This is a genomic window from uncultured Planktomarina sp., assembly GCA_943788425.1.
GTDB lineage: Bacteria > Pseudomonadota > Alphaproteobacteria > Rhodobacterales > Rhodobacteraceae > Planktomarina.
Window position 1 is genome coordinate 57,672 of the sequence record CALSQF010000011.1, and the last position, 55,747, is coordinate 113,418.

Genomic DNA, 55,747 nt, shown 5'->3' on the forward strand with positions numbered 1-55,747 from the left:
CATAATCCCAACCAAAACCGGCACCCAGACACGCGCCGCAGAGATTTTATCGTCCCGATATACAATCCGGGACTTGATAAACCACAGAAACAGGGCGGCAACCACCCCGCCCAAGACCGGTGAAATCACCCAGCTTGCGGCGATTTTATACATGGTTGGCCAATTCACAGCTGCAAAACCCGCAGCCGCGATCCCTGCCCCCATAACGCCGCCAACAACTGAATGGGTGGTCGAAACAGGCGCCCCAACCCATGTGGCCAAATTTACCCAAAGCGCCGCAGACAATAGCGCTGCAAGCATGGCCCAGATAAATATGGAAGCTGTTTGCATACTTTGCGGCGCAATAATGCCCTTTGCGATGGTCGATACGACGTCCCCCCCTGCAAGCAAGGCGCCGGCACTTTCAAACACCGCTGCAATTGCAATGGCTCCGCCCATGGTCAAAGCATTGGCCCCCACTGCGGGCCCCATATTATTGGCAACATCATTAGCGCCAATATTCAGCGCCATATAGGCTCCAAAGCCAGCGGCGATCACCACGATAAGCGTATTGCCAGTTTGCCCAAACAGATAAAAAGCAACAAGTCCCGCGACCAGAATAAAGGCCAATGACACTCCCAGCCCCATCATTGGGCGGGAAGCATAGTCAGTTGCCTGCTCTAGGGCCGAGAATCGGTTTAAATCTCGATCTAGAGTTTCTAAGTGTCGCTGTTCGAAATCATTTTGAGCCATGCGAGCATATTCCTGTTATTTTCGTGGACCCGATAGCAGCTTCGCATAAATTACACAAACATTACTGCAAATTTGGCGATCCACAATTTGTGGCGGGTCACCATTCCCCACAACAGTAATACAGAACGAACCGAATGATACTAATATCGCTCGTGTATTCAGATTTTCTTGGCTAATGTATCTTTATAGTGGACTTAGGGCGGATATCATTTTCCGTCGCGGGCAGATTTTTCTTCGCGCGTCAGCTTGTTGTTCCATGTGTTGTTGCTCAAGCCCAGCTCGCTGGGCAAGGGCTTGGTTTTTCCAACATTGATTTTCCCGCCTTTGTTCAAAAATTCCTGAACAAGAGCGTCATCGGTGGTTTCTTTAGGAATATGCTTCATGAAGGCATCATAACCGCAGCATAGGCAGCTTGTCACCCTCAAATTATTGGCAAATAGATGCCAGCGGTTCACTCAATGACCAACGCCGGCAAGGACTTCACCAAATCATCCACCGCTTTCATCTGCGTCAAAAATGGTTTGAGCAAATCCAAAGGCAGGGCGCGACCCAGCCCGCCGTTGAAGATTATGTTCGCTGACTTATTTGTTAAGTGTTGCCCTTAGGCCCTAGACATTTTACCTAGACTTCCAAAACCACAAATGAAATTCGGAGAGAAAACATGGACGGACATGACACATCCAACAGCGGCAAATGCCCAGTAATACATGGAATGGCTACCAGCGCGGCATCCCGTGGGCGTTCCAATGGCGATTGGTGGCCCAATCAGCTAAATCTCAAGATTCTAGCTCAAAATACCCCCGCGTCGGACCCGATGGACCTGGATTTCGACTATGCAAAGGAATTTGCCAAACTTGATTTGGCCGCTGTCAAAGCCGATTTAACCGCCTTGATGACCGACAGCCAAGACTGGTGGCCAGCAGATTACGGGCATTATGGTCCCTTCTTCATTCGCATGGCCTGGCACAGCGCTGGCACCTATCGCACCGCCGACGGACGCGGCGGTGCAGGTGCTGGACAACAACGTTTTGCGCCGCTCAACAGCTGGCCGGACAACGGCAATCTTGACAAGGCCCGCCGCTTACTGTGGCCCGTCAAACAAAAATATGGCAAGGCTTTGTCCTGGGCCGACTTGATGATTTTGGCCGGCAATGTCGCGCTTGAATCTATGGGGTTCAAAACCTTTGGCTTCGGTGGAGGTCGCGTCGATGTTTGGGAGCCTGAGGAGGATATTTATTGGGGCACCGAAAAGAGCTGGCTCGACGATAACCGGTATAGCGGTGAGCGCGAGTTGGAAAACCCGCTGGCGGCCGTGCAAATGGGCTTGATTTATGTGAACCCGGAAGGCCCAAATGGCAATCCCGATCCCCTCGCCTCTGGTTATGACATCCGCGAGACCTTCGCGCGCATGGCAATGAATGATGAAGAGACAGTGGCGCTTGTGGCCGGTGGGCACACGTTTGGTAAAGCGCATGGTGCTGGCGATCCCGAGCTGGTAGGCGCAGAGCCTGAAGGCGCGAGCATTGTAGAGCAAGGCTTTGGCTGGAAGAATGATTTCGAAAGCGGCCTGGGCATTCACACCACAACCAGCGGGATTGAAGGTTCCTGGACCGCCAATCCGACGCAATGGGATATGGGGTATTTTGATCTTCTCTTCGGATATGACTGGGAGTTGACAAAAAGCCCTGCTGGCGCGCAAATTTGGCATGCCAAAGGCCTTTCAGATGAGGATCATGCGCCACAGGTTGACGGATCTGGCAAAACTGTTCCCGTGATGATGACCACCGCCGACATGGCCATGCGTACCGACCCAGCTTATGAGAAAATTTCGCGGCACTTCCACGCCAACCCCGATGCTTTCGCGGATGCCTTCGCACGCGCTTGGTTCAAACTGACTCACCGCGACATGGGGCCAAAGATTTTGTACAAAGGCTCTGAGGTGCCTGCGGAGGATTTGATCTGGCAAGATCCTATCCCCACCGGAAATGCGAACCTTGGCGCCGCGGATATCGCAGATCTGAAAGCGGCCATCATGGGCACGGGCCTATCGATATCGCAATTGGTTTCAACCGCTTGGGCTTCGGCCTCTACCTTCCGCGGCTCTGACAAACGCGGCGGCGCCAATGGCGCGCGCCTGCGGCTTGCACCGCAAAAAGATTGGGATGTGAACCAACCAGAGCAATTGCAACACGTCTTGTCCACCCTTGAAACCATACAGGCAAATTTCAAAAAATCTGTTTCAATGGCAGACTTGATCGTGCTCGGCGGCGCGGCCGCGATTGAAACGGCCGCAAAAGCTGCGGGCCACTCGGTCAGCGTCCCCTTCACACCGGGGCGCGGCGATGCCACTCAAGAGCAAACGGATGCGGAGTCTTTTGATGTGTTGGAGCCACAGGTTGACGGGTTCCGCAACTATCAGAAGCGAAACTTCAACGTCTCTGCCGAAGAACTGCTCGTAGATCGCACCCAGCTGTTGACGCTGAATGCTCCTGAGATGACGGCGCTGGTCGGTGGGCTTCGGGTTTTAGGAGCCAATAGCCATGGCGCCAAAGAAGGTGTCTTCACAGATCGTCCTGAAACTTTGAACAACGACTTTTTTGTCAACCTGCTTGATATGGGCACAAAATGGGTAGATGTGTCTGGGGACGAGACCCGCTTTGAAGGTCGCGATCGGGCCACAGGGGCCGTGAAATGGACGGCAAGCCGGGTCGATCTGGTATTTGGCTCCAATTCGCAATTACGCGCCTTGGCAGAAGCTTTCGCAACATCGGAGGCCGAACCGCACTTTGTAAAACGCTTCGTTGCCGCTTGGGCAAAAGTGATGGATGCAGATCGTTTTGGTGCAACCTAAAGTTTAGATCAACCAAGTATTATTTAAAAAGCCCGCTCTGAAGAATGGGCTTTTTTTATAGGTTTCGAAGCTAAATCTGGTGGCATCGAATTGAGGTAATTTCCCGTAACCACTTTGCCCGTCTTAAAATAAATATTGAAATTATCTCCTATCTACGCCAAGCTCTAAAAGACACTTTTGAAAGAGAGCGTTAGCAATAGTTCTGGGAGAACAAAAATGAAATTACGCGCGATTGCAACGATGATTTTAAGTACTAGCGCATTAAGTGCGACCGCTGGAGGTTTTGAGACCAACTCTCTGTCAACATCCTTTATGTACGAAAAAGGCAATTATGCTGAACTTGGTATGTCAAGTCGATCGCCTGATGTTAAAGGCACAGTATACGCTCCAACAGGCAGTGCGCTAGCAAAACAAGATTACGTTTCGTTGGCGATGAAGACTGATATTTCAAACACCTTATCTGTTGGCCTAACATCCTACAATCAGGGTGCGATACAACTTGATTACTCTTCTGCAGGAAGTCCCTATGCTGTAGCCCTGCCTGTTGTCGATTTAGACATCAACGCGTTGGCCGTTTTGGTAAAATATTCGCTCTCTGATAATGTGAGCATCCTTGGCGGTGCCAAACAGTCACAAGTTCAGGATGCGTCAGCCAATATATTTCAGAGTGCTGGATTGCCAGCGTCTTCTGTTTCAGGAGCTACCGAAACAAGTCTCTTGATTGGGGCATCATATACAATTCCTAAAATAGCTCTGCGCGCTGAACTAATTTACGAAGGCGACGCTGATTTTTCATTAAATACTTCAAATGCAGGCGTTGGAACCGGCAAAACAAGCGCATCTGTTCCCGATTACATGACCTTGAATTTCCAAAGTGGCATAGCTGAGGATACATTATTATTTGGGTCAATTCGAAAGGCTGACTGGAGCAATCACCAAATTACAGTCTTTCCCGGCACACCAACAACTTCAAGTTTTACCGATACTACAACATATTCCCTCGGAGTTGGTCGTAAAATAAACGATGCAGTATCTCTTATAGCAAATTATTCGACAGAAGCTGCGGGCTCATCGGCTTCTACAACGCCACTTACAATAACCAACGGTTACGATGCAATTGGACTCGCAGTAAGGTATTCAAGTGGTAATTCAACTGTAACTGCCGGCTACAGCTATGCTAAAGTTGGAAATATAACACTTACATCAGGTCTTGGCGTCGGAGAATTTACCAACAATACAGTTACCGGCTTCGGTATAAAGATTGGCTATAATTTCTAATAACCATTACCAAACTGAAAATACCCCGCTTTGTCGGGGTATTTTTTGATTTAGCAAATCTTTCCTTATTACGTTAAGCTATTTAAATAATTTATTGTTTCTGAACTTAACTCTGATGGTCGCCGTGTTTGGCGATTAACATTAACATGAACAAAATGTCCCTGAGCAGCCGCAACGTTTTCATCTCCTGAAAATAATCCAACGGCATAAGTAACCGATGACGTGCCCAGCTTACTAACCTTAATCCCAGCGGTAATTATATCAGGAAACGCTAATTCTTTAAAATATTGGCATCCAGTTTCCACAACTAAAAATACAGTCTTGCCGAGTTTCAAGTCCAACACGCCTTGTTCCAGCAAATGCCCGTTCACTGCAGTATCAAACAACTGATAATGCACTGCATTGTTCATATGTCCATAGATATCGTTATCAACCCAACGCGTAGTCAGGATCGAGAAAGCACGATAGTCAGAACGGGTTTTTTGAGTCTGTCTCACCAAGCAGCCTCATAAATTTTCATGGCTGCAGCCTCATCCACAGGGCGCGGGTTGTTGACCAGAAGGCGAGTTTGGTTAATTGCATCGCGCGCCAGTTTAGGCAAGGCCTCCCACGCGATACCCATCTCCCGCAAGCCTTGCTCAAGCCCACAAGCCTGGCTCAAATCTGCCATACCTTGGGCAAACTTCATGGCCGCCTCCGCTACGCTCATTGCCCGCAGGTCCGGAAAAACATGCGGCAAGAGCTGCGCATAAGCCTCAGGCGCAACCTGCGCATTGAAGCGCAGGACATGCGGCAGAACCAACGCATTAGAGAGCCCATGTGGGACTTTATAGTGCCCACCAATCGGATAGGCCAAGGCATGTACGGCAGCTACAGGCGAATTGGCAAAGGCCTGCCCGGCCAGCATAGAGCCCAAAAGCATTCCCGTTCGAGCTTCAAGATCATCCGGTTTTTGTACCGCCCGCAAAAGCATGCGGCCCATAAGCCCCAACGCCTCGACCGCAAGCGCACGGCTGATTGGATTGTTGTTCGGATTGACACTGGCATAGGCTTCAATCGCATGAACCATGGCATCAATGCCGGTTGCAGCCGTCACATGCGCGGGCAATCCAAGCGTCAGTTCCGGATCAAGCAGTGCCAGATCAGGCAATAGTAGCGGACTCACCACGCCCATTTTCTCCGATGCGCCGGTAGTCACAATCGAAATTGGTGTCACCTCTGAGCCAGTCCCTGCTGTGGTCGGCACCAACACCAGCGGCAAACGCGGCCCGCGCGCATTGCCAACCCCATAGGCTTCCGCCAATGGCTGACCAGTAGCGGCCAAAAGCGCGGCAAGCTTGGCGACATCCAAGGACGAGCCTCCGCCAAAGCCAATCACCCCGGTGGCACCGCGCGCTTTCTGCGCAGCCTGCAACACAGTAGATTCTGGTGGATCCGCTTGAACCTGGTCAAAGAGCGTGACCGCCACGCCAGCCGCGCACAACCCATCTTTTACCTGCTGCACAAGGCCCGTGGCCATCATGCCAGGGTCGGTAACCAAAAGCACACGATCGCCGCAAATAGGGCGCGTGATCTCCCCTATCTCACCAGCCAGGCCCGCCCCCATACGCAGGCTCGGGGTGGTGTTAAAGGTGAAGGGTTTCATCATAGGCCCAATCCTTGTTGTCCATCACAATTGCGCCACACAACTCTGCGGTTGACGCAGCCATATGGCAAGGCTTTCTTATATCTTTTCCTGCGTATGCTTGCGCAGCTCCGCCCGGGCCACCTGCCGCCGATGCACCGCATCAGGACCATCCGCCAAACGCAGGGTCCGCAGATGCATCCAATAGGCCGCAAGGGGGAGATCTTGACTGATACCGCCCGCCCCATGCAGCTGAATGGCTTCATCGACCACTTTCAAAGCCATGATCGGCGCCACAACTTTGATCTTCGAGATCCAAGGCGCCGCAGCCCGTGGATCGCCTTGGTCCATCATCCAAGCCGCCTTTAGACAGAGCAATCGCGCCATCTCAATTTCCATACGCGCATCCGCGATGATGTCAAAATTCGCGCCTAATTGCGCCAAGGGCTTGCCAAACGCTGTGCGGCTCAAGCTGCGTTTGCACATCAGCTCCAGCGCCGCCTCCGCTTGACCAATCGCCCGCATGCAATGATGTATGCGCCCGGGGCCAAGCCGGCCTTGGGCGATCTCAAAGCCACGCTCTTCGCCCAGCAGCATGTTTTCGGCAGGGACGCGCGCATCGGTAAAGCGCAAGTGATAATGCCCATGCGGCGCGTCATCATGGCCATAAATTTCCATCGGCCGTAATTTTTCAATCCCTGGCGTGGCTGCATCGACCACGATCATCGAATGGCGCTTGTGCTTGGGGGCATCTTCAGCACCGGTTTTCACCATAACGATATAGACCGCACAGCGTGGATCACCCGCGCCGCTGGCCCACCATTTCTCACCGTTGAGCACATAGTCATCGCCATCCCGGATGCAGCTCAGGCTCAAATTCGTCGCATCCGAGGAGGCCACATCCGGCTCAGTCATTACATAGGCGGAGCGGATCTCCCCAGCCAACAGTGGCGCAAGCCAGCGGGTTTTCATCTCTTCAGTGCCATATCGCTCGAAGACTTCCATATTGCCCGTGTCCGGCGCGGAACAGTTGAACACCTCTGCGGCCAAAGGTGATTTACCCAACTCTTCAGCCATATAGGCATATTCCACCGTCGTCAGGCCAAAGCCTTTGTCGCTGCCCGTCAGCCAAAAATTCCACAAACCTTCGGCCCGGACCTTATCTTTGAGGCCGGTCATGATTTCCACCTGACGATCGGTCAATTTCCAGCGATCCCCTTTGGAAACCTCCGTATGATACTCCGCCTCTAAGGGCATAATATCATTTCGAATAATTTCCGAAACTCGGTCCCGCAGCTTGGCGACACGTTCTGACAGTCCAAGGTTCATTTCCATATCCGCGCCCTCAATGTTTCCATGATATTTTGCCCTTTACAGGCCTGCCTATCATGAAACATACTGACGAGTATGTTGTCAATGGAAGCTAAGTGATGTCGGATCTGGAACGGGCCTTTGCCGCGCAAAGCCGGCAGATTGGCATGCGCTTGGGGCACAGCCCTTGGATATTGATTGATCAAGCACGCATTGATGCCTTTGCCAAGATCACTGAAGATCAACAGTTCATCCATGTCGACCCTGCCCGCGCCCGGGCAGAAACCCCTTTTGACGGCACGATTGCACATGGGTTTTTGACGCTCTCCATGGCCAGTCGCATGGTACAAGACACGCTGCCCAATCTGCCCGGCCAAGTTATGAACCTCAATGCAGGGTTTGATCGCTTGCGCTTTATCTCACCGCTACCCAGCGGCCAGCGAATTCGCGGCGCATTTACACTCAAAGAGGTCACAAAGTCCAAGGCCAACCACCTGCGCGTGGTGACCGAGCTGACCGTTGAAATTGAACACAGCGATACGCCCGCCCTGGTCGCTGATTGGATCAATATCGCCGTCTTCTCGCCCGCACACCTACGCAATGAGGGTCGGCAGATATGACTCAAACGCTGCACACTTATGATCCTCAAGAGCTTTCCACATATTTGGAACAAAATGTGACTGGATTTTCTGGCCTGGCTGAAATCGCAAAGTTTTCCGACGGGCAATCCAACCCGACATATCAGCTGACCGACACCGCTGGCCGCCGTTTCGTGCTGCGCGCCAAGCCGCCAGGCACCTTGCTCAAATCCGCCCATGCGGTCGATCGCGAGTTTCGCGTCATGACCGCTCTGGCCGCAAGCGCTGTGCCCGTACCTCAAATGTTGCACCTCTCGGGTGAGGACAGTCCCATGGGCGCGCAATTTTTGGTGATGGAACACTTAAACGGACAGGTTTTTTGGGATCCCGCTCTGCCCGAGAAGTCCCCAAAGTTTCGCCAAGGCGTGTATCACGCCCTCGTGCAGACCCTGGCCGCTCTGCACGATGTTGATCCCAAAGCCGTTGGGCTGGCTGACTTTGGCAAACCCGGCAATTATTTTTCGCGGCAAGTGTCCCGCTGGACAAGGCAATATCGCGCCTGTGAAACGCAGGCACGTCCCGATATGGATTGGAGCATCGACTGGCTGGAGCGCAACATGGTGCAAGATGATGGACAAACCGCCATCGTGCACGGTGACTATCGTTTGGACAATGTCATGTTCGACAGCCAAACCGCCGAGATGATCGCAGTTTTGGATTGGGAATTGTCCACGCTCGGGCATCCCTTTGCCGACCTGGCCTATCAATGCATGGGGCTGCGCCTGCCGCAAGATGGTATGATCAAAGGGCTCAAGGGTATTGACCGCAGGGCGCAAAGCCTGCCCGAAGAAGCGGACTATGTTGCGCAATATTGTGATCTGAGAGGCATCGATCCACCTGAAAATTGGGCGTTCTACATGGTGTTTTCTTTCTTTCGACTGGCCGCCATTTTGGAGGGCGTATTGCATCGCGCCCAATCGGGAAATGCCTCAAACCCCAGGGGCATAGATACGATGAGCCGCAGCATCGCCACTTTGGCGCAAGCCGCAAAACATACCGCCCAAGGCCGCCCGTCATGATGCTCAACAGCGCATCGGTCAAGGGACGCATTCTAGACGCCGCCGCTCAGGCGTTTGCCACCCATGGGGTCGATCAGACCTCGATTGATGACATTGCCCGCGACCTTGGTGCGACCAAAGGAAAAATTTATCATCATTTCGGCTCAAAAAGCGAATTGGTCTGCGCCATTCGCAAGCATTCTGTGCAGCTGACTTTGGAGCGAGTCCGTCCGCAGTTCGAGGCAGACATGCCGCCACTGGAAAAATTCTATGCGATGGCCAAAGCGCATGTCATCGCGATGATATCAGAGCTGGCCTATCACCGGGTTGTGGTAGAGGAGATGCGCGGTTCAAAGACCGGCGGGACAACAGCAGCAGAGCGGGCTTTGCGTCTCGAAATCGCTGCGCTGCAGTCCGAATATGAGGGCTTTTTCCGCAGCACTTTGGCAGAGGGCATCGCCAGCGGGCATTTTCGCGATCAAGACATCTCCATCGCCGTGCGGAGCTTTTTGATGATGCTGCATGCGCCGATCTATTGGTACCAACCGCGCGACACAGACAATATCGCTGCCATTGCCAACCAATTGGCCACTATGGCCTTGGGTGCGGTGGCAACGCCACCATGAGATGTTGATCTCCCAAACATCTGCGCTTTACGCTGGTACGGCGCGGCAATCGCAAAGGACGCTTCGATGACCCAACCTGTGACCCTCTCGACAGCCGGCTCCATCGCCGTAATTGAGATCAATAACCCTCCAGTCAACGCACTGAGCCAGGCGGTGCGGCAAGGCTTGCGCGATGCGGTCGTGCAGGCGGATACAGATCTGGCCGTCACGGCCATCGTCATCATTGGAGCGGGGCGCAGCTTTCCTGCCGGGGCGGATATCAAGGAATTTGACCAGCCAATGCAGGATCCGCATTTGCCCGATGTGATCGATCGCATTGAAAATTGCAGCAAACCGGTTGTGGCCGCGTTGCATGGCACAGCTTTGGGGGGCGGTTTTGAGATCGCCCTGGGCAGCCATTACCGCATCGCCGTGCCATCTGCGCGGGTGGGCCTGCCGGAAGTCCATCTCGGGCTCATCCCCGGCGCCGGCGGCACGCAGCGCTTGCCGCGATTGTGTGGCGCCGCAATGGCGCTTGAGATTATGTTCAAAGGCACCCCGATCAGCGCGCAAGATGCTTTCGCGGCCGGGTTGATCGACCGTTTGGCAGACGGGGATTTGCGCCAAGCCGCTTTGACCTATGCCGCGGAGCTCCAAATCCTGCGCCGCAGCAGCGATGCCACCTCCCACCTTGCGGACAAAGCCGCCTTCGAAGCGGCGTTGCAAAATGCCGCAAAGACAGCCGCCAGTCGGATGCGCGGGCAAATGGCGCCGCTGAAGATTGTCGATTGCGTGCGCGCCTGCATCACCCAACCTTTCGCGGATGGGCGCCGGTTCGAAAGCGATTGTTTTTTTGAATGTCTTGCCTCTGAACAATCCAAAGGCATGATCCACGCCTTTTTCGCCCAGCGCGCCAGCGCCAAAGTTCCCGAAGCCGGCCGCGCAGAGCCACGCCCCCTAAACCGGCTTGGGGTCGTGGGCGGCGGCACCATGGGTGCAGGCATCACCGTCGCGGCTCTGAACAGCGGCCTGCCGGTCACGATGATCGAGCGCGATTGTGAAAGCTTGGCGCGGGGACGGGCCAATGTAGAGCAGGTCTATGATCGGTTGATTGCCAAAGATCGCATGAGCGCGGCGCAAAAATCTGACATTATGGCCCGGTATCAAGCCTCAACGGAATTTGCCGATCTGTCGGAAGTCGACATGGTGATCGAGGCCGTTTTTGAGCGGCTCGATGTTAAACGCGGCGTGTTTGAACAGCTCGACAAAGTGCTAAAACTCGATGCGGTATTGGCCTCCAATACGAGCTATATCGACATAGATAAAATTTCCAGCGCCACCAATCGCCGCGAAAACGTGCTGGGTCTGCATTTTTTCAGCCCGGCAAATATCATGAAATTGCTCGAAATTGTTGTGCCACAAGACGCGGCTGACGATGTGGTGGCCACAGGCTTTGCATTGGCCAAAATTTTGGGCAAAATCCCCGTGCGGTCCGGCAATTCGCCCGGGTTCATTGGCAACCGCATTCTCGGCAAATATGGCGATTGCGCCGCCCATATGATGGAAGACGGTGCCACACCTTACGAAATTGATGCCGCAATTGTAGCGTTTGGCTATCCGATGGGCCTCCATGCCATGTATGATCTGGCTGGTTTGGACATTGGATGGGACAATCGCAAAGCCGCGCAGGACAAGCACGATCCAGCGGAACGCTATGTTGAGATCGCCGACCGTATTTGTGAACGCGGTTGGTTTGGGCAAAAAACCGGGCGCGGTTTCTACCTGTACCCCGGCGGTGCACGCATCGGGACGCCAGACCCTGAAATTCTTGCTTTGATCGAGGCGGAACGCGCCAAAAAATCCATCGCAGCCCGCAAATTCACCGCGGACGAGATTATGGCGCGCTATCTGGCCGCAATGGTCAATGAAGCCTGTGAGGTTCTGCGCGAAAGCGTGGCCTTGAAACCCTCAGATATCGATGTGACCTTCGTGCACGGCTATGGCTTCCCAAGATATCGAGGTGGGCCGATGAAATATGCGGACAGTTATGGTCTGGATCGACTGCTGGGAGATATCCGACGCTATGGGCAGGACGATCCCATATTTTGGCAGGCCTCACCGTTACTGGAAGAGCTGGTGGCCTCTGGGCAAACTTTCGACGACCTGAACAAAGGATAGAGCTATGGACCTGAACTTCACCGAAGCTGACCAGGCATTTCGCCAAGAGGTCATCGAATTTTTGAGCGTGGAACTGCCAGCTGATATTTCGCGCAGGGTGCATGCGGATCTACCCGTCAGCAAAGAGGACACAGAATTTTGGCATGCGGTTTTGCATAAACGCGGCTGGCTGACTTATAATTGGCCCAAATCTTTTGGCGGTGTCGGCTGGAGCCCCGTGCAACAATCTATCTTCGAGGAAGAATGCGCCACCGCTGGCGCCCCGCGCATCTTGCCATTTGGCCTCAAAATGCTGGCGCCTGTTTTGATGGCTTTTGGCTCAAAAGAGCAACAAGAGCATTGGCTCCCACGCATGTGCGATGGCACTGACTGGTGGTGTCAAGGCTATTCCGAGCCAGGATCTGGATCTGACTTGGCCAGTCTCAAAACGACAGCGGTTAAACAGGGCGATCACTATGTGATCAACGGCCAAAAAACGTGGACCACATTGGGCCAATACGCCAATATGATCTTTTGTCTGGTGCGCACGAATAGCGATACCAAACCCCAGGCCGGTATTTCTTTCATCTTGGTTGATCTAGCCACGCCAGGTATTGAGATGCGCCCCATCCGCACTTTGGACGGGGGGCAGGAAGTGAATGAGGTATTTTTCACAGATGTCCGCGTCCCTGCTTCAAACTTAGTGGGCGAAGAAAATAAGGGCTGGACCTATGCGAAGTACTTACTGGCCCATGAGCGCAATGGCATCGCCAATGTCGGAATTTCTGGCCAAAAGCTTGCCCGGCTCAAGCGCCTCTCCCTGACCCAAAAACGAAATGGAAAACCGCTGGCTGATGATCCATTGTTTGCGGCACGACTGGCCCGCTTAGAGATAGAGCTGCGCAACCTAGAGACCACAAACTTGCGGGTTCTTGACGGGTTCTCGAAAGGCGCTGGACCGGGGCCAGAAAGTTCAATGTTAAAAATCATCGGATCGGAGTTGGAACAAAACTTCGACGATCTTACGCGCCGTGCCTTGGGACGCCACGCTCAGGCGCATACGCCACAGGTGTTTGAACCCGGCTACAACGGACCACAGGTGGCGCCACAAGATATGGCCAATCAATCCGCCGCTTATTTCAACAAGCGCAAAGTGTCGATCTATGGCGGTTCAAATGAGATACAAAAAAACATCATAACCAAAATGATATTGGGGCTTTAAGATATGGATTTTCAACCCACTGAAGAACGCCGCATGCTGGCGGATATGATCGGAAAATTCATTCAGAATGACTATCCTTTGAAAGAGCGACTAACGGCGGGCTCTAGCGCTTTGGGCTATTGCCCTACGGCCTATAGCACGATGGCACAGCTGGGTTTGATCGGTGCATTATTTGAGGAAGAGGTTGGCGGCTTTGGCGGTTCGGGATTTGATATCGCCACCGTCTTCACAGAGCTGGGCAAAGGTTTGGTAGTTGAACCGCTCAATGACACAGCACTGACCACCGGCTATATTTTGGCGCAGACTGATCAGTTGGACCTTGTCGAACAGATCGTCCTTGGTGAAAAACGCGTAGCACTTGGTCTCATCGAAAATGGCGCAGATTATGACTGGAGCGCGCCCGAAACGCTTGCGCGCAAAACAGACGCGGAATGGCAGTTGAACGGCGTAAAAACCTCTGTGAAATTCGCCCATGGGGCTGATGCGCTGATTGTCAGTGCACAGACACAATCCGCGCCAGGGATCAGCTTATTTTTGATTGAAGCGGCGGCAACGGGGCTCGCGGAGCATCCGTTCCAAACTGTCGATGGTGGCAACGCCTGCGAGATCACGCTGCACAACACACCTGCTCAGCTGTTGGGCGTGGAAGGTGCAGCCTATCCGTTGATCGATGCCGCGGCCGCGCGCGCCACTTTGGCCCTCTGCGCGGAGGCTTTGGGATTGATGGAGCGCATTAAAGATATGACCATCGACTACATGCGCACGCGCAAACAATTCGGCAGCGAGCTGGGTAAATTTCAAGCGCTGCAACACCGCGTGGCGCAGATGTTGCTCGAAATCGAGCAGGCAAAATCGGCAGTCATCAATGCTGCGAATGATTTACAGGCCCCCGCCGATGAACGAAATCGCGCCATATCCGCGGCGAAATATTCGATTGGCCGAATTGGCTGTGCCGTTGCCGAAGAGGCGATCCAGCTGCACGGCGGCATTGGTATGACTTGGGAGTATGATTTGGGGCATTTCGCCAAGCGGCTTGTTATGATTGACCACGAATGGGGGGATCAAGACTTCCACTTAATGCGCTTCGCTGAAAGCTGAGGGGTGACACAGGTCATTCTACGATACCTGCATCCTCCTAACGCCTCATAGCTTATAGTGACCTATACATAAGTCTATAATTATATCAAAATATACTTTGTTCCCCAAAAAATAATCTATTCGGTAGTGCCGTGTCACAGATATCTTGGATACAAAGTTATAAACCGCAGATTTTGCCTCTCGAAAAGAGATCTAATGGGGTAAGTTTAGAATGCTCGCAATAACGGACAGCCCACTCGCCCGTTCCACAGAGGTCATTCGCCTCATTGGCATCTATGGGCCAATCAAGCTGTGCGATCTTGAGGCGCATGTGTCATTCTCACGCTCTGCCTTGCAACGGATTTGCGCCCAACTGGAGGCGCTAAACTGGGCGCGGCGGCGGGTCTCGGATAAGGCCTATGTTCTGACTTATGCTATTGATGATTTTTTTGCTTCAGCGCAATTTTCAGCCCCTGAAGTGGACCAAGTTCAGCCGGTTTTGAACATGGCAAAGGCAGAGGGGTGCTATGACATCACGTTCTCTATGTTCGAAAGTAAAACACGATTTGCAATTGTCGACAGCACCAAGCCACCGGTCGACTTGACCACCGAGCATTCTTTAATTTTCTCAAATGCAGCAATTTCTGCGCAGTCAGAGATGTCAGAGCAAGAGCAGAAAACGCTTATCGCCAAAGCCGCGACCCAAGCAAACCCGGAGGAGCAGACCGAGCTGCGCATGGGTAAATACCACCAAGAGGTCCGTAAAGCCCGAATGCGCGGTTATGTGCTTGATGCAACCCTTCCGTCCATCTCTTTCAGCTGGCGAGCAGAAACTGGCGCTATTTGCACGTTGACCGTTGAGCCAGCCGCAGCAACCCGCACTGCGCGGCAAGAGTTCCTAGAATACCACCAGCAAATTATGGAAAAATTTTCGATCATGTGCGACGATCATTTTCGATCGAATCTGGCGGCCGCACGTGACCAACGTGCCTACGGCTAAAACAAATCGAAAACGCCAACCCATCTGTTTCTTGTCATGTTGCGCAGGACGGCCTACCTACGGGATAAGTCCCAAAGGAGGCGCAGCATGTACCAGCCCGGTGAAACCTATGACGATATCCGCGAGGCCGTTGGCAAACTCTGCGCAGAATTTCCCGGAAGCTACTGGCGTGCACTTGACAGAGAGATGACTTATCCGGCCGCTTTTGTGCAGGCTCTGACTGAGGCTGGATGGCTCGGTGCTTTGATTCCTGAAAATTTTGGTGGATCAGGCCTGCCGCTCTCCGCTGCTGCGGTTATTTTGGAAGAAATCCACCGGTCGGGGGGCAATGCGGGCGCGTGTCATGCACAGATGTATACCATGGGAACCCTGTTGAGGCATGGCTCAGAGGCGCAAAAGACCCAGTACCTGCCAAAGATCGCGGACGGGACCCTGCGGTTGCAGGCCTTTGGTGTAACCGAGCCCAGCTCAGGTACCGATACAGGCGCATTGCGCACCACCGCCAAGCGAGATGGGTCCAATTATGTCATCAACGGGCAGAAAATTTGGACCAGCCGAGCAGAGCATTCCGACCTCATGTTGCTTTTGGCGCGCACGACACCGCTGGAAGAGGGGATGAAGAAGACCCAAGGTCTTTCTGTTTTGCTGGTCGACATGCGCGAAGCACTGGGCAACGGTCTCACCCTACAGCCGATCCGCACCATGATGAACCATGCGACCACAGAGGTCTTTTTTGACAATCTCCGCGTGCCGGCGGAAAACTTGATCGGCGAAGAAGGCAAAGGATTTCGCTATATCCTCTCAGGCATGAATGCCGAACGCATTTTGATTGCCTCTGAATGTATTGGCGATGCGAAATGGTTTATCGAACACTCGGTGGCCTATGCCAAAGATCGCCAAGTCTTTGATCGCCCGATCGGGCAAAACCAAGGCATACAATTTCCCATTGCCAAGGCCTATGCAAATATGCGCGCCGCTGAGTTGATGGTGAAAGAGGCGCTGGCCCTCTACGAAAACGGTGGCAATCCCGGCGCTGAGGCCAATATGGCCAAAATGCTGGCAGCCGATGCCTCAAATGAAGCCGCGAATGTTGCGGTACAAACCCATGGTGGGTTTGGCTTTGCTGAAGAGTATGATGTTGAGCGCAAATTTAGAGAAACGCGGCTCTATCAAGTGGCACCGATCTCAACGAATTTGATCCTGTCCTATCTCGCAGAACATGTTTTGGATCTACCGCGCTCCTATTGAAGCAAAGCCCTTGCCCCTGCCAGCCTAGAAAAGTTGTGGCAGGGACAAACAGAACGCCTAGACTGTTAGGATGGTCGACCCAGTTGTGAGGCGCGCCTCCAACGCATCATGCGCCGCTGTGACATCTTCCAAAGCAAACTCTTGACCAATCACAATTTTTACATCGCCAGATGTGACCTTCGAAAATAAATGCCGCGCCATCTCCTGGCAATCTTCATGCTTGCCAATATGAGTAAAGAGCGTCGGGCGGGTGATTTTCAGCGAACCTTTCGCCCCCAATTGGGCCAAGTTGAACGGCGGCACTGGACCCGAAGCATTGCCGAAAGTGATCATCATGCCCAGCGGTTTGAGGCTATTGAGGGAGCCTTCAAAAGTGCTCTCACCCACAGAATCCATCACCACATCAACCCCCGCACCCCCGGTTAATTCATTGACCTTCTCTTCGAAGTTTTCTGACATATAGTTGATGCAATGGGTGGCCCCATGGTGCAAAGCCAATTGGCATTTTTCATCGCTGCCAGCGGTGCCAATCAGGGTAATGCCCTCAGACTTAGCCCATTGGCAGGCAATTAAACCGACGCCGCCTGCTGCTGCATGAAACAGAACTGTGTCGCCTTTATGCAGCGGCGTGGTGCGATGAAAGAGATATTGCACCGTCATGCCCTGAAGCATCATCGCCGCGCCCTGCTCGAAGCTGATTTCGTCGGGCAAAGGACAAACCTGCGCCGCCGGCATCACGCGCCGCTCACAATAAGAGCCCGGCGGCATAGAGGCATAGGCCACACGGTCCCCAACCTTCACATGGGTGACACCTGCCCCCACAGCTTCAATCACACCGGCCGCCTCCATGCCAAGGGCCTGAGGCAAGGGCAGAGGGTAAAGTCCCGTGCGCTGATAGACGTCTATATAATTGAGCCCGCAGGCTTTATGAGCGATGCGCACCTGCCCATCACCGGGTTCTCCGGCTGGCATATCCACAATTTTTAGTTGATCCGAACCCCCGAATTCTTTGATCACAACAGTCTTATTCATCACGCTCTCCTAAGTTTAGAAATGAGTGTAGCGCATTGCCGTGCCGGTACAATCGCCAATTCCTCTGAGATGCGATCTACGGCGCTGGTCACCTTCGGACTTTGGCCTTAGGGTCAGCGCATGATTACATTTGCACTTGCCATAGTCCTGATGCTTGCCACCCCCGGCCCCGGAGTTCTGTCCGCCGCCGGTGTCGGTGCTGGGTTTGGAGCTGCGGCGGGGCTCCGCTACGTGGCTGGGCTCTGTATTGGGCAGGCCTTGGTTTATGCGGCCGTCGCCGCGGGCCTGTCAGCCTTCGTGCTCGACACTCCGTGGCTGCGGATCACATTAATGGCAGTGTCGTTTTTGTATCTGCTGTATTTGGCAAGCCGGATTGCTTTCGCTGGCGCGCAAGTGGCTTTCATTAGATCCGAAACCCCGCCCAGGCTCATGGCCGGTTTGCTCTTGCAGCCCATCAACCCGAAAGCCTATGCGGTGCTGACCGCTTTAATCACCGGATTTCCAATCTATGAGGACGCCTATTGGAGTGAAGTGGCCATAAAATTTGTCATTCTAAATATGATTTGGGTGCCAATCCATGTGATTTGGGTCCTTTTTGGCGTCTCGCTCAAGCGGCTCAACCTCTCGCCTAACGCGCAACGAGCGATCAACATATCCATGGCCCTGTCAATGCTACTCGTGGTTGGCCTCGCCGCTTGGACCCTGCTCTAAGCCGGCTATGCGGAACAATCTCTCGACCAGCCGCTGTCGCGCTAAGGGCAATCCCCGATCACCAAGCGATGGCGCCAACCATTTTTCCAAAAAATGCCCAGTGGTGCGTAACCCGGCGGCAATCTCGCCATTATCCGCAACACTTTGCCCGATCATACAAGGCGCAAGCGGCAACAGCTGCGTCTTCCAGCGCCCCGCGTGATGTGCGGCCACAGCCCGACCAGATTTCGGAGACACATAGGCCAAATCCTCGGTGGTTCCAGACACCGCACAACAGCTGAGATCCAGACCAAAGCCCAAATCCTCCAACAGCTGCATTTCCCAGTGTAAATAGGCCAAAGGCCAAGCCTCTGTGACGCAGATCAAATCCAAAAGATTGATCGAGGCGCTATAGAGTGCCCCATGCTGCGCGCGCTCTGGCAGAGCAAAGTTCAAAAGCCCAACAACAGATGTCAAACCGGCCAAGGCCAAAGGATCCGCCATCACTTGTGCTGCCCGGCTGCGCATAGGTTCAACCGTGAATGCACCCATGTGCTCTTCAAGCCTGGCTTTCCAGACCACCTCAAATTGACCACCAGGTTGCAAAATAGGGCCTTGCCTTCGCCCAGCGCCACCGCGCACTACACCCGCATGTTTCCCATGATGTTCTGTAAAAACCTCAACGATGACGGCCGCTTCACCATGCTTACGCACAGCCAATAAAACCCCTTCATCCCGCCATTCTATCAAAACATAGACCCTAACTTACCCGCGGCAGACAGCAATGACCTAGTATTGGCCGCGTACCGGACCAGTCTATCCAGAGGGCTGCCGAATGTTAAGCGATTTGCCGGGCCCCTAGGCTATTCGCTCAAACCAGGCTCATCGAGCAAATGGCGCCCAAGCCGGTCTTCGACTTCAATCACCCAAACGTCAGGATCAAAGTCCCGCTGACGGCCAATCGCAAGGTCCAAGTCAGCCTCCTCTCCCGAAATCAGCTCCACCCAATTGCGTGCACCGCTTTGCAAATCAAAAGAGCGCTGAAAAACGATGCCTTGCCCGTCCAGCAGGTTGAGCTTAACCAAAACCGCCCCCGCCGTTGCATCTCCCCGCTGGACCACAAAGGCCGGAATATCAGCAAGGCGCAGGCGCGTCAGATAGGCAGCGACCCAAATATCGCTGGTCAGGCGGATCATTCGTTTCCGTCACGAAAATCGAGGCCCATTTCCTCGTAACGTTCTTTGTCTTCCAACCAGTTCGGACGCACTTTAACCTGTAAAAACAAATGCACCTTGCGGCCCAAAAACTCTTCCAATTCCGTCCGGGCTTGAGTGGATACAGCTTTGATCGTCTCGCCACCCTTGCCAAGCACAATGCCTTTATGGCCATCACGCATCACATAGATCAGCTGGTCAATTTTACACGAGCCATCTTTACGCTCCTCCCAAGCCTCCGTCTCAACGGTCAGCTGATAGGGCAATTCTTGGTGCAAACGTAGGGTCAATTTTTCTCGTGTGGTCTCTGCCGCCAGCATGCGCAGCGGCAGATCGGCAATTTGGTCTTCAGGATAAAGCCAAGGGCTTTCCGGCAATTCACCAGCAATCCAAGTCTTCAATGCTGCGCAGCCATGGCCCTTTTCCGCAGAAATCAGGAAAGTCTCAACAAAACCAAACGCCTCATTCATCGCCTTGGTCAAAGCCAATAGCTCTGCAGCCTGCACCTTGTCGATTTTGTTAATCGCTAAGGCAATTGATTTTCCTTTCGGAAGATCCTTAAGCGCTTCCATGATTGCATCCACGCCCTCTGTGACACCGCGATGCGCTTCGATCAAAAATACCGTCAGGTCAGCATCAGCAGCCCCGCCCCAGGCGGATTTCACCATCGCGCGATCCAAACGACGTTTGGGGCGGAAAATACCCGGGGTGTCCACGAATACAATTTGCGCCTCGCCCTCAAGTGCGACACCGCGGATGCGGGCGCGGGTCGTCTGCACCTTATGGGTGACTATCGAAACCTTTGCCCCCACCATACGGTTGAGCAGGGTTGATTTCCCTGCATTGGGTTCCCCAATCAGGGCAACAAATCCGGCGCGTGTGCTCATGCCCCTAACCTTTCCAACAATATTTTTGCCGCAGCCTGTTCGGCTTGGCGTTTCGACCCAGCTTTGGCCTGCGCCGATTCGCCAGAATGTAATCTCACTTCAATCTCAAATTGCGGCGCATGATCCGGGCCAGAACGGGACAGTTCCACATAATTCGGCGGAGGGCCTTTGCGGGCCTGCGCCCATTCTTGCAAAGCGGTCTTTGGATCGCGCGCATCGGCCTTGACAGAGGTGATCCGCTTATTCCACAGGCGCACGATCACCGCCTGCGCTTCGGCAAAACCACCATCGCGATACACCGCTGCAATCAGTGCTTCCATCGCATCGCCCAACAGGGCTTCCTTGCGGCGCCCGCCGCTAATCATCTCAGAGCGGCCTAATTTCAACAGATTGCCAATACCAATTGAGCGCGCCACATCTGCACAGGTTTCCTTGCGCACCAGAGCATTAAAACGCGGTGCCAATTGGCCCTCAGTTGCCTTCGCGTCCAGATCCAACAAGGCCTGCGCCATCACGAGCCCCAGCACCCGGTCGCCCAAAAACTCGAGCCGTTCGTTATCCGAGCGGGTTGCAGAGGAGATGCTGGAATGAGTCAGGGCTGTAATCAGGAGCCCCGGATCTTTAAACTCGTAACCGATATCGGCTGAAAACTGGCGTAACTCGGAAGAAAGCTTGATCATTACGCGACCTGGAACATAGAGAGCATTTAATCAATTGCCTTGAAATAACGATCGCTGCGCCAGGTCCAGAAAGCCAAAATTGAGGCTCCGGCAGAAGAAAACAAAATACGGTCGGCCCGTCCGACGATGTCTTTTAGAGGCACGAAGCCGACGCCGCCAATGGTCTGCGGCACGCGGCTGTCAGAAGAATTGTCGCGATTATCTCCCATAAAAAAGAAATGCCCGTCCGGTACGGTGTAGACTTTTGTTGTATCCAAATTCATGCGCCCACCAAGGCGCATCGAATCTTGGTCAAACGTGTCCAACGCGCTATGTGCGACGCCATTGGGCAGGGTCTCAATGTATTTTTGCTTGATGCAATCTGCGCCCAGCCCTACGGCACCATTGGAACAGACAGGCCGGTTGCGCTGCGAGCCTTGTGGCTCAAAGGTTTCAACGAAATACTCTACCTGTTTGCGTGCAACCGGCGTGCCATTGATCTGCAACACCCCGCCTTGCATTTGGATTTTATCACCCGGAAGACCAACCAAACGTTTGATGTAATCGGCTCCGGTCACCGGATGGCGAAACACCACCACATCGCCGCGCTCAGGCGCGCCACCCAAAATCCGCGCATCACGGTCTTCGATGAAGCCACAAAAATCATCCGCATCGATATTTAAGCCAAGGCTGGCGATTTGAATTTTAGGACAGGAGGCATAGGAGTACCCATAAGCCATTTTGTTGACGAATAGGAAATCCCCAATCAAAAGGCTGTCTTTCATTGAGCCGGACGGGATCCAAAAGGGTTGAAAAAACAAGGTGCGAAACACCCCAGCAATCAGCAGGGCATAGACCACAGTTTTGACCGTCTCTATCACACTCGCAGCAAAGCTTTTTTCTTCAATGTCGTCCATAACATCCTCGGGATTTGATTTAGGGCTATGTGCGGCGCTTACGGTCGAGAGTCAAGTTGCCCCGCCCTCAGTTGGGCGCGCTTCAATCACCACAAAAGCCTGTGCCCATGGGTGATCATCGGTCAAAGTACAATGGATCACCGCCGTATGACCGGCGGGCGTCATCTGCGCCAAACGCTCGGCAGCCCAGCCCGTGACGGCCATCACTGGTTGGCCGCTCCGCATGTTGGTGACAGCCATGTCTTTCCAACTGATACCCATAGCCAACCCCGTTCCAAGCGCCTTTGAACAAGCCTCTTTCGCCGCCCAACGTTTGGCATAAGTGCCCGCCACATCTTTGCGCGCCTCTGCCTTGCGTTGCTCAACCTGCGTAAAGACCCGGTTTTTAAACCGATCGCCAAAGCGATCCAATGTGCCTTGGATCCGCTCAATATTCGCCAAATCTGTACCGATGCCTAAAATCATAGACGGGCGTTTTGCATCAAGCGACGCATTTCGGCAATGGCCGGGCCCAGACCCAAAAAGATAGATTCTCCGATCAAAAAATGTCCAATGTTCAGCTCGGCCACCTCGGGCAGAGCAGCTATGGGGGCCACTGTTTCGTAGCTCAAGCCATGGCCGGCATGCACCTCCAGACCCAGCTCGGCTGCAAACCGTGCACTGCGGGTGATCCGCGCCAATTCCTCATCTGCGCCCAGGTGATTGCCCGCGGCATGGAAGTCGCAATAGGCGCCCGTATGCAGCTCAACCACCGCAGCTCCCACCTCCGCACTGGCTTGTAATTGTTGATCTTCTGCGGCTACGAACAGCGACACGCGGCATCCCGCTTCAACCAGAGGCGCTATGAAATCACGCAGACGGTCCTGATCTGCCGCCACATCCAGACCGCCCTCGGTGGTCCGCTCCGCGCGTTTTTCAGGCACGAGACAAACCGCATGCGGATTATGGCGCAGGGCTATGGCGTGCATTTCTGCTGTTGCGGCCATTTCGAAATTCAAAGGAATGCGCAATGCGCCAATCAAAGCGTCAATGTCTGCATCGCGAATATGCCGACGATCCTCACGCAGATGTGCGGTAATACCATCAGCCCCGGCGGCCTCGGCCATCAAGGCTGCGCGCAGAGGATCCGGATAAGCGCCGCCCCTTGCGTTGCGTAAAGTGGCCACGTGATCAATATTGACGCCGAGGCGTTGCTCAATGGACATAATCTTATCTTCCTGTTTTCACCTTAGACACCAGAGTCATCTTCTCGTTTAAGGAGCGTCTTGCGGCGTAACTCTGCAAATTTGGCCGCTAATTGACCTTTTCGGCGGCTTTTATACACGCGAATAGCGGGAACAGTAATAGCATAAATCACCAGCCCTGATATGATTCCCGGCACCACCCCGCCGATCATCCAGGGGAAAAACACCGTGTGCCAAAATTCGACCAAATACGTCCAATCTCCGCCGGTTTGCATGAAGAAAGCAACGATATTTGCACCCAATTCCGACACCGCGCGCGCAAACATTTCTCCTAAACCCAAGTGCAGATCGCTCTCTGGTCGCTTGCCCAGAAACGCATGACCAAAACCAAGCGCCGTTACGCCAATGGGGATATAGGTCAGCGGGTTGCCGAAAAATGTTCCCAACAGCGAGGCGAGGACATTGGCCCGCAATACAAGCGCGAGCACCCAAGCCAGAAGAAAATGTAACCCGTAAAACGGAGTGAAAGAGGTGAACACGCCTATCGCCACGCCACGCGCGATTTCCTCCGGCGTTCCTGGCAGGCGGCGCAAACGGTGTGTGATATAAGAATAGGCGCGGGCCCAGCCCCCCCTTGGGTAGACCCATTCCCAAAGCGCCCTGGGCAGCCCACGCTTTTCACGACGCTTAAACACCAATTTCGCCCCACTCACCGTTCATAGCGTCGATGTCCCGCCCGAGTTCGGGATTGCGGTGACGGCTGACTTCTGCCACATCACTCTCTGCCTCCAGCGCCGTGAGCACCATGTGCAATTGTGACACATCCCTAAGTTCCAATTCGACGAGCAGTTTGAAATAGTCCGGCTTGCGGTCCAAAAAGTGAATGTCAGAGATATTGGCATTCTGATCGCCGATCAATGTGCAAATCCGCCCCATTACGCCTGTGCCATTCAAAATGGTGGTGATGATCTGCGCCGGATTGGTCGCGGCATGCTGCCCGTCCCGCCAATGCAGATCTAACCAGCGGTCCATTTGGGTTTCATAATGCAATAGGTTTGGGCAATCTATAGTGTGAACCACGACACCATGACCTTTGAAAATGATCCCAACAATGCGCTCTCCGGGCAGGGGGTCGCAACAGGCGCCATGGGTAAACTTTTGTCCTGGCTCCAACCCGATCAAAGCAACCGCCGGCCCGACCTCATCAGCGTCGCGCACCTTTAGATTTGGGTAGAGCTCCGCCACCACGTCGCGCGCGGCGATTTCGGAGCTGCCAAGTCGGGCCAAAAGCTCATCTGCACTTGGCAAGCCATAGTGTTTCGCTGCGGTTTTCAAAGCACGGTCGGAGGCCTTCTTGTTGACATTCTCGAAGGCTACCCGTGCAAATTCTTGCCCCAGTTTGATAAATTTCTCACGGTCAAATTCGCGCAGGCTGCGGCGGATGGCTGTTTTCGCCCGGCCGGTGGCGACGATATCAATCCAGCTGGCCGGCGGGGTTTGCCCCTCAGCAGTGATGATCTGTACAGATTGCCCATTGCGCAAGCGCGTCCAGAGCGGCACGCGAAGACCATCAACCTTCGCCGAGACACAGGCCGCGCCAATGCGTGTATGAATGGCATAGGCAAAATCAATGGGCGTAGCGCCACGCGGCAGTTTGATGACATCGCCTTTGGGTGAAAAGCAAAATACTTGGTCGGTGTACATTTCCAATTTGAACGCTTCGAGAAATTCCCCATCGTCACCTTCGGAGCTAAATCGCTCTGTCAGCGATGAAATCCAAGTCGAAGGATCCAAAGCAAAGGGATTATCCACCCGCGCCCCGTCTCTATAAGACCAAGTCGCGGCCGCGCCTTTTTCTGCCACTTGATGCATCGATTTGGTGCGGATTTGCACCTCCACGCGGCGGGCATTGCGCCCCGAAACAGTGGTGTGAATGCTGCGGTAGCCATTGGTTTTGGGCTGGCTGATATAATCTTTAAACCGCCCCGGGACCGCCCGCCATCGCTGATGGATCAGCCCTAAAATCCGGTAGCAATCAGATTCATGATCCACAATGACCCGAAACCCGTAAATATCTGACAAGCGCGAGAAGGACAGCTCTTTATTTTGCATCTTGCGCCAAATCGAATAGGGTTTTTTAGCCCGACCTTGAATTTTCGCACCCTCAAGCTCCGCACGGTCCAGTTCCTCGAGCAAGTCGCCTTTGATCTGTTGTACCACGTCGCCAGTTTCGTTTTGCAACTTGATAAAACGGCGAATAATGGACTTGCGCCCGTCAGGATTGAGCACTTGAAACGCCAAATCTTCCAGCTCTTCACGCAGCCAATGCATCCCCATGCGCCCGGCCAATGGCGCATAAATATCCATCGTTTCCAGAGCTTTTTGTTGCTGTTTTTCCGGCGTCATCGAACGGATGGTGCGCATGTTATGCAGCCGATCCGCCAATTTAACCAAAGTCACTCGAATATCTTTTGATGTGGCCATGATGAGCTTGCGGAAATTTTCCGCCTGCTTGTTCACTCTGGAGGAGAGTTGCAAATTGGTGAGCTTTGTCACCCCATCGACCAGTTCAGCCACCTCACGGCCGAACAAGTGCTCTAGGTCCGCAAAGCTCGCCTTGGTATCTTCAATCGTGTCATGCAACAGCGCAGTGATGATCGACGCATCGTCAAGATGCTGATCGGCCAAAATGCGGGCAACGGCTGCAGGATGGGTGTAATAGGGTTCGCCAGACCGGCGAAACTGTCCCTCGTGCATTTCCTGACAGAAGCGATAGGCTTGCGCAATCTGCTCGGCGTTGGTTGACGGATTGTAGGCGCGGATCAGACCGATCAGGTCATCGGCTGTGATCATGCCTGCATTTCCTTAACGTTGGCCTTGAGCTTCCATCAAAGCACGCAGCAATTTTTCATCATTCAAATCGTCTTCAGCCGGCTTGTCCGGCTCACCGCCCATTAACAAAGCCATGGAGTCTTCTTCCGGCTCGTCAACTTCGATTTGAGTTTGATTGCTTTCAATCAACCGCTCAAGCAAATCATCTACCATTTGCGTTTCATCAGCAATTTCACGCAGGGAAACGACAGGGTTTTTGTCGTTGTCGCGGTCTACAGTCACCGGAGACCCGCTGGCGATTTCGCGCGCCCGATGGGCCGCCAACATGACCAGATCAAAACGATTTGGAACCTTGTCTACACAATCTTCAACTGTGACACGCGCCATGCCTGATCTCCTGCACCTGTGATGAAGTACGCTACTTAGGAGCGAATGCCAAAAAACGCAAGGGTGAATCGCGCCGTCTCACCAGCGGCCCGCGCCTAAGGCAATGTCTTAAGGGCCGCGCGGTCTTCAGCTGGTAATCGGTCATACATCTGGCCTACCGTGAGACCCAACACCGGGTGGCACCAATCGGGCGCGACATCCATCAGCGGCCCTAAAACAAAGGCTCTGTCCTGCATCCGCGGATGTGGTAGGATCAACTCTTGCGGGGTTTGGGACATCTGCTCAGACAGGGGCTTGTCGCGCCAGGCCGCATAGATCTCAACCGTTGGTGCGATTTCGTCTCCAAAGGCCAGTAAATCCAGATCCAACACCCTGCCACCCCATCGCTGGGATCTGCGGCGCCCGAAGTTGGCCTCGATGCTGTGCAAAATAGCCAATAGCTCGTATGATTCGCCCTGAAACTGAAATGCAACCGCCGCATTGACGTAATCAGGGCCATATCCAACAGGAAAACAGGGCGAAACGAAATATTTACTTTTTCGCAGGAGGCTATTGGTCATTAAACGAAGTGACGCCAACCCATATCCCAAAGTCACATGCGGCGGGCCCATTTCAGACTCCAAATTGCCGCCCATTGCGACCAGTGCGGTTTTTTGATGAATTTTTATTTTATTTTGCATGGGTGACATTTACATAAACTATTTTAATCACTATCTTAACATGGCCTGGGCTGCAACTTACGCATATCGTAGCTCTCGGGGCTTTAAAGGGATATATTTGATATGTTTTACCGCGACGAGCGCTTAGCGCTGTTTATTGATGGCGCAAATCTATACGCGGCCGCGAAGTCCTTGGGCTTCGACATCGACTACAAACTGCTTCGCCAAGAATTCACAAGCCGGGGAAAAATGCTGCGGGCATTCTATTATACCGCGCTTTTGGAGAACGATGAATATTCACCGATTCGACCTTTGGTTGATTGGCTGAATTACAACGGCTTCACCATGGTCACGAAGGCTGCAAAAGAGTTTACCGACAGCCAAGGCCGTCGAAAAATCAAGGGCAATATGGACATCGAGTTGACTGTAAACGCCATGGAACTGGCGCCACATGTTGACCATATCGTGCTTTTCTCAGGCGATGGCGACTTCCGGCCTATGGTCGAAAGCGTGCAACGCCAGGGCGTGCGCGTATCCGTGGTCTCCACAATTCGCAGCCAACCTCCGATGATTGCCGATGAATTGCGGCGCCAATGCGACAATTTCATCGAATTGGATGCATTGCGTGACGTGGTTGGTCGCCCAGCGCGCGAAACAGATGACCTTGTGGCCCCGGCGGGAGCCGAATAATTCGTCCCAAGCTCTGGACGATCTTGCTCGGCACATTTAACGTGCCGAGCAAAGGATCGTGACCATGACAAAACCTGAGCTCAAACTGTATCTTGCCGCGCCAAGAGGTTTTTGTGCGGGGGTCGATCGTGCAATAAAAATCGTCGAAATGGCTCTGAAAAAATGGGGTGCCCCGGTCTTTGTGCGCCACGAGATTGTGCACAATAAATTTGTTGTCGACAGTTTGCGCGCGCAGGGTGCCATATTCGTGCAAGAGCTGATCGAGTGTCCGGATGATCGCCCAGTAATTTTCTCGGCGCATGGTGTGCCAAAATCTGTTCCAAGCGCCGCGCAGGCCCGCAATATGATCTATGTCGATGCCACCTGCCCGTTGGTGAGCAAAGTCCACATTGAAGCAGAACGCCACAGTGAGAACGGCCTTCAAATGATCATGATTGGCCACGCAGGCCATCCCGAAACAATCGGCACCATGGGGCAATTACCCCATGGCGAAGTGCTGTTGGTGGAAAGCGAAGCGGATGTTGAAAGCGTCGCCGTGCGTGACCCAGATCGGCTGGCCTATATCACTCAAACCACCCTATCGGTAGATGATACAGCCGGGGTTGTCGCCGCCCTACAACGCCGTTTTCCAAATATCACTGGACCGCATAAAGAAGACATTTGCTACGCCACGACAAATCGTCAAGAGGCGGTCAAAGCCATTGCCCCGCTCTGCGAGGCGCTTTTGGTGGTCGGGGCTCCTAATTCTTCCAATTCCAAGCGTCTCGTCGAAGTGGCCTCGCGCGCCGGATGCGGCTATGCGCAATTGGTGCAGCGCGCCACAGATATCGACTGGCGCGCTTTAGATGGGGTCAAGACCATCGGCATCACAGCTGGCGCCTCTGCGCCAGATATCTTGATCCAAGAGGTGATCGACGCCTTTTCGGGCCATTATTCGGTCACAATCAAAACCGTCGAAACCGCAAAAGAAAACGTCAGTTTCAAGGTGCCGCGCATCCTGCGGGAGGTCGGAGCCTCCTCCCATGGCTGATGCGCAAACGCTCGACGTCTATGACGGCAAAATTGATGATTACCTACGGTTGACCCAAGCACCACCCAGTAAATCATTATTAGCCTTCATCAAAGCTGTCCCAGCGGGCGGGCGGGTTTTGGATTTGGGCTGTGGACCAGGTCTCGCAGCTGCGGAAATGGCGCGGCACGGCTGCGATGTCGAGGCCATTGATGGCAGCGCAGAGATGGCTGCTGCTGCCAGCAAACACCCAGGTGTGACGGCGCGGCAGGCCACATTTGATGACTTGCCGTCACAGGCCACATATCATGGCATTTACGCCAATTTTTCGCTGCTGCATGCGAAACGCGCTGATTTCAAACGCCATATTCAAGCCTGCTACGCTTCGCTACGCCCCGGCGGGAGTTTTTACCTGGCCATGAAACTTGGTACTGGCGAGAGGCGCGATAAGCTCGGGCGCTTTTATACCTATTACACCGCCCAAGAGCTGAAAGATATTTTAACGCAAGCCGGCTTCACCCTCACCTTCGAGCGCGAGGGGCAGGAAAAAGGGCTGGCCGGAGATGTGGAACCCTTCATCATGATGGCCGCCCATGCATGATCTAATCGCCTATACCGACGGTGCCTGCAGTGGCAATCCCGGCCCAGGCGGCTGGGGTGTGGTGATGCAGGCCAAAACGGGCGACACGGTGACTAAGCAGCGCGAACTCAAAGGCGGGGCGAAAGAGACAACCAACAATCGTATGGAGCTCATGGCGGCGATCTCCGCTCTTGAAGCCCTGTCCCGACGCTCGGCAATCACAATCGTCACCGACAGCGTTTACGTCAAAGATGGCGTTACCAAATGGATTTTCGGCTGGAAGAAAAACGGCTGGAAAACCGCGGCAAAAAAGCCGGTCAAGAATGAAGACCTCTGGAAACAATTGGATGCCGCCCAAGCTCGGCATCAGGTCACTTGGGAGTGGGTCAAGGGCCATGCGGGGCATCCGCAAAACGAATTAGCCGATGAAATGGCCCGTGCCGGCATGGCACCATTCAAGGACTAGGTCCGCAGGGCAGAAAGCACGAAATGTATAATAAACGAAAACTCACCTCCGTTTTTGAAATCTCTGGATCAGTTTTGGCGATGGTCTACGCGTTACTCATTGCCTCGAATACAGGCAATGAAATTTTAGGGTTCTCCCTGCTGTTCATCTCAGCCAGCCTTTTTGCCGCCTGGGCTGTGATTGACCGCCGTTGGACCTTTTTGCTGCTTCAGGCCTTCTACGCCGGATCCGCCATCATCGGCCTGATCCGCTGGGCTTAGGTGAGCTGTTCGGGCAGAGCATGGCCTTGTAGAAACTCAGCGGCGGTTTGCGCGGTTTTGCCCGCCAGTTGCAGCCGCGTGATGATCACTGATCCCTGACCGCAGGCCACTTCAAACCCACCAAACACCTGCCCCGGGGCACCAGAGCCTTGGCCCGTTTGGGAGGCCAAAAGTTTCATCCGCTGTCCCGCCAGTTCACACCAGGCACCGGGAAAGAGAGACAGGGCGCGAATTTGCCGGTCCACCTCAAGCGCCGGCCGCGTCCAGTCAATGCGTGCCTCAGATTTGTCGATTTTCTGTGCATAGCAAATGTTGACATCAGGTTGCACTTCGGGCGGATGACCCGGCAAATCGGCCAAAACATCCACAATCGCCGCAGCGCCCAGCGCGGCAAGGCGATCATGCAGCTCGGCTGTGGTCTCTTGCGCCGCAATATCCAGCGCGCGGCGCAGACGCACCGGCCCGGTGTCCAGACCCGCATCCATCTGCATGATACACACCCCAGTCTGCGCATCCCCAGCCATAATTGCCCTATGCATCGGCGCCGCACCGCGCCAACGCGGCAGAAGGCTGGCATGAATATTCAAACATCCAAAGTGCGGGGCATCCAAAAGCACTTGTGGCAAGATCAACCCGTAAGCCACCACCACGGCGATATCCGCCTCAAGAGCCGCAAAATTGGCCAGTTCAGCCGGATCACGGAAGTTTTTAGGTGTAAAGACCGTCCATCCTTGGCACTCGGCATAGGCTTGCATCGGCGACGGACGACGTTTTTGCCCCCGGCCGGATTTGCGCGGCGGTTGGCTGTAGACAGCTGCGATCTCATGCCCCGCCTCAGCCAAGGCCCGCAAAGCGGCGATCGAAAAATCGGGCGTGCCCATAAAGACTACGCGCATAGTTTTCGAGCCTTTTTGATCAGCATATCGCGCTTGAGCTTGGAGAGATTGTCAAAATACATCCGCCCATTGAGGTGATCGACTTGATGGAGCATCGAGCGGGCCCAGAGGCCAACCAGATCTTTTTCCTGGCAAGCGCCAGCTTCGTCCATATAGCGCACCGTCACGCCGCGCGGGCGTTTGATCTGCGCGGAGACATAGGGCAGATTAGGGCTGGCCTCTTCGCCCATCTCAAGCTTGGCAGATACGTGCAGTATCTCGGGATTGGCCATGCGCAGAACCTCGCCGCGCGCCAAAGAGGCATCCACCACCGCCAACCGCAACCCAATGCCCAATTGCGGCGCGGCCAAACCGACGCCAGGCATAGCTTCCATCTCCGCAATCATATCGCGCCAAATCTCTTCAATTTCCGGGCTGATTTTCTCAATCGGGTCTGCGGGCCGTCGCAAGCAAGGGTGCGGCCAAGGCACAAGGCTTCGGCTCATGACCGGGCCTGCTCACGTTTGAATTTCTGCATCTTACGGGTGATAAGTTGGCGGCGCATCGGTTTGAAGTAATCAATGAACAGCTTGCCGTTCAGATGATCCAGCTCATGCTGCGCGCAAGTGGCCCAAAGCCCATCGAATCTTTGTGTATGGGTTTTCCCGTCGAGGCCCAGCCATTGCATGTCAATTTCGGCAGGCCGTTCCACCTCACCATATTGCTCTGGAATGGACAGGCAGCCCTCTTCATAGGTGCTCAACTCCTCAGAGACCCAGGTGATGACCGGATTCATCAGAACCATCGGCGCTGGTGCGGCCCCTTCCTCTTTCACGCAATCCATAACGAACACGCGGCTCATCACGCCGATTTGCGGCGCAGCCAATCCGATGCCCGGTGCATCATACATGGTTTCAAGCATATCCTCAGCCAAATGCTCAATAGCGGGGGTCACCTCAGCCACGGGCGCCGCCGTCTTTTTCAAGCGCGGATCGGGATGGATTATTATGGGGCGTATTGTCATAACGGTGTGATATTCAATGCCGACCCATAGCGCAATTGCCGCATCAAAGATTCTTGCCGCAATTTGCGTGCCAGCTCTACCCAGCGCTTGATCTTTAGCCTTTTCACAGTAACCTTGCGCGAAAATATTAGGATTTTCCATGACCTTTGACACCCAGATTGACCGCCGCAACACCCACTCCTCCAAATGGGATATGATGGAGCCGCTCTATGGCGTATCGCCCGACGATGGTTTGGCAATGTGGGTGGCGGATATGGATTTTCGTCCGCCAGAAGCGGTGGCAAACAGTCTGGCTAGGCTTACAGAGCATGGGATCTACGGCTATTTTGGCGATGATAGCAAATATCTCGACGCTATTGCCTGGTGGATGAAACATCGTCACGGCTGGGAGGTGCCCCGCGGCGGTATTTTCACCACCCATGGGCTGGTGAATGGCACGGCGCTTTGTGTGGATACGTTCACAGAGCCAGGCGACGGCGTGGTTCTATTCACCCCGGTCTATCATTCCTTCGCCAAAGTGATCCGCGCCAATGACCGCGAGGTGATCGAATTGCCACTGGTGCAAAACAATGGCCGCTATGAGATGGATTTCGACAGCTATGACGCCGCCCTGCCGCCCCATGCGAAAATGGTCATCCTTTGCTCGCCGCATAATCCTGGCGGGCGGGTATGGAGCCACGCGGAACTTCAACAGGTGGCAGAATTTTGCATCAAACATGATCTGCTTTTGGTCAGTGATGAAATCCACCACGATCTGACCTTCGGCGCGAAACACACAGCCATGGCACTGATTGACGGAATTTCAGATCGCTTGATTATGATGACTGCGGCGAGCAAGACCTTCAATATTGCAGGGGGGCATTCGGGCAATGTTATCATTGAAGATCCAAATTTACGCGCCCGTTTTGCCAAACGGACGCAGGCGCTCGGACTGTCCCCAAATTCCTTTGGCCTGCATATGATTACCGCAGCCTATTCGCCAAAAGGGGCGCAATGGGTGGATGAATTGCTGGTCTACCTCGATGGAAACCGCAAGATTTTCGACGCTGGGATCAATGCCATTCCCGGCTTAACATCCATGCCTCTTGAAGCCACCTATCTGGCGTGGGTGGATGTCTCTGGCACGGGCATGCCTTTACAGGAGGCCATCGATCGGGTGCAAAAACGGGCCAAAATCGCCGTCAACCACGGGCCAACCTTCGGCACAGGTGGCGAAAGCTTCCTGCGCTTTAACATCGGCACGCAGCGCGCCAATGTCGAGCGGGCGGTTGCAGCCATGCAGGAGGCTTTTTCGGATCTCCAATAGCCGCCAGTCAGGTTAACTGCGGCCAATCAAGGCCACAGGCTTATTGGCATCCCGCTCAAAGTCCAGTGGCGCACTGTCAACGGCACGGGTGTTGCGCTTGAACTCATAGCGCATCTCCCCGCCCTCTTCCTCAGAGGCGACGATCAAACATTGATACAGATGGCGGCTGCCGTCGTAGAGGTCCACAAGACCGCGCAACTGCGGCGCATCTTGCAAGTCCACTGAAAATCCGCTGTCCCAATATTTCAGAACCGTAAAAATCTCCGTGCCGGCCTGCACCCGCAATCGGCTCTTCTTTCGCAGCGCCTGCTTACGGGCCGCTTCCAAACCCTCCGCCACTTCTTTCGGCAAAAATGTTGTCATTTTAACATCTCCTTAACCAATAGCCTGCGCGGGAAAACCGCGACGGTCAAGGCAGTCACTAAAATGTGAAGCGTTTTTTGAAGGCGCTCAAGCCGCCGGAGTTTTGCGATTGCGCAGCACATGTTCCATATCTGGATGATAGAGCGCAGAATCCACAAAATCTTGCTGCTCTTTCAGCGCAGGCCCCACCAAGATCAAGGCTGTTCGGGTGATTTTCGCATCCCGCACTTTCTTGCGAATATCGCTAAGAGTGCTACGGATGATGATCTGATCGGGCCAACTGGCCCGGTAAGCGACCACGACCGGGCAATCGGCCCCGTAATGCGGGATTAAAACCCTTTCAATCTCACGCATATTGCGAATCGCGAGGTGAATTGCGAGCGTTGCGCCAGAGATGGCAAAATTCTCAAGGGTCTCCCCAGCAGGCATGGAGGTCGACTTCATCGACATACGCGTCAAAACAATCGACTGGGCAATCTCAGGAATCGTCAACTCTTGCCCCAGGGCGGCCGCAACGGCGGTATAGGCTGGCACGCCGGGAATAATTTCATAGTCAATGCCATCGGCACGCAGGCGGCGAATTTGCTCCGCAATCGCGCCATAGAGTGACGGATCCCCAGAATGCACCCGCGCCACATCCTGCCCTTTGGCATGGGCGGCCAGAATTGCCGCATGGGTCTCATCTAATGTCATGGGCGCAGTGTCCAGAACACGCGCATCTTTGGGCGCGCAGGCCACAACCTCCTCCGGCACCAAAGACCCGGCATAAAGGCATACGGGACATGCACCAATGATCCGCGCAGCTTTCAGGGTCAAAAGTTCAGGATCCCCGGGCCCCGCTCCGATGAAAAAGACTGTCATCTGCTGTTTCCTTCTTTCATGGGGGCCAAATCCCCATCAATCTTGCGCGCATAGCCGCGCGGGGTAAACATACGAGGCCCTTCGCCCAACTGCGCCAGGCGCGAATTTGACGAGCCAATCAGCACCACTGTCAGCATATCCACCTCATCCACCTGCAAATCCTCCAGGCGGCGATAGCGAATATGTTCCTCAGGCCGCCCCAATGAGCTGGCCAGCATCACCGGCGTATCGGCCGGGCGATGTTGCAACAAAATATCGCGCGCCTCTAACAAAAGCGTGCGTCGGGTTTTGGAGACGGGATTATAGAAGGCGATGACAAAATCCCCCTCAGCCGCCGCTTGCAAGCGCCGCAGAATATCGGCGCGTGGTGTGAGCAGATCTGACAATGATATCGTACAAAAATCATGGCCCAATGGCGCCCCAGCGCGTGCAGCCGCCCCTTGCAGGGCAGAAACCCCCGGCGAGCAAACAACATCCACGCGGCGGGCCGCATCGCTCACGCCCATTTGATCGGCTGGACGGTCCAGCAATTCAAAAACCAAGGCGCCCATGGCATAAATGCCCGCATCCCCAGAACAGACCAAGGCGACGTTCTTGCCAAGCCCCGCCTGTTCCAGCGCATAGCGACAGCGTGCCTCTTCACCGCCCAGGGGGAAATCGGACCGCTCTTTGCATGCGGCCAGCGGGCCCAACAGATCGATATAAAGCCCATAGCCGACAAGCTCCTGCGCATCGGCAATCAAGCGCGACACCTCCGGCGTGCGCCAAGCCGCCTGGCCTGGCCCAATCCCAACCACCGACAGACGACCACGGGCAGAGCCGCGTAAATCTGACAGGGGCATATCCGCCAAACCAAGCGCCACCGTCGCATTCGCGGTCTTACGCTTTTGCACCCACAGCTTGCCCTCAGAGCCGAGCTGCGCCAAGGCCGCCCCTTCTGACACGCCATGACAGCCTACCTCGGCGAATACCACGTCAGAGGGCGTGGCCAAACGGGGGGCTTCCGCCTCCAGCGCCTCTGCGGAAAAAAGCCGCAAAGGCGCGTTCAACTGCCGGGCAAGCTCCAAGATTGCAGGCTCATCTGCCTTGAGCGAAATCGTGTTGATAGAGTGCACCGCCGCATCGCAGACCCCCGCCTCATTGAGGGCAGTACGCACCAAATCGGCCAATTCCTGTGGCGGACAATTGCGTGCGCAGCCCACCCCGATGGTCACGCGCTTCGGCGCAAATTGCAGGTGATGGGGGCCCAAATCGCTTTGCGGCGTCATATCACAGCTCAACTTCACCGCATCGCCCGCCGGCATATCTGCCAACCACGTCGCTTGAGCAGCCTCTGCCCCCGAGAGCGCCACACCGCAGCCGGATAACAGCGCCGCCATTGCGCCCTTGGCATCTTGCGGATTGGCCAAAGCCCAACCCTCGGGTGGTTCATCCAAAGACACACCCAGTGACACATCCCCCGCCGTCGTCACAGCAGCCGTGCTGTCCAGAGCCTCAGCAATCTTGCGCGCCAGACGGTTGGCCCCACGATGCCCCCCCAAAAGCGGCACGACGACCGATCCATCATCGGCCACGGAAACCACCGGTGGCTCTTGGGTTTTATCGCTCAGCAGGGGGGCCACGGCGCGGATCAAAATCCCACTGGCACAGACTCCCACAATCGGAGTCCCTGCTGCGAAAAGATTACGCGCATGATCCAAAGCATTGTCAAAAAAAGCATCCGCCTGCCCCACGCGACCTCTACGGCCGTGAAGCGGCGCATCCAGCGCCTGCGCGATCGACTGAGCCACGGCAAGACCAGAGGCATTCAGCGCCAAAACAATAGGGGTTAGAGCCATGGATCGGCGCCTTTCGTTAAGATAATCATCGAAAAATAGGGAGCTTTTTCGGGAGCCTGAGCCAAAGGGCAGACCAATTCGTCCGGCAGGCTGGCCCGCTCGATATAGGCGGCTTTTTCGGTCAAGTTCAACTCCGCAATCACCGCGCGAATTTTGGGCAAATGCCGCCCCACCTTCATAATCACGACACTTTCTGCCCCCTCGATGCGGGCGCGCAATTCTGCCGCTGGCAATGGTCCCGGCAGAACCGTCAAACGCTCGTTGCGCGCGGCCAAAGGCATCCCCGCCCTTGCGGCGCAGGCCGTAATTGAGGTCACGCCAGGCACAACCTCCACCTGATAGTCGGCCGCAAGCCGCGCGTAGAGATACATAAAGCTGCCATAAAAGAACGGGTCTCCTTCGCAGAGGCAAATCACATCATCGCCCCGATCCAAAGCCACCGCGATGCTCTTTGCGCCGATGTCATAGGCCGCCTGTGCCGGGGCGCGCTCAACTGTCATCGGCACATCCATCACAATTTCGTCCGCCTGCGGAGAAATGAGGTCTGCGGCAATGGCCCGCGCAAAACTCTTCCCACCGGCCAAACTCGGATAAGCGATCACCTTTGCGCAGGAGATGAGGCGGCTTGATTTCACAGTGATCAATCCCGGGTCGCCAGGGCCAAGCCCGACGCCGTATAAAATTCCACTCATCGCTTAATCAAGCTCCATTGGGTCACAGGCATGAAGGGACGCCAACCACGATAGGGCCCGACCGGTTCGGCGCGATTCACCGAAAGGCGCACCAGCTCCCCGCCATGTTTGGCGTGTAGCGACATCAAGACAGTTTCGCTCTCTAAGGTGACCGCATTAGCCACAAAACGCCCCAGGGGCTTGAGCGCTTGCCAGGCCGTTTCAAACACCGCGTCGCTCAAACCGCCGCCAATAAAAATCGCATCCGGTGCTGCCAGCCCCTCAAGCGCATCCGGGGCCGTCCCCTCGATCACTTGCAGCTTGGGCGTGCCAAGAGCCAGCGCATTTTGACCGGCCATCGCGCGGCGGTCCGCCCGCGGTTCAATGCCTATCGCCCGCGCGTAGCGGGCGGCGCGCATCCACTCCACGGCCACCGAACCGCAGCCCGTGCCAATATCCCACAACAACGCACCGCGCATTGGCATCAGCTTTGCAATGGTGACCGCCCGAACCTCACGTTTGGTCATGGTACCATCATGTTCAAAAAGCTCATCAGGCAGGCCCGGTACGCGCGGCAAAAGTGCCGCATCGGGTGCCGCCACACAGTCAACCGCAAGGGTGTTAAAAGGCGGCACCTCATGGGACCAACTCTCTGCCAGGCCGTCAAAGCGTTGTTCTCTGTCGCCCCCCATGGCGGCCAGAACCGTCATTTTTGAGCTGCCGAAGCCACGCTGCGTCAAAAATTGAGCGATTTGACCGGGGGTTTGTGCGCCCGTGGTCAAGATCAACAAGCGTTGATCTGGTTGAATAAAAGCAATCATCTGCTCAACCGGCCGACCATGCACCGTTAGCGTTTCCACATCTGCCATCGACCAGCCCATCCGCGCAGACGCCAGCTGAAAGGCACTGAGCTGCGGGTGATAGGTGATTTCACTCGGATCGATTTCACGGCCAATTCGCGCCCCGACGGAAAACCAAAGAGGATCGCCCGTAGCCAAAACCACCACGCGCTTGCCGCGCAACCCCTGCAATGTCGAGATCAACGCATCAAATGGGCTGGGCCAGCTCAAGCGCTCCGCCGAGGTGATACCAGCCAACTGATGATGGCGATCACCTCCGATAATAACCTGTGCAGATTGCACAACAGCGCGAGCCGCTGGCAGCAAACCCTCCAGCCCATCCTCACCGATACCTACAATGTGCAGCCAAGCGCTCATGAGACCAACTCCGGCAGGCCCGCAGACAATGCGTTGACCGCCGCAGAGGCAATCGCAGATCCACCTCGCCGTCCACGCAAAGCCACAAAGTCACAGCCGCGCGGGTTTGCCGCCAGTTCTGCTTTGGATTCCGCCGCACCCACAAAACCAACAGGAAACCCAAAAATTACGGCTGGTTTTGGCGCGCCGTGATCGAGAAGTTCAAGCAGATGAAACAGGGCTGTAGGCGCATTTCCAATCGCCACAACAGCGCCTTCGAGATGCGCAGCCCAAAGCTCAACCGCCGCAGCAGAGCGCGTGTTGCCGATAGTTTGGGCCAAAGCGGGCACGGAGGGATCGTTCAATGTGACGATCACAGGGTTTTCAGCCGGTAAATAGCGCCGGATGATCCCTGCCCCCACCATTTCACAATCACAAAGGATCGGTGCGCCCGCCGCCAAAGCCGCCGCACCACTGCGGAAGGCCTGCTCAGAGAAGGCCAAACGATCTGCAATCTCAACCATGCCGCAGGCGTGGATGACCCGGGTCGCCAATTTGTCGAGTCCGTGAGGGAAGCGTGTCAAATCCGCCTCCCGCGCGACCGTGGCAAAGCTTTCAGCGTATATGGCCTTTGGGTCTTTCTCATAAGGACGCATGCGCGGGGCTTTCGATTGGTTCCAATGGGGGCGCCATTGAGTTCGTTTATGTCTTGGGTGACTTGCGCGCGCTTTCCGGCCCAAGCGGATGATCCGCATGCGGATATTCCGCGTGTACATGGTCGTGGCTATGGGCATGTCCATGCGTGTGATCGTGACTGTGATCATGATGATCGTGCATTTTGGCCTGTTTCTCCAATCGGCACAGCCCGGTGCAAAAGCTGTCACAGAGGTTGCAATCCTCAACATTCGAGCCCGGCGCTGAGGCGCCTTGACCTTCCACGTGATGATGATGCGATTCCTGAACCGCACCCACCTCAGCTTCAAATCCCAAGACCTGCGTGCGATATTTGCACATGGCGCAATTGGGCGGTGGAATTTCCCCAACCTGCTCGGTGATCCTCTCTGCAAAGGTCGCTAGCACTTGCTCATGGTCGTTCAAATAGCCAGCTTTTACAAATTGGATATCGGCATTTTCCGCCTGAACCTGATCGGTAAAGCCGTAAATTCGGTCAATCAAAATGCCCGAAAAGAGAAAATAAGGGAACACAACAATCCGCTTATACCCAAGTTTGCTTGCATGCTGCAGGCAGGGTTCAACCAGGGGGAAGGTCACGCCCGAATAGCCCACTTCGCACCAGCCAAAGCCAAGCCCTTCGTGCAACATACGCGCAATTTTCGCCACATTGCCATTGGCATCGGGATCCGATGCCCCGCGCCCAATCACTACAAGGCAAGTCTCATGCATCGGGACCTCGCCATGGGCCGCATTGGCCGCCGCAATCGCCTCTTGCACACGGCCGCCAGCCGCAGCGATCATCTTAGGATCCACGCCCAACTCCCGGCCATAGCTGACCTCAATCCCATGTTTGGCCGCATAGGTGTTTAGCACGGTCGGGATGTCATTTTTGGAGTGCATGGCAGCAAAGAGCATACCCGGCACGGCCAGAATTTTGTCACACCCCTGCGCGCGCAGCCGATCCAACCCGTCGCGAATGACAGGGTTGGCAAATTCCAAATAGCCATATTCAACGGCCCATTCAGGCGGCAGGTAGGCGGGCAGTTTTTCCGCCAGCACGCTAAATTGATCAACGGCCGCTTGGCTGCGCGAGCCGTGGCCACAAATCATGACACCGATTTTACTCATCTCACGCCTCCTGTGGTTCGGGCTCTTCGCCCTCACTGTCCTGCCCTTCGGACGCTTTCAGGGCAGCAACAGCCCCAGCAGCAAGCGCTGCTGCAAGGGCGGCGGCAATGACCCAATGGTCATGGCCTCCTGCCATGGCCTCCACATGCCCGAAATGCGCCCAAGCCGGCGCGGGCAGAAGACAGGCTAAAAATAACAGACACCGGGTCATATCTTGGTCCTTTAATCTTACAGGTCAAAGGTCCCTCCGCACTTCCGTTATGCGGTCTTATCAGACGATCACGGTCTGCATCCCCAGTTTGGGTCAACGCAGCGCCATGCTCCTCTCCGGTCCTTCGACGTCGTCTGACTCTCTGCTAAGCCATTGCAGCGCCGGGGGCAAATGGATTCCCGACCGCCCCGCACCCGCAAGCGACGTTTCGCAGGATCAAGCGATATTCGTTCCAAGTCCAAAAATCTGCACAACCAATCCAAAAAGAAGACCTCGGCATAACCCAACCGCCAAGCCAAAACATTTTGCCCGGCGGCAACACCGGGCTGCGCCTGCCTGCCCCCGGCAGGCGCATTCACCATCCCAATATTCTGATATATATGGTTATTTCTCAAGTTTTTCAGTGATTACACCACCGGACATATGAGCCCGCCCAGGCAGGCGCTGCCCTCATTTCGTGTTGAAATGGCGTTATGCAGAGGCCTTTACTATTTTTCAATCCTGCTCATTTTAAAGGAAAAAATACAATGACGACGGCCCCGTATTAGCAGAGCAACTTTGGAGAACGACCAAGAGCCTATATAAAGTCCTGCCCGATGATCAAAGAGCCGCAGCTCTAAAGATTACGGAGAACCTAACGGAAATTTGGCAGGGTTTACCGGTCAATACCTAAGCATCTGCCATGGAAGGCTCCATTATCAAACTGTCAAGCGCGGTTTTGCCATTTCCAGCACCGCAGCACTGAGGTAGACGCGCAGGATGCAGCGCAGGTGGGGAGCGGGTGATGGGACAACTGGTAGACGGTGTTTGGCATGATATTTGGTATGACACCACAAAATCGGGAGGCGCCTTTGAGCGCTCAACTGCAAAATTCCGCAACTGGATCACATCCGATGGCAGCACAGAATTTCAGGCCGAAAGTGGACGCTATCATCTCTATGTTTCCTTGGCCTGCCCTTGGGCGCATCGCACATTAATTTTTAGACAGATTAAAGACTTAACCGCACATATCAGCGTTGACGTGGTGCATCCTGATATGTTATCCGACGGCTGGACCTTCGCGCGCGACTGGCCGGGTGCAACAGGCGACCGACTGTTTGGCCTGCCATTTGTCCGTGATATTTATCTGCGTGCAGATCCAAAAATCAGTGGTCGCGTCACGGTTCCGATTCTTTGGGACAAGCACAAAGAGACCATTGTCTCCAATGAGAGCTCCGAAATCATCCGCATGTTCAACTCCGCCTTTGATCAGCTTACGGGTAATACTATGGATTTTTGCCCCCAAGAGCTGCGCGAGGCGATGGAGCCAATCAACCAGCGCATTTATGACACGCTCAACAATGGCGTTTACCGCTGCGGATTTGCCACCACCCAAACGGCGTATGATGCCGCGGTTGGTCCCTTGTTCGACACTTTGGATTGGCTAGAGGACCGCTTGTCGCGCAAGCACTATATCATGGGCGGCGGGCTCACCGAGGTCGATTGGCGCTTGTTTCCAACCCTCCTGCGTTTTGACAACGTTTATCACCTGCATTTCAAATGCAACCGCAAGCGCATCATAGATTTTCCTAATATTTGGGCCTATACCCGCGAGCTCTATCAATATGAGGGCATCGCCGAGACGGTGAATATGGATCATATCATCCGCCACTACCACTATAGCCATGATACGATTAACCCCAATCGCATCATCCCAATCAATCCAGACATCGACTGGAACGCGCCCCATGGGCGCGGAGGTTAACCAGCAACCAAGCCCTTGCGTTTTTGGTGCAGCCAACGCAACTATTCGCCAAGATCTGTCAATTGCAGGAGAACCCAATGACGTCATGGATTACCATTTGCGACACCTGCAAACGCGAGGGCTGGACACCACAGACCCAGCCCCTCACCGATGGCGAAATATTCGCAGGTTTAATCGAATATAGAGCCGCAAGCGCAGGGGTAAAAACCCGGCGTGTCTCTTGCATGATGGGCTGCGTGCGGGCCTGCAATGTAGCGGTGCAAGCCCCTGAAAAGCTGTCTTATGTCTTGGGAACATTTGAGCCAAGCCCCGAAAATGCCCAAGCCATTGTAGATTATGCGACACTGCATCAAGCCTCAGAAACCGGCCAGGTGCCCTACCGCGATTGGCCACAAGCGGTGAAAGGCCATTTCACCACGCGCATGACCCCTTTGCCGGACACGGACTAATGGCAGGCAATGAGCGAGATCACGGTGGCGGTCTTGACGCGGCAGCAGCAGAATTTGGCGGCGCGCGGAGTGACTGGCTTGATCTATCCACCGGAATCAATCCGGAAAGCTACCCGATAACGAGCCTCGATCTGACGCCAAATGATTGGACGGCGCTGCCTGATAGCGGCGCAGATGCGGCGCTATGTGCCGCCGCCCGGCGATTTTGGCGGGTGCCAGCGCAGGCGGATGTTCTGGCTGTGCCGGGATGCTCTGCTGCCATTTCTCAAATTCCTGCACTTCAAGCTGCAGGCCAAGCCGAGATCGCCCTGCGCAGCTACAACGAACACGCCGCCGCCTTTCGATTTCATGGCTGGGACGTAGACGAACACCCCTGCTCTCCTGTGGCCCGTGTTGTGGTCCATCCCAACAATCCCACAGGCATATTCCAACCTCAGATCCCACCCGCGCCGCTGACGGTGATTGACGAGAGCTTTTGCGATATCGATCCGGCGCAAAGCCACATCGCGCAAGCCAAACAGCCTGGTCATATAGTATTGAAAAGTTTTGGAAAGTTTTGGGGATTAGCTGGATTGCGTTTGGGGTTTGCGATTGGAGATCCAGAGTTGATCGACACTCTGCGACAAAGGCTTGGCCCTTGGCCCGTCTCTGGGATCGCGTTGAAAATTGGCGCCGCAGCACTGGGTGACACCACTTGGGCCGACCAAACCCGGGCCCGGCTGAGTGCGGATGCAGAACGTCTCGACCGGCTGATGCGGCGCCAAAACGCCCGCCCTATGGGCGCCTGCGCGCTGTTTCGTACCTATGAGGTCGCAGATGCCAGGCAACTGCAACACCACTTGGCCCAACACAAGATCTGGACGCGGGTTTTCCCCTATAGCCCAACATGGATCCGACTTGGCCTGCCGCCGCAGGCGCAGTGGGCGCAGTTGGAGGCCGCCCTGTGACCCTGTTTTTGGCCCTTGTTCTAGATGCGCTGCTCGGCGAGCCAAAGTGGCTCTGGTCACGCATGCCGCATCCGGCCGTACTCATGGGCAATCTCATCGCCCGCGCCACCAGCATACTCAATCACGCACCCTATCAAAAACCCAAAGGTGTGATCTTATGCATCGGATTGGCTGTGCTGGGCGGGCTTGCCGGGCTTCTTTTGGCGCAACTTGGGCCTCTGGCTGAAATTTTGGTCACTGCAATCCTCGTGGCACAGAAATCCTTGATGCAGCATGTGCAAGACGTGGCCCAATCCCTGCGGCTGTCACTTGCCGCCGGGCGCAGGAGCGTGGCCATGATTGTTGGACGTGACACAGCCCAGATGGATGCCCCGCAGGTGGCCCGCGGTGCCATTGAAAGCGCGGCAGAAAATTTTTCCGATGGGATTGCAGCACCCGTTTTTTGGTTCGCGCTGGCAGGTCTGCCTGGGGTGATTATCTATAAAATGATCAACACCGCTGACAGCATGATTGGGTATAAGAACGAGACATATCGAGACTTCGGATGGGCCTGCGCCCGGCTGGATGATCTGCTGAATTGGGCGCCCGCCCGGCTGTCCGCCTTTGGAATTTGGCTGATCGCCGGCTGTCGCACCTCTTGGAGCACCATTATCTCTGAGGCGAAATTGCACCGCTCCCCAAATGCCGGCTGGCCCGAGGCCGCGATGGCCTATGCGCTTGATATCAGCCTCTCAGGCCCCCGCAGCTATGAGGGGAAATTCGAAAAATTTCCTTGGGTCAACGCCGCTGGCCGCAAAAACATTGGTCCGGTTGAGATTGAAAAATCTATTCAGACTCTCTGGCTGACCTGGGGCGCGATGACGCTTTTGGTGGCGGGCATGACCCTTGCATTTTTGTTGTAAAAAGGCCTAATTACAACGGGTTTTTGTTGGAGAATTGATATGCACCGCCTCTTCTTGTCCTGTGCCTTAATGTGTTACGCTGGCCTGGTCTCTGCCACTTGCGGCACAGATTGGGCATCGTTTGTCAAAGATGTAAAACAAGAGGCTCTGGCACAGGGCTACCCGCGCCCATTGGTGACGCGCTTTTTTTACGGCGCGGCGCAAGACCCCAAGGTCATCAAAGCAGACCGCCGACAAGGGGTGTTTCAAAAAGACTTCATCAGCTTCTCTCAAGCGTTGATCTCGGAACATCGCTTGGTGCACGCACAGAAAAACGCTGGCAAATACGCCGCGACCTTTGACAGGGTGTCCCGTGATTACGGAATCCCACCTGGGGTCTTACTGGCCTTTTGGGCATTTGAAACGGATTTTGGGGTCAATCAAGGCAATTTTAACACGCTCAATGCGCTGCTGACCTTGTCGCATGATTGCCGGCGCCCTGAGCTGTTTCGTCCACAGGTTTTTGCAGCGCTTGAGCTATACAAACGCGGTGATTTTGATCCGCGAGAGACGCAAGGCGCTTGGGCCGGCGAGATTGGTATGATCCAAATGCTGCCCGAAGATATTTTGGACAGCGGCACGGACGGGGATGGTGATGGCCGCGTTGATCTGCAAAACTCTGCCGAAGATGCGCTTATGAGCGGCGGCCATATGCTGCGCCGATTGGGCTGGCAGGCCGGTGCCCCGTGGTTGCAAGAAATTGATTTGCCCGAGACTCTGGATCTCACCCTCACTGGCCTCGACAAAAGCCAGACCGTCGCGCGCTGGCAGGCGCTTGGGGTGACCGGGCGGCATTACCCCCTAGAGCCCAGCGCGGGCCAAGCCTCTGTTTTATTGCCCGTTGGCCATAAGGGTCCGGCCTTTCTGACCTATCCGAATTTCAACGTCTATTTTGAATGGAACCAGAGCCTGGTCTATGTCACCACAGCCGCCTATTTTGCCACGCTGCTATCGGGCGAACCCCGGTTTGATTCCGGAACGCCGGACACAGGCTTGACCGGGCAAGAAATGCAGGCCCTGCAACAAACACTCATGGCCCGAGGCCATGATGTCGGCAAAATCGATGGTATTTTAGGCTCCAAAACCCGCGCGGCTGTGCAAGCGGAACAAGACAGGCTCAATCTACCCGCCGATGCTTGGCCAACCCCGCAATTGCTCAATCGGCTTTAACGGCTTCATGCGACACACCGAGGCGCTAAGCCACCAGTTGTTCGGCTTTCTTCAGGTCAACCGAAACCAACTGGCTGACCCCTTGCTCCGCCATCGTCACACCAAACAAACGGTCCATACGCGCCATGGTCACCGCATGGTGGGTGATGATCAAAAACCGCGTGTCCGTCCTGCGGGTCATCTCATCGAGCAGGTCGCAGAACCTTGTGACATTTGCATCATCTAAAGGCGCATCCACCTCATCAAGCACACAAATCGGCGCGGGATTGGCCAAGAAGACCGCAAAAATAAGCGCCATCGCCGTCAGAGTTTGCTCACCGCCCGACAACAGCGAGAGGGTCGAGAGCTTCTTACCCGGTGGTTGACACAAAATTTCCAGCCCAGCATCCAACGGATCATCGCTTTCCACCAAAACCAAATTCGCCTCTCCACCGCCAAATAAATGCGAAAACAGAGTGCCAAAGTTGCGATTCACATCATCAAAAGCGGCCAACAAGCGTTCCCGGCCCTCTTTGTTGAGGCTGGCAATTCCACCCCGCAGAGTTTTGATTGCCTCTTCCAAATCTGTTTTCTCTTTGGTGAGCATATCAAATTCCTCGCGCACCTCTTGAGAATCCTCTTCCGCCCGCAGGTTGACCGCGCCCAGCGCCTCTCGTTGCCGGCGCAAACGCGCCACCTCGGCCTCCACCTGCTCAGAGGGCGGCATTTTCAGCGGGTCGACCTCCAATTGTTCCAGCAGGTTTTGCGGCTCTGTTTGCAGCTCCTCACGAATGCGCTCCGCCGCCAAACCCACCGCCGCCAAAGCAGCTTCAGAGCGTGCCTCAGCGCCAGCCCGTTTTTCGCGGCTTTCCGTTGCCCCGCGCCCAGCATCACGCTCGGCCTCAGACGCTTGGCGCATGTCCATCTCGGCCCGCGCCAAGGTATCAGCGGCCAATTTCCGGCGCGTTTCCGCTTCCTCTAACGCGGAGATGAGCTCTGCCCGCTGGATTCTGATGTTATCGGGCTCTGCGAGCGCAATTGCCAGGTCTGCCTCAGCCTTACTGTGGCGCTGTTCCAGCTCGACGGCGCGCGTTTTGGCATTTCCCAAACGCTCTTGCCAGCTGCTAATATCTTTGTTCAATGCCGCAATTCGCTTGACCCGTGCTTCGCCATCACTGCGCAGCTCATCATGTGCCGCACGGCGGCTCATCATAGTGACCCTGCTGGCTTCAACGGTCAGGCGAACGTCCTCCACCCGTGCCCGCGCAGCGCCAAGATCTTCCAAGCCTTCCCGGTGGGTTTGTGCGTCACGCAGCTGCACGCGCGCTTCACTCGCCTCTTCCCCATAGCGTGTGACAGCGAGCGCCAGTGCCTCAACACGCCCGCCGGCAAGATTACGCTCCGCCTCCGCCCGAGACAACGCACGCCCCACATCGGCCATCATCCGATCTGCGGCCTGCCGCGCCTCACGGGTCTCTTGATCGATTTTTGTCAGGGTTTGCAATTGACCAACCAGCGCTTGATGCGCGGTTTCCGCTTGGCTTGCCACCGCCTGCGCCTCTTTCAACTGTGATTGCAAAGCCTGAAGGCGATTGCGTTGCTCAAGCGCCAAGGCGGCCGCAGAGGGGGCGTCCTTAGCTTGGGCGCGAAACCCATCCCAACGCCAAAGATTGCCATCTCGGCTGACCAGTCTTTGCCCTGGTAAAAGAGACCCATGCAGCCGCGCACCTTCCTCGGCTGTCACAAGACCAACTTGTGCAATCCTGCGGCTCAACACGCCGGGAACGGTGACGTATTTACCAAAACTTTCAACGCCCTCCGGCAGGCGGGGCGCGGTTTCATATTCCTGCAATTGCGCCCAGCCTGAGCGCCCGTCCGCGGTCACGGCCGGGGCTTTAAGATCATCGGCCAAGGCAGCGCCCAAAGCCTTTTCATATCCACTTTCAACATACACTTGGTCAAGCAATTGGTCGCCTTGACCACGGTTGCGTTCCACCAATTTTGCCAGTGCGGACACTTCTGCCTGTAACGCATTGACGACCCCATTTGCCTCAGACCTGGCAGTCCGTGCACTGTTTTCTTGGGTCAGGCAATCCGCCCGTCGCGCCTCCGCCTCAGCCAAAGCCGTTTCGGCCTGCGCAACGGCTTCAACAGCGGCCACCTCATCAAGATGGGCTTGCGCGTAGGCCGCTGCGGCGTCACTGGACTGTGTGCTGGCCTCAGCCACCGCAGACTTGGCATTGATCTCTTCGGCCTCAGCCTTGGACAAGCGTTTTTGGGCATCCTCAACAAACCGATCCGCCGATTGATGGCTGGCGGCGAGACGGGCTACATCTTCGGTAATCTCCGCCAATTGCGATTCACGATCGTGCAAAACAGCCGCCGCCTGTGAGGCCTCCGTGGCCGCTTTTTGCACTTTTTCGCTCTGCCCTGCTCCGGCCTCTTCAAGCTCTGCCAGTTCTTCGCGCAGCCGCGCGATTGTATCGCCGGCATCGGCATTCAGGTTTTGCTCCCGCGCCATATCAGCCGCCAGCTGGGCGATGCGTTGCTCCAAAGTGTGAATGGTTTGCTCAGCCCGCTTCGCTTGATCGCTGAGCGTGTCTTTTTGCACATTCAACCGCTGCAACACCGCATTGGCGATGGCCTCCTCTTCGCGCAGGGGCGGCAAGGCCGCCTCGCAAATCTCACGGGCCTTCACAGATTTCTGAACTGCGGTTTCTGCCTGTGCCGCTGTGAGCGTACCGGCGCGCAGAGCCTCTTCTGCGGCCGCGCGGGCCTCTTCTGCCTCTTGCCACCGGCGATACAGTAAGAGCCCTTCGGCCATGCGCAGACTGGCCCCCAACTCTCGATAGCGGGCGGCTTGTTTCGCCTGCCGCGCCAATTGGGATAATTGATTGGCCAATTGTTCGATCACGTCATCCACGCGTGACAGGTTCGTTTCAGCGCCGCGTAATTTCAGCTCCGCCTCATGCCGCCGCGCATAGAGACCCGAAATTCCGGCCGCCTCTTCCAAAATCCGACGCCGGGACTTGGGTTTGGCATTGATCAATTCACTGATCTGCCCCTGCCGAACAAGAGCAGGAGAATGCGCACCCGTACTGGCATCGGCAAAGAGCATCTGAACATCCCGCGCCCGCACGTCTTTGCTATTGGCCTTATAGGCAGAGCCAATATCGCGGGTGATGCGGCGGACCACATCCAAAAGATCACTTTCATTAAAGCTCGCCGGAGCCAGCCGTTTGCTGTTGTCGATTTGCAAACTGACTTCTGCAAAATTTCGGGCCGGACGTGTGGCGGTTCCTGCGAAGATGACATCCTCCATCCCACCACCCCGCATGGCCGTCGGGCGGTTCTCGCCCATGACCCAGCGCAGCGCCTCTAGCAAATTTGATTTGCCGCAGCCATTGGGGCCGACCACTCCGGTCAAACCATCTGCAATAATCAAATCTGTGGGGTCCACAAAGCTTTTGAACCCGTTCAATCGTAATTTCGAAAACCGCACCGAAACATGCCCTCGTGATTCTTCTGGCTTGAGTGTGCCGAAGCGATAGGGGCGGAGTCAACGCCGCCGACCCTTATCCTGTGGGTTCGGAGGAGTTATCCACAACATATTGACGCTTCACGGCGCAAATGCAGGTCACACGTTTGCTCGGGAGCGATTGTTATTTCACGGGTGTTTGGCGCTTTTACTCGCCAGCTTCACTGTCTTTATTGGCAACGCGGTAGCCGTTGAGCCAATCGAACATCGGGGAAATATCAAATTGGTCCACTAATTTTTGAAGATCCACCTTTTCGGGCTCTGCGGCCGACTCAGGTACAGACGCCGGCTCAGGCTGGGATTGCAAGCAGCCGGTCAAAGCGGTTGCCAAAACGACAAAAATTATCACTTTTTTCATCTCAAACTCCAAAACTATTTACGCACTGCGCCCTGTATTGCCGGCCGTCCTGGCCTAATTCAAGCGCCACCCCGCCCGGCGCATCCTTTAGCCGTGTGGGTATAGCTTTGCCGGGTGATGCTTTGCTCCTCACTCATGCCCGACCAAACATTCTACAGTGACGCAGCTTGCGTTACCACAGCAATTGGGTCAGCCTTTTGGTCAAGGCGACAAGAGAGATGTCTGCGCACAAGAACAGGAGAGAGCTGTGTTCGATTTGGAATTAAGCGGGAAAGTGGCTCTAGTAACGGGCGGCAGTGATGGCTTGGGCCGCGCTGCGGCGCACCGGCTGGCGGCGGAAGGGGCTTTGGTTGTCATTTGCGGCCGACGGGCCGCACATGCGCAACAGGCCGCACAGGACATGACAGCCGCGGTGCAAGCTTCGAACAATAACGGTGGCCGGGTTGTGGGCCTTCGTGCCGATGTCACAAATGCAGAGGATTGTGACGCGTTGATCGCCGAAATTCAGCACCGTCACGGCGGCATTGATATTTTAATCAATAACGCCGGCGCATCCGCCGCTATGGGTTTGGCTTTGGTGGAGGATGACCTGTGGCTGTCAGATTTCAATCTCAAGGTCATGGCGGCCGTGCGCTTATCGCGGCTTGCTATTACAATAATGAAAGCGCGCGGTGGCGGGGCCATTGTCAATGCCAGCATAGGCGGCGGCAAGGCGCCAAATGCAGGTGCGCTGCCCACCAGCGTCATGCGCGCTGCTGGGTTGAATTTAACGAAATCTTTGGCGCAGGAATTTGCCGCCAGCAATATCCGCGTCAATGCCATTTGCATTGGCTACTTGAAATCAATGCAATGGATCCGCCGAGCTGAAAATGGTGATCCGAGTTCAATTTACGAAAATTTCTCCCAAAAAATTCCAATGGGCCGGATGGGTGAGGCTGAAGAATATGCCGACCTTGTGGCCTTTTTAAGTTCGCAAAGGGCCTCTTACATCACCGGCACCGCCGTTAATCTTGATGGCGGGCTCTGCCCGGTCGTATAGGCGCCAATGCGCGGGGAAGCCGCAGGATCTAGCGCCCCTGCCAGTCATGTAAAGTGAAGAACATTTATGGACTACAGCTTTGGTTTTTGGTTTTTCGCAACCCTGGCAGCAATCGCTGTTGGGCTTGGCAAGGGAGGGCTTCCAGTGGTCGCAGCCTTGGCCGTGCCGAGCCTGTCGCTTTACATGTCTCCCATTGCCGCCGCCGGCTTGCTTTTGCCGGTGTATATCGTCTCCGATGCCTTTGCGCTTATCGCCTATCGCCGAGACTTTAACCGCCAGGTATTAAAGATCGCGGCAATAGGAATGACTCTGGGGGTGGCGATTGGCAGTGTTACGGCACATTTGATCATAGAATGGCTGATTACAGTGTTGATTGGCCTGATGGGCGGGCTTTTTGCCCTGCGGATGCTCACACAACGGAGCGATCCCGCAAAGAAGCCAATCCACATGGGTCGCGGGTTATTCTGGACGACCATCGCCGGCTTCACCAGCTTCATCAGTCACAACGGCGGCCCACCTTGGCAAATTTTCATCCTGCCATTGAAGTTGCAAAAATCAGTCTTTGTCGGCACTTCGGTCATTGCCTTTTCCTACTGCAACGCCATAAAGTTGATCCCCTATATTTGGCTTGGGCAAATCAATATGCAAAGCTCCTTTGTCTCGCTCTTTTTGATGCTCCCGGCCGCTCTGGCTGTTTACCTCGGGGTTTTCTGGGTTAAAAAAATTCCCGAAGCTCTATTTTTCAAATTCGTCACTTGGGCCTTGATGATCATATCGATAAAACTCATTTGGGACGGCCTCATGGACAGCCCGCTGGCACGGGTGCACCTCTTTTAAAGGTGCTCCATTTTGACCGACCGGCACTGCGCAAAAAGCTCCGAAAACCTTGCCCCGCGCCTCTTGCCTCCCTCCCCGCCCCCTGCTATCAGCGCCACATCGTAAGTCACCCCAGATTCGTCTGGGGTGGTGTCGTTTGGGGATACCCAAATTCATCGGGCACCTACGGGGGCCTAAACACCAGCGGCCCTTTCGGGCTGCACGAAGCAAACGGAAGACAGAAAGCATGGCACTCAAGTCGTATAAACCGACGACGCCAGGCCAGCGTGGGCTGGTACTGATCGACCGTTCGGAGCTTTGGAAAGGACGTCCTGTCAAGACTCTCACAGAGGGTTTGACGAAATCGGGCGGCCGGAACAATACCGGGCGGATCACATCACGTCGTCGTGGCGGTGGGGCGAAACGCCTTTATCGTATTGTGGACTTCAAACGGAATAAGTTTGACGTTTCAGCAACTGTGGAACGGATCGAATATGACCCGAACCGGACAGCATTTATCGCTCTCATCAAATATGATGATGGCGAGCAAGCTTATATCCTCGCTCCTCAGCGTATGGCTGTTGGTGATAAGGTGATCGCCTCTGCAAAATCCGATATCAAACCTGGCAACGCAATGCCCTTCTCAGGCATGCCAATTGGCACAATCATCCACAACATCGAATTGAAAGCCGGCAAAGGCGGGCAGATCGCACGCGCAGCTGGTACATATGCTCAATTTGTTGGTCGCGATGGTGGCTACGCGCAGATCCGCCTCTCATCAGGTGAGCTGCGTTTGGTACGTCAAGAATGCATGGCCACTGTGGGGGCTGTATCTAACCCAGACAACTCTAACCAAAACTTCGGCAAAGCGGGTCGGATGCGCCACAAAGGTGTGCGCCCCTCCGTTCGTGGTGTGGTTATGAACCCGATCGATCACCCGCACGGCGGTGGTGAAGGTCGGACATCTGGCGGTCGTCACCCGGTTTCCCCATGGGGCAAGCCAACAAAAGGTGCACGCACGCGCAACAAAAACAAAGCGTCACAAAAGCTCATTATCCGCTCGCGTCACGCCAAGAAGAAGGGGCGTTAATCAATGTCTCGTTCCGTATGGAAAGGTCCCTTTGTGGATGCTTACGTGCTTAAGAAAGCCGAAGCGGCCAGTGAAAGCGACCGTAACAACGTTATCAAAATTTGGTCGCGTCGTTCAACAATTTTGCCCCAATTCGTGGGCTTGACCTTTGGCGTCTACAACGGCCGGAAGCATATTCCTGTCAATGTGACTGAAGAAATGATTGGCCAGAAGTTTGGTGAGTTTTCGCCAACCCGTACCTACTACGGGCACACGGCTGATAAAAAAGCGAAGCGGAAATAAGCTATGAGCAAGGATAAAAATCCCCGCCGCGTGGCTGACAATGAAGCAATGGCCAAAACGCGCATGCTTCGGACATCCCCGCAAAAGCTGAATTTGGTCGCTGCGATGATCCGCGGTAAAAAAGTGAGCAGTGCTTTGACAGATCTGACCTTCTCTAAAAAGCGTATTGCTGATGACGTGAAGAAATGTCTGCAGTCTGCAATCGCAAATGCTGAAAACAACCACAATTTGGATGTTGACGAGCTGGTTGTGGCAGAAGCCTATGTCGGCAAGAACCTGACCATGAAACGCGGTCGTCCTCGGGCGCGCGGTCGTTTTGGCAAGATCATTAAGCCATTTTCCGAACTGACTATTTTGGTTCGCCAGGTTGAGGAGCAAGCGTAATGGGACATAAAGTCAATCCAATCGGTATGCGACTTCAGATCAACCGTACTTGGGATAGCCGTTGGTATGCAAATACCAAAGACTATGGCAACCTGCTGTTGGAAGACCTGAAAATTCGGGAATTCATTGGTGAAGAATGTAAGCAAGCTGGTATCAGCCGCGTGATAATTGAGCGTCCGCACAAAAAGTGCCGCGTTACAATCCACACAGCCCGTCCAGGTGTGATCATCGGCAAGAAAGGTGCGGACATTGAAGGTCTGCGCTCGAAAGTTGCCGCAATGACAGACAGCGAATTGCACCTCAACATCGTTGAAGTCCGCAAGCCTGAGCTTGATGCAGCCTTAGTTGCAGAGAGCATCGCGCAGCAATTGGAACGCCGGGTGTCTTTCCGCCGCGCCATGAAGCGTGCGGTTCAAAGCGCCATGCGTATGGGTGCCCTAGGCATTCGTGTGAATGTTGCCGGTCGTTTGGGCGGCGCTGAAATCGCTCGGACTGAGTGGTACCGTGAAGGTCGCGTTCCGCTGCACACGCTGCGTGCTGACATAGATTATGCACATGCTGAGGGTCTAACAGCCTATGGTATCATTGGGATCAAAGTTTGGATCTTCAAAGGTGAAATCATGGAGCATGACCCAGCCGCACGTGATCGTAAATCGCAAGAATTGCAAGATGGCCCAGCACCTCGTGGTGCAGGTGGCAATCGCCGCAACGACCGCTAAGGAGAAGAACAATGCTTCAACCAAAGCGTACCAAGTTCCGCAAGATGCACAAAGGCCGGATCCACGGCGAAGCTAAGGGTGGCAGCACTCTGAACTTCGGCTCATTCGGCCTGAAAGCGACGCAACCTGAGCGCATCACCGCGCGTCAGATCGAGGCAGCGCGTCGTGCTATGACACGTCATATGAAACGTCAAGGCCGTGTTTGGATTCGGATTTTTCCAGACTTGCCCGTAACCTCAAAGCCAACCGAAGTTCGGATGGGTAAAGGTAAAGGTTCCGTTGATTTTTGGTCCGCCAAAGTAAAGCCTGGCCGGGTTATGTTTGAAATTGATGGCGTCTCAGATGTCATCGCCCGTGAGGCTCTACGCCTTGCTGCGATGAAATTGCCAATCAAAACCCGCGTTGTGCAGCGCGAGGACTGGTAAATCTAAGACAGGTTACTCTGTACAGAAAAATAGACCCCCATCGATATTTCGGTGGGGGCTTTTTCTTGCATCATAGCCCATAATTTTCTCGCCAGGCAGTCTCCGGCCGGCTAAACAGCGCAGCTCATATCTGCACCGCAACACATGGGTGACTTTATTTTACCTTCACATTTTGGGCATTTAGAGATCTGTACGACCGTGCCATCTCCAAGGGACAAATTATCATTGACCAGCGCTTCTTTACAATCGGTGCAAGTGGCATCGACCCCCATATTGCAGACACCACAACGATACGTCGCCATTTTAGCTCTCCTCATCCGCGTTTAGCTTAATCAACGTTAGTCTGGCACCAAGGCACCTGTCTAGCCTATTTCAGGAAAATTGTACCCAAAGTCGCAAGTGACTTCGCCGCAAAGCTGCGCTACCTCCCGCGAATTCGGTATCAGGCGCTCGCTTAGGCGCGGCTTATAAAAACCACGAAATGGCGCAAACCAATCTGCAACAAAACAGCCATTTATTAATATCTAACCAAAGAGCCACGCGGCCGATATATTTTTGCCAATCGTAAGAGTGGCGATATCTCAAAAGACAAGCTTACTGAAGAATGAGTGCCCATGATTGCTAAATAAAAAAATTTGAAATTATATACTTAACCTATGAGCTGAGGCCTACACAGGCTCATAAATTAACCATGTTGGCTGACCTAAATTCCTGGAATGAACGGAACATCACAGGCGGACAGCACGACGATAGCGGCAATGAAGAAAGAGATTTTGACCATACCGAATGACCTCCTAAGGTAATTCCATTCAGCGTTAAGCAGTTTTTCATGTAGATCAAGCGGCAATTCCGCGAGTACCTTAAGAAGCCACTATCACGCCCACTGCGCGCAGAGCCCCTCTGACATCACATAGCCGAACCGGCCAGAGAAAGTGAGGATTTTCACTAGATAAAACCAGCATGGCGTATTAGGAAGCTTGCATGCGTCTCCTTAGCTCAGCTGGATAGAGCAGCCGACTTCTAATCGGCAGGTCGAGGGTTCGAATCCTTCAGGGGACGCCATACTTGCATTTTATCTATACGTGGTTACGCAGCTGTTTGCCTAGTGAGGCTACTAAGGTCCGCTGAAAGTGCAAAAGGCGGCTGAGTTTGGTGGATTTGTTCGTAAGCATGACTGGGCGGCGGCTTTCGCCGAAGAAAAACAATTACTAATTGCGTGGATGCAAGGGTCTTGGCAATTCGATGCGAACTTTAAATGGTCAGCCAGTTGTGGTTCAGGCTCCAAGGCAAGGTATGCGCCGACTGTGCGTTGCAATTTTTACGAATAGGCTTTGTCGATCAAACTGGCAGCACGCTGCAATCTGTGGTTCGCAAGATGCGCATAGCGCTCTGTGGTGGCTGATCGCGAATGTCCGAGGAGTTTTTGAACCTCGTAAAGTGTCGCCCCGTTGTTGACGAGCGTGCTGGCAAAGCTGTGGCGCAAATCGTGGATGCGCATGTTCTGCAAGCCA

General features: G+C 54.7%; 60 protein-coding genes and 1 tRNA gene (2 of these 61 only partly in view). 30 read left to right on the forward strand and 31 right to left on the reverse strand.

Annotated elements, in window-relative coordinates:
* Positions 1-732, reverse strand: partial view of an inorganic phosphate transporter gene (locus tag ABLW18_RS10360; RefSeq protein ID WP_347824734.1) — the start only. It extends 762 nt beyond the left edge of the window; the window shows 732 of its 1,494 coding nt (coding positions 1-732); it begins with the start codon at positions 730-732; the stop codon falls past the left edge of the window.
* 206 nt (positions 733-938) lie between these two features.
* Positions 939-1,115 (reverse strand): hypothetical protein, encoded by a 177-nt coding sequence (locus ABLW18_RS10365; RefSeq protein WP_347824735.1) that lies wholly within the window; start codon positions 1,113-1,115, stop codon positions 939-941.
* 278 nt (positions 1,116-1,393) lie between these two features.
* On the opposite strand from ABLW18_RS10365, the gene katG reads away from it, so the two are divergent.
* Both katG and ABLW18_RS10375 read left to right on the forward strand, forming a co-directional pair.
* The gene (gene katG, locus ABLW18_RS10370) at positions 1,394-3,583 is read left to right on the forward strand and encodes a catalase/peroxidase HPI (protein ID WP_347824736.1); all 2,190 of its coding nucleotides are present in this window, start codon (positions 1,394-1,396) and stop codon (positions 3,581-3,583) included.
* A gap of 216 nt (positions 3,584-3,799) precedes the next feature.
* Entirely contained in the window at positions 3,800-4,861 is a 1,062-nt protein-coding gene (locus ABLW18_RS10375; protein WP_347824737.1) for a hypothetical protein, read from the forward strand.
* A gap of 68 nt (positions 4,862-4,929) precedes the next feature.
* Here ABLW18_RS10375 and ABLW18_RS10380 read toward each other — a convergent pair whose 3' ends face one another.
* The 3 genes from ABLW18_RS10380 to ABLW18_RS10390 all read right to left on the reverse strand — a co-directional run bounded on the left by ABLW18_RS10380 (position 4,930) and on the right by ABLW18_RS10390 (position 7,820).
* Positions 4,930-5,358: a thioesterase family protein gene (locus tag ABLW18_RS10380; protein ID WP_347824738.1), complete on the reverse strand. Its 429-nt coding sequence runs from the start codon at positions 5,356-5,358 to the stop codon at positions 4,930-4,932.
* Positions 5,355-6,509 (reverse strand): iron-containing alcohol dehydrogenase, encoded by a 1,155-nt coding sequence (locus ABLW18_RS10385; protein ID WP_347824739.1) that lies wholly within the window; start codon positions 6,507-6,509, stop codon positions 5,355-5,357. Before ABLW18_RS10385 ends, ABLW18_RS10380 begins: the two co-directional genes overlap by 4 nt.
* A gap of 75 nt (positions 6,510-6,584) precedes the next feature.
* Positions 6,585-7,820, reverse strand: a complete 1,236-nt coding sequence (locus ABLW18_RS10390; RefSeq protein WP_347824740.1) for an acyl-CoA dehydrogenase family protein — start codon at positions 7,818-7,820, stop codon at positions 6,585-6,587.
* 95 nt (positions 7,821-7,915) lie between these two features.
* Here ABLW18_RS10390 and ABLW18_RS10395 point away from each other — a divergent pair, with 95 nt between their 5' ends.
* From ABLW18_RS10395 to ABLW18_RS10430, 8 genes are all read left to right on the forward strand, one after another.
* On the forward strand, positions 7,916-8,416 hold the full coding sequence (locus ABLW18_RS10395; RefSeq protein ID WP_347824741.1) for a MaoC family dehydratase: 501 nt from the start codon (positions 7,916-7,918) through the stop codon (positions 8,414-8,416).
* Complete coding sequence (locus ABLW18_RS10400) at positions 8,413-9,453, forward strand: phosphotransferase family protein (protein ID WP_347824742.1); 1,041 nt, start codon at positions 8,413-8,415, stop codon at positions 9,451-9,453. Before ABLW18_RS10395 ends, ABLW18_RS10400 begins: the two co-directional genes overlap by 4 nt.
* Positions 9,450-10,058, forward strand: a complete 609-nt coding sequence (locus tag ABLW18_RS10405; protein WP_347824743.1) for a TetR/AcrR family transcriptional regulator — start codon at positions 9,450-9,452, stop codon at positions 10,056-10,058. Before ABLW18_RS10400 ends, ABLW18_RS10405 begins: the two co-directional genes overlap by 4 nt.
* Before the next feature lie 66 nt (positions 10,059-10,124).
* Positions 10,125-12,215 (forward strand): 3-hydroxyacyl-CoA dehydrogenase NAD-binding domain-containing protein, encoded by a 2,091-nt coding sequence (locus tag ABLW18_RS10410; protein WP_347824744.1) that lies wholly within the window; start codon positions 10,125-10,127, stop codon positions 12,213-12,215.
* Between the two features lie 4 nt (positions 12,216-12,219).
* Positions 12,220-13,416 (forward strand): acyl-CoA dehydrogenase family protein, encoded by a 1,197-nt coding sequence (locus tag ABLW18_RS10415; protein ID WP_347824745.1) that lies wholly within the window; start codon positions 12,220-12,222, stop codon positions 13,414-13,416.
* 3 nt (positions 13,417-13,419) lie between these two features.
* Complete coding sequence (locus ABLW18_RS10420; protein ID WP_347824746.1) at positions 13,420-14,514, forward strand: acyl-CoA dehydrogenase family protein; 1,095 nt, start codon at positions 13,420-13,422, stop codon at positions 14,512-14,514.
* Between the two features lie 211 nt (positions 14,515-14,725).
* Positions 14,726-15,493: a hypothetical protein gene (locus ABLW18_RS10425; RefSeq protein WP_347824747.1), complete on the forward strand. Its 768-nt coding sequence runs from the start codon at positions 14,726-14,728 to the stop codon at positions 15,491-15,493.
* Between the two features lie 87 nt (positions 15,494-15,580).
* A complete protein-coding gene (locus ABLW18_RS10430) occupies positions 15,581-16,741 on the forward strand; it encodes an acyl-CoA dehydrogenase family protein (protein ID WP_347824748.1) in 1,161 nt (386 codons plus the stop codon).
* Positions 16,742-16,798: 57 nt separating this feature from the next.
* Here ABLW18_RS10430 and ABLW18_RS10435 read toward each other — a convergent pair whose 3' ends face one another.
* Positions 16,799-17,773, reverse strand: a complete 975-nt coding sequence (locus ABLW18_RS10435) for a quinone oxidoreductase (protein WP_347824749.1) — start codon at positions 17,771-17,773, stop codon at positions 16,799-16,801.
* Between the two features lie 120 nt (positions 17,774-17,893).
* Here ABLW18_RS10435 and ABLW18_RS10440 point away from each other — a divergent pair, with 120 nt between their 5' ends.
* The gene (locus tag ABLW18_RS10440; protein WP_347824750.1) at positions 17,894-18,484 is read left to right on the forward strand and encodes a LysE family transporter; all 591 of its coding nucleotides are present in this window, start codon (positions 17,894-17,896) and stop codon (positions 18,482-18,484) included.
* Here ABLW18_RS10440 and recO read toward each other — a convergent pair.
* The 11 genes from recO to folK all read right to left on the reverse strand — a co-directional run bounded on the left by recO (position 18,446) and on the right by folK (position 27,223).
* Positions 18,446-19,210 (reverse strand): DNA repair protein RecO, encoded by a 765-nt coding sequence (gene recO / locus ABLW18_RS10445; RefSeq protein ID WP_347824796.1) that lies wholly within the window; start codon positions 19,208-19,210, stop codon positions 18,446-18,448. The two genes, ABLW18_RS10440 and recO, sit on opposite strands and share 39 nt — an antisense overlap.
* 116 nt (positions 19,211-19,326) lie before the next feature.
* The gene (locus ABLW18_RS10450) at positions 19,327-19,659 is read right to left on the reverse strand and encodes a DUF1491 family protein (protein ID WP_347824751.1); all 333 of its coding nucleotides are present in this window, start codon (positions 19,657-19,659) and stop codon (positions 19,327-19,329) included.
* Complete coding sequence (era, locus tag ABLW18_RS10455) at positions 19,656-20,564, reverse strand: GTPase Era (protein WP_347824752.1); 909 nt, start codon at positions 20,562-20,564, stop codon at positions 19,656-19,658. Before era ends, ABLW18_RS10450 begins: the two co-directional genes overlap by 4 nt.
* Entirely contained in the window at positions 20,561-21,241 is a 681-nt protein-coding gene (gene rnc / locus ABLW18_RS10460; protein WP_347824797.1) for a ribonuclease III, read from the reverse strand. Before rnc ends, era begins: the two co-directional genes overlap by 4 nt.
* Positions 21,242-21,270: 29 nt before the next feature.
* Positions 21,271-22,140 (reverse strand): signal peptidase I, encoded by an 870-nt coding sequence (gene lepB, locus ABLW18_RS10465; protein ID WP_347824753.1) that lies wholly within the window; start codon positions 22,138-22,140, stop codon positions 21,271-21,273.
* Positions 22,141-22,191: 51 nt separating this feature from the next.
* Positions 22,192-22,605, reverse strand: coding sequence for a holo-ACP synthase (gene acpS / locus ABLW18_RS10470; protein ID WP_347824754.1), 414 nt, complete (start codon positions 22,603-22,605; stop codon positions 22,192-22,194).
* A complete protein-coding gene (locus ABLW18_RS10475; RefSeq protein WP_347824755.1) occupies positions 22,602-23,345 on the reverse strand; it encodes a pyridoxine 5'-phosphate synthase in 744 nt (247 codons plus the stop codon). The genes acpS and ABLW18_RS10475 overlap by 4 nt, the downstream gene beginning before the upstream one ends.
* A gap of 23 nt (positions 23,346-23,368) precedes the next feature.
* Complete coding sequence (locus tag ABLW18_RS10480; RefSeq protein ID WP_347824756.1) at positions 23,369-24,019, reverse strand: DUF2062 domain-containing protein; 651 nt, start codon at positions 24,017-24,019, stop codon at positions 23,369-23,371.
* A complete protein-coding gene (locus ABLW18_RS10485; RefSeq protein WP_347824757.1) occupies positions 24,012-26,177 on the reverse strand; it encodes a bifunctional (p)ppGpp synthetase/guanosine-3',5'-bis(diphosphate) 3'-pyrophosphohydrolase in 2,166 nt (721 codons plus the stop codon). The genes ABLW18_RS10480 and ABLW18_RS10485 overlap by 8 nt, the downstream gene beginning before the upstream one ends.
* A gap of 12 nt (positions 26,178-26,189) precedes the next feature.
* A complete protein-coding gene (gene rpoZ / locus ABLW18_RS10490) occupies positions 26,190-26,543 on the reverse strand; it encodes a DNA-directed RNA polymerase subunit omega (RefSeq protein ID WP_048864832.1) in 354 nt (117 codons plus the stop codon).
* Between the two features lie 95 nt (positions 26,544-26,638).
* Positions 26,639-27,223: a 2-amino-4-hydroxy-6-hydroxymethyldihydropteridine diphosphokinase gene (gene folK, locus ABLW18_RS10495; RefSeq protein ID WP_347824758.1), complete on the reverse strand. Its 585-nt coding sequence runs from the start codon at positions 27,221-27,223 to the stop codon at positions 26,639-26,641.
* A gap of 102 nt (positions 27,224-27,325) precedes the next feature.
* On the opposite strand from folK, the gene ABLW18_RS10500 reads away from it, so the two are divergent.
* From ABLW18_RS10500 to ABLW18_RS10520, 5 genes are all read left to right on the forward strand, one after another.
* Positions 27,326-27,892, forward strand: coding sequence for an NYN domain-containing protein (locus ABLW18_RS10500; protein ID WP_347824759.1), 567 nt, complete (start codon positions 27,326-27,328; stop codon positions 27,890-27,892).
* Between the two features lie 64 nt (positions 27,893-27,956).
* Positions 27,957-28,922, forward strand: coding sequence for a 4-hydroxy-3-methylbut-2-enyl diphosphate reductase (ispH, locus tag ABLW18_RS10505; protein ID WP_347824760.1), 966 nt, complete (start codon positions 27,957-27,959; stop codon positions 28,920-28,922).
* On the forward strand, positions 28,915-29,502 hold the full coding sequence (locus ABLW18_RS10510) for a class I SAM-dependent methyltransferase (protein ID WP_347824761.1): 588 nt from the start codon (positions 28,915-28,917) through the stop codon (positions 29,500-29,502). The genes ispH and ABLW18_RS10510 overlap by 8 nt, the downstream gene beginning before the upstream one ends.
* Positions 29,495-29,947, forward strand: coding sequence for a ribonuclease HI (gene rnhA, locus ABLW18_RS10515; RefSeq protein ID WP_347824762.1), 453 nt, complete (start codon positions 29,495-29,497; stop codon positions 29,945-29,947). Before ABLW18_RS10510 ends, rnhA begins: the two co-directional genes overlap by 8 nt.
* A 23-nt stretch (positions 29,948-29,970) precedes the next feature.
* Positions 29,971-30,207 (forward strand): hypothetical protein, encoded by a 237-nt coding sequence (locus tag ABLW18_RS10520; protein ID WP_347824763.1) that lies wholly within the window; start codon positions 29,971-29,973, stop codon positions 30,205-30,207.
* On the opposite strand, the gene fmt is transcribed toward ABLW18_RS10520, so the two are convergent.
* From fmt to def (ABLW18_RS10535), 3 genes are read right to left on the reverse strand one after another with little or no spacing between them, the layout of a single operon-like run.
* Positions 30,204-31,103: a methionyl-tRNA formyltransferase gene (gene fmt, locus ABLW18_RS10525; protein WP_347824764.1), complete on the reverse strand. Its 900-nt coding sequence runs from the start codon at positions 31,101-31,103 to the stop codon at positions 30,204-30,206. The two genes, ABLW18_RS10520 and fmt, sit on opposite strands and share 4 nt — an antisense overlap.
* The gene (def, locus tag ABLW18_RS10530; protein ID WP_347824765.1) at positions 31,094-31,588 is read right to left on the reverse strand and encodes a peptide deformylase; all 495 of its coding nucleotides are present in this window, start codon (positions 31,586-31,588) and stop codon (positions 31,094-31,096) included. The genes fmt and def (ABLW18_RS10530) overlap by 10 nt, the downstream gene beginning before the upstream one ends.
* Positions 31,585-32,106 carry a peptide deformylase gene (def, locus tag ABLW18_RS10535; RefSeq protein ID WP_347824798.1) on the reverse strand — a complete coding sequence of 174 codons (522 nt, stop codon included), beginning with the start codon at positions 32,104-32,106 and terminating at the stop codon, positions 31,585-31,587. Before def (ABLW18_RS10535) ends, def (ABLW18_RS10530) begins: the two co-directional genes overlap by 4 nt.
* A gap of 139 nt (positions 32,107-32,245) precedes the next feature.
* On the opposite strand from def (ABLW18_RS10535), the gene ABLW18_RS10540 reads away from it, so the two are divergent.
* Positions 32,246-33,412, forward strand: coding sequence for a MalY/PatB family protein (locus ABLW18_RS10540; protein ID WP_347824766.1), 1,167 nt, complete (start codon positions 32,246-32,248; stop codon positions 33,410-33,412).
* Between the two features lie 12 nt (positions 33,413-33,424).
* Here the strand turns inward: ABLW18_RS10540 and ABLW18_RS10545 are convergent, their stop codons facing one another.
* The 8 genes from ABLW18_RS10545 to ABLW18_RS10580 all read right to left on the reverse strand — a co-directional run bounded on the left by ABLW18_RS10545 (position 33,425) and on the right by ABLW18_RS10580 (position 40,355).
* The gene (locus ABLW18_RS10545; RefSeq protein WP_044050702.1) at positions 33,425-33,775 is read right to left on the reverse strand and encodes a hypothetical protein; all 351 of its coding nucleotides are present in this window, start codon (positions 33,773-33,775) and stop codon (positions 33,425-33,427) included.
* Positions 33,776-33,862: 87 nt separating this feature from the next.
* Positions 33,863-34,636 (reverse strand): precorrin-4 C(11)-methyltransferase, encoded by a 774-nt coding sequence (cobM, locus tag ABLW18_RS10550; RefSeq protein WP_347824767.1) that lies wholly within the window; start codon positions 34,634-34,636, stop codon positions 33,863-33,865.
* Positions 34,633-36,474 carry a precorrin-3B C(17)-methyltransferase gene (gene cobJ, locus ABLW18_RS10555; RefSeq protein ID WP_347824768.1) on the reverse strand — a complete coding sequence of 614 codons (1,842 nt, stop codon included), beginning with the start codon at positions 36,472-36,474 and terminating at the stop codon, positions 34,633-34,635. Before cobJ ends, cobM begins: the two co-directional genes overlap by 4 nt.
* The gene (cobI, locus tag ABLW18_RS10560) at positions 36,465-37,166 is read right to left on the reverse strand and encodes a precorrin-2 C(20)-methyltransferase (RefSeq protein WP_347824769.1); all 702 of its coding nucleotides are present in this window, start codon (positions 37,164-37,166) and stop codon (positions 36,465-36,467) included. The genes cobJ and cobI overlap by 10 nt, the downstream gene beginning before the upstream one ends.
* Positions 37,163-38,362, reverse strand: coding sequence for a precorrin-6y C5,15-methyltransferase (decarboxylating) subunit CbiE (cbiE, locus tag ABLW18_RS10565; protein WP_347824770.1), 1,200 nt, complete (start codon positions 38,360-38,362; stop codon positions 37,163-37,165). The genes cobI and cbiE overlap by 4 nt, the downstream gene beginning before the upstream one ends.
* Complete coding sequence (locus tag ABLW18_RS10570) at positions 38,359-38,997, reverse strand: precorrin-8X methylmutase (protein ID WP_347824771.1); 639 nt, start codon at positions 38,995-38,997, stop codon at positions 38,359-38,361. The genes cbiE and ABLW18_RS10570 overlap by 4 nt, the downstream gene beginning before the upstream one ends.
* 46 nt (positions 38,998-39,043) lie before the next feature.
* On the reverse strand, positions 39,044-40,144 hold the full coding sequence (locus tag ABLW18_RS10575; protein ID WP_347824772.1) for a sirohydrochlorin chelatase: 1,101 nt from the start codon (positions 40,142-40,144) through the stop codon (positions 39,044-39,046).
* Position 40,145: 1 nt separating this feature from the next.
* On the reverse strand, positions 40,146-40,355 hold the full coding sequence (locus tag ABLW18_RS10580; protein WP_347824773.1) for a DUF6732 family protein: 210 nt from the start codon (positions 40,353-40,355) through the stop codon (positions 40,146-40,148).
* Positions 40,356-41,139: 784 nt separating this feature from the next.
* Between ABLW18_RS10580 and ABLW18_RS10585 the strand changes: the two genes are divergently transcribed.
* From ABLW18_RS10585 to ABLW18_RS10605, 5 genes are all read left to right on the forward strand, one after another.
* Complete coding sequence (locus ABLW18_RS10585) at positions 41,140-42,099, forward strand: glutathione S-transferase family protein (protein ID WP_347824774.1); 960 nt, start codon at positions 41,140-41,142, stop codon at positions 42,097-42,099.
* A 77-nt stretch (positions 42,100-42,176) separates the two neighbouring features.
* Positions 42,177-42,548 (forward strand): DUF1636 domain-containing protein, encoded by a 372-nt coding sequence (locus tag ABLW18_RS10590; protein WP_347824775.1) that lies wholly within the window; start codon positions 42,177-42,179, stop codon positions 42,546-42,548.
* Positions 42,548-43,495, forward strand: coding sequence for a threonine-phosphate decarboxylase (locus ABLW18_RS10595; protein WP_347824776.1), 948 nt, complete (start codon positions 42,548-42,550; stop codon positions 43,493-43,495). Before ABLW18_RS10590 ends, ABLW18_RS10595 begins: the two co-directional genes overlap by 1 nt.
* On the forward strand, positions 43,492-44,397 hold the full coding sequence (cbiB, locus tag ABLW18_RS10600) for an adenosylcobinamide-phosphate synthase CbiB (protein ID WP_347824777.1): 906 nt from the start codon (positions 43,492-43,494) through the stop codon (positions 44,395-44,397). The genes ABLW18_RS10595 and cbiB overlap by 4 nt, the downstream gene beginning before the upstream one ends.
* Before the next feature lie 39 nt (positions 44,398-44,436).
* A complete protein-coding gene (locus ABLW18_RS10605) occupies positions 44,437-45,606 on the forward strand; it encodes a peptidoglycan-binding protein (protein ID WP_347824778.1) in 1,170 nt (389 codons plus the stop codon).
* Between the two features lie 25 nt (positions 45,607-45,631).
* Here ABLW18_RS10605 and smc read toward each other — a convergent pair whose 3' ends face one another.
* Both smc and ABLW18_RS10615 read right to left on the reverse strand, forming a co-directional pair.
* Positions 45,632-49,087, reverse strand: a complete 3,456-nt coding sequence (gene smc / locus ABLW18_RS10610) for a chromosome segregation protein SMC (protein WP_347824779.1) — start codon at positions 49,085-49,087, stop codon at positions 45,632-45,634.
* Between the two features lie 184 nt (positions 49,088-49,271).
* Entirely contained in the window at positions 49,272-49,481 is a 210-nt protein-coding gene (locus ABLW18_RS10615; RefSeq protein WP_347824780.1) for a hypothetical protein, read from the reverse strand.
* A gap of 247 nt (positions 49,482-49,728) precedes the next feature.
* Here ABLW18_RS10615 and ABLW18_RS10620 point away from each other — a divergent pair, with 247 nt between their 5' ends.
* From ABLW18_RS10620 to ABLW18_RS10655, 8 genes are all read left to right on the forward strand, one after another.
* On the forward strand, positions 49,729-50,520 hold the full coding sequence (locus ABLW18_RS10620) for an SDR family oxidoreductase (RefSeq protein ID WP_347824781.1): 792 nt from the start codon (positions 49,729-49,731) through the stop codon (positions 50,518-50,520).
* 66 nt (positions 50,521-50,586) lie between these two features.
* Entirely contained in the window at positions 50,587-51,357 is a 771-nt protein-coding gene (locus tag ABLW18_RS10625) for a sulfite exporter TauE/SafE family protein (protein WP_347824782.1), read from the forward strand.
* 226 nt (positions 51,358-51,583) lie between these two features.
* A complete protein-coding gene (gene rplB, locus ABLW18_RS10630; RefSeq protein ID WP_347824783.1) occupies positions 51,584-52,426 on the forward strand; it encodes a 50S ribosomal protein L2 in 843 nt (280 codons plus the stop codon).
* A 3-nt stretch (positions 52,427-52,429) separates the two neighbouring features.
* Positions 52,430-52,708 (forward strand): 30S ribosomal protein S19, encoded by a 279-nt coding sequence (gene rpsS / locus ABLW18_RS10635; protein WP_044050717.1) that lies wholly within the window; start codon positions 52,430-52,432, stop codon positions 52,706-52,708.
* 3 nt (positions 52,709-52,711) lie between these two features.
* Positions 52,712-53,092, forward strand: a complete 381-nt coding sequence (gene rplV, locus ABLW18_RS10640) for a 50S ribosomal protein L22 (protein ID WP_347824784.1) — start codon at positions 52,712-52,714, stop codon at positions 53,090-53,092.
* A complete protein-coding gene (rpsC, locus tag ABLW18_RS10645; protein WP_347816311.1) occupies positions 53,092-53,811 on the forward strand; it encodes a 30S ribosomal protein S3 in 720 nt (239 codons plus the stop codon). Before rplV ends, rpsC begins: the two co-directional genes overlap by 1 nt.
* A gap of 11 nt (positions 53,812-53,822) precedes the next feature.
* The gene (rplP, locus tag ABLW18_RS10650; protein WP_347824785.1) at positions 53,823-54,236 is read left to right on the forward strand and encodes a 50S ribosomal protein L16; all 414 of its coding nucleotides are present in this window, start codon (positions 53,823-53,825) and stop codon (positions 54,234-54,236) included.
* A 985-nt stretch (positions 54,237-55,221) separates the two neighbouring features.
* Positions 55,222-55,298 (forward strand) — tRNA-Arg (locus tag ABLW18_RS10655).
* Positions 55,299-55,554: 256 nt separating this feature from the next.
* Here the strand turns inward: ABLW18_RS10655 and ABLW18_RS10660 are convergent.
* Positions 55,555-55,747 carry the final stretch of a site-specific integrase gene (locus ABLW18_RS10660; protein WP_347824786.1) on the reverse strand. 962 nt of this gene lie beyond the right edge of the window, so 193 of the gene's 1,155 nt are visible here — the last part of the coding sequence; its start codon lies off the right edge, out of view — the gene reads right to left on this strand; its stop codon occupies positions 55,555-55,557.

Bases quoted from the DNA above. Each gene is read 5' to 3' on its own strand.
- ABLW18_RS10365 (WP_347824735.1), bottom strand. From the start codon at position 1,115: ATGAAGCATATTCCTAAAGAAACCACCGATGACGCTCTTGTTCAGGAA.
- katG (WP_347824736.1), top strand. From the start codon at position 1,394: ATGGACGGACATGACACATCCAACAGCGGCAAATGCCCAGTAATACAT.
- ABLW18_RS10375 (WP_347824737.1), top strand. From the start codon at position 3,800: ATGAAATTACGCGCGATTGCAACGATGATTTTAAGTACTAGCGCATTA.
- ABLW18_RS10385 (WP_347824739.1), bottom strand. From the start codon at position 6,509: ATGATGAAACCCTTCACCTTTAACACCACCCCGAGCCTGCGTATGGGG.
- ABLW18_RS10390 (WP_347824740.1), bottom strand. From the start codon at position 7,820: ATGGAAATGAACCTTGGACTGTCAGAACGTGTCGCCAAGCTGCGGGAC.
- ABLW18_RS10395 (WP_347824741.1), top strand. From the start codon at position 7,916: ATGTCGGATCTGGAACGGGCCTTTGCCGCGCAAAGCCGGCAGATTGGC.
- ABLW18_RS10400 (WP_347824742.1), top strand. From the start codon at position 8,413: ATGACTCAAACGCTGCACACTTATGATCCTCAAGAGCTTTCCACATAT.
- ABLW18_RS10405 (WP_347824743.1), top strand. From the start codon at position 9,450: ATGATGCTCAACAGCGCATCGGTCAAGGGACGCATTCTAGACGCCGCC.
- ABLW18_RS10410 (WP_347824744.1), top strand. From the start codon at position 10,125: ATGACCCAACCTGTGACCCTCTCGACAGCCGGCTCCATCGCCGTAATT.
- ABLW18_RS10415 (WP_347824745.1), top strand. From the start codon at position 12,220: ATGGACCTGAACTTCACCGAAGCTGACCAGGCATTTCGCCAAGAGGTC.
- ABLW18_RS10420 (WP_347824746.1), top strand. From the start codon at position 13,420: ATGGATTTTCAACCCACTGAAGAACGCCGCATGCTGGCGGATATGATC.
- ABLW18_RS10425 (WP_347824747.1), top strand. From the start codon at position 14,726: ATGCTCGCAATAACGGACAGCCCACTCGCCCGTTCCACAGAGGTCATT.
- ABLW18_RS10430 (WP_347824748.1), top strand. From the start codon at position 15,581: ATGTACCAGCCCGGTGAAACCTATGACGATATCCGCGAGGCCGTTGGC.
- ABLW18_RS10435 (WP_347824749.1), bottom strand. From the start codon at position 17,773: ATGAATAAGACTGTTGTGATCAAAGAATTCGGGGGTTCGGATCAACTA.
- ABLW18_RS10440 (WP_347824750.1), top strand. From the start codon at position 17,894: ATGATTACATTTGCACTTGCCATAGTCCTGATGCTTGCCACCCCCGGC.
- ABLW18_RS10450 (WP_347824751.1), bottom strand. From the start codon at position 19,659: ATGATCCGCCTGACCAGCGATATTTGGGTCGCTGCCTATCTGACGCGC.
- era (WP_347824752.1), bottom strand. From the start codon at position 20,564: ATGAGCACACGCGCCGGATTTGTTGCCCTGATTGGGGAACCCAATGCA.
- lepB (WP_347824753.1), bottom strand. From the start codon at position 22,140: ATGGACGACATTGAAGAAAAAAGCTTTGCTGCGAGTGTGATAGAGACG.
- acpS (WP_347824754.1), bottom strand. From the start codon at position 22,605: ATGATTTTAGGCATCGGTACAGATTTGGCGAATATTGAGCGGATCCAA.
- ABLW18_RS10475 (WP_347824755.1), bottom strand. From the start codon at position 23,345: ATGTCCATTGAGCAACGCCTCGGCGTCAATATTGATCACGTGGCCACT.
- ABLW18_RS10485 (WP_347824757.1), bottom strand. From the start codon at position 26,177: ATGATCACAGCCGATGACCTGATCGGTCTGATCCGCGCCTACAATCCG.
- rpoZ (WP_048864832.1), bottom strand. From the start codon at position 26,543: ATGGCGCGTGTCACAGTTGAAGATTGTGTAGACAAGGTTCCAAATCGT.
- folK (WP_347824758.1), bottom strand. From the start codon at position 27,223: ATGCAAAATAAAATAAAAATTCATCAAAAAACCGCACTGGTCGCAATG.
- ABLW18_RS10500 (WP_347824759.1), top strand. From the start codon at position 27,326: ATGTTTTACCGCGACGAGCGCTTAGCGCTGTTTATTGATGGCGCAAAT.
- ispH (WP_347824760.1), top strand. From the start codon at position 27,957: ATGACAAAACCTGAGCTCAAACTGTATCTTGCCGCGCCAAGAGGTTTT.
- ABLW18_RS10510 (WP_347824761.1), top strand. From the start codon at position 28,915: ATGGCTGATGCGCAAACGCTCGACGTCTATGACGGCAAAATTGATGAT.
- rnhA (WP_347824762.1), top strand. From the start codon at position 29,495: ATGCATGATCTAATCGCCTATACCGACGGTGCCTGCAGTGGCAATCCC.
- ABLW18_RS10520 (WP_347824763.1), top strand. From the start codon at position 29,971: ATGTATAATAAACGAAAACTCACCTCCGTTTTTGAAATCTCTGGATCA.
- fmt (WP_347824764.1), bottom strand. From the start codon at position 31,103: ATGCGCGTAGTCTTTATGGGCACGCCCGATTTTTCGATCGCCGCTTTG.
- def (WP_347824765.1), bottom strand. From the start codon at position 31,588: ATGAGCCGAAGCCTTGTGCCTTGGCCGCACCCTTGCTTGCGACGGCCC.
- def (WP_347824798.1), bottom strand. From the start codon at position 32,106: ATGACAATACGCCCCATAATAATCCATCCCGATCCGCGCTTGAAAAAG.
- ABLW18_RS10540 (WP_347824766.1), top strand. From the start codon at position 32,246: ATGACCTTTGACACCCAGATTGACCGCCGCAACACCCACTCCTCCAAA.
- ABLW18_RS10545 (WP_044050702.1), bottom strand. From the start codon at position 33,775: ATGACAACATTTTTGCCGAAAGAAGTGGCGGAGGGTTTGGAAGCGGCC.
- cobM (WP_347824767.1), bottom strand. From the start codon at position 34,636: ATGACAGTCTTTTTCATCGGAGCGGGGCCCGGGGATCCTGAACTTTTG.
- cobJ (WP_347824768.1), bottom strand. From the start codon at position 36,474: ATGGCTCTAACCCCTATTGTTTTGGCGCTGAATGCCTCTGGTCTTGCC.
- cobI (WP_347824769.1), bottom strand. From the start codon at position 37,166: ATGAGTGGAATTTTATACGGCGTCGGGCTTGGCCCTGGCGACCCGGGA.
- cbiE (WP_347824770.1), bottom strand. From the start codon at position 38,362: ATGAGCGCTTGGCTGCACATTGTAGGTATCGGTGAGGATGGGCTGGAG.
- ABLW18_RS10570 (WP_347824771.1), bottom strand. From the start codon at position 38,997: ATGCGTCCTTATGAGAAAGACCCAAAGGCCATATACGCTGAAAGCTTT.
- ABLW18_RS10575 (WP_347824772.1), bottom strand. From the start codon at position 40,144: ATGAGTAAAATCGGTGTCATGATTTGTGGCCACGGCTCGCGCAGCCAA.
- ABLW18_RS10580 (WP_347824773.1), bottom strand. From the start codon at position 40,355: ATGACCCGGTGTCTGTTATTTTTAGCCTGTCTTCTGCCCGCGCCGGCT.
- ABLW18_RS10585 (WP_347824774.1), top strand. From the start codon at position 41,140: ATGGGACAACTGGTAGACGGTGTTTGGCATGATATTTGGTATGACACC.
- ABLW18_RS10590 (WP_347824775.1), top strand. From the start codon at position 42,177: ATGACGTCATGGATTACCATTTGCGACACCTGCAAACGCGAGGGCTGG.
- ABLW18_RS10595 (WP_347824776.1), top strand. From the start codon at position 42,548: ATGGCAGGCAATGAGCGAGATCACGGTGGCGGTCTTGACGCGGCAGCA.
- ABLW18_RS10605 (WP_347824778.1), top strand. From the start codon at position 44,437: ATGCACCGCCTCTTCTTGTCCTGTGCCTTAATGTGTTACGCTGGCCTG.
- ABLW18_RS10615 (WP_347824780.1), bottom strand. From the start codon at position 49,481: ATGAAAAAAGTGATAATTTTTGTCGTTTTGGCAACCGCTTTGACCGGC.
- ABLW18_RS10625 (WP_347824782.1), top strand. From the start codon at position 50,587: ATGGACTACAGCTTTGGTTTTTGGTTTTTCGCAACCCTGGCAGCAATC.
- rplB (WP_347824783.1), top strand. From the start codon at position 51,584: ATGGCACTCAAGTCGTATAAACCGACGACGCCAGGCCAGCGTGGGCTG.
- rpsS (WP_044050717.1), top strand. From the start codon at position 52,430: ATGTCTCGTTCCGTATGGAAAGGTCCCTTTGTGGATGCTTACGTGCTT.
- rplV (WP_347824784.1), top strand. From the start codon at position 52,712: ATGAGCAAGGATAAAAATCCCCGCCGCGTGGCTGACAATGAAGCAATG.
- rpsC (WP_347816311.1), top strand. From the start codon at position 53,092: ATGGGACATAAAGTCAATCCAATCGGTATGCGACTTCAGATCAACCGT.
- rplP (WP_347824785.1), top strand. From the start codon at position 53,823: ATGCTTCAACCAAAGCGTACCAAGTTCCGCAAGATGCACAAAGGCCGG.